General features: G+C 63.0%; 55 protein-coding genes and 2 tRNA genes (2 of these 57 running past the window's edge). 28 read left to right on the forward strand and 29 right to left on the reverse strand.

All coding sequences use genetic code 11. The features are described 5' to 3' along the window. Window positions 1-218: the 5' end (the start) of a dTDP-glucose 4,6-dehydratase gene (locus tag FXB40_RS15905; protein ID WP_148773127.1), read on the reverse strand. Its footprint begins 817 nt before the window's first position; 218 of the gene's 1,035 nt are visible here — the first part of the coding sequence; it begins with the start codon at window positions 216-218; the stop codon falls past the left edge of the window. A 231-nt stretch (window positions 219-449) separates the two neighbouring features. Between FXB40_RS15905 and FXB40_RS15910 the strand changes: the two genes are divergently transcribed. After that, on the forward strand, window positions 450-1,247 hold the full coding sequence (locus FXB40_RS15910) for a glycosyltransferase family 25 protein (protein ID WP_187436911.1): 798 nt from the start codon (window positions 450-452) through the stop codon (window positions 1,245-1,247). 212 nt (window positions 1,248-1,459) lie between these two features. Next, the gene (locus tag FXB40_RS15915) at window positions 1,460-2,200 is read left to right on the forward strand and encodes a WbqC family protein (RefSeq protein WP_148773129.1); all 741 of its coding nucleotides are present in this window, start codon (window positions 1,460-1,462) and stop codon (window positions 2,198-2,200) included. Window positions 2,201-2,400: 200 nt separating this feature from the next. On the opposite strand, the gene FXB40_RS15920 is transcribed toward FXB40_RS15915, so the two are convergent. The 7 genes from FXB40_RS15920 to FXB40_RS15950 are packed head-to-tail and all read right to left on the reverse strand — an operon-like array spanning window position 2,401 to window position 8,326. Further along, window positions 2,401-3,162, reverse strand: coding sequence for a class I SAM-dependent methyltransferase (locus FXB40_RS15920; RefSeq protein ID WP_148773130.1), 762 nt, complete (start codon window positions 3,160-3,162; stop codon window positions 2,401-2,403). Window positions 3,163-3,186: 24 nt separating this feature from the next. Next, entirely contained in the window at window positions 3,187-4,137 is a 951-nt protein-coding gene (locus FXB40_RS15925) for a glycoside hydrolase family protein (protein ID WP_148773131.1), read from the reverse strand. Then, window positions 4,134-5,108, reverse strand: a complete 975-nt coding sequence (locus FXB40_RS15930) for a glycoside hydrolase family protein (protein WP_148773132.1) — start codon at window positions 5,106-5,108, stop codon at window positions 4,134-4,136. The genes FXB40_RS15925 and FXB40_RS15930 overlap by 4 nt, the downstream gene beginning before the upstream one ends. 9 nt (window positions 5,109-5,117) lie before the next feature. Then, window positions 5,118-5,798 carry a metallophosphoesterase family protein gene (locus tag FXB40_RS15935; protein ID WP_148773133.1) on the reverse strand — a complete coding sequence of 227 codons (681 nt, stop codon included), beginning with the start codon at window positions 5,796-5,798 and terminating at the stop codon, window positions 5,118-5,120. Then, window positions 5,776-6,753, reverse strand: a complete 978-nt coding sequence (locus tag FXB40_RS15940; protein WP_148773134.1) for an ATP-grasp domain-containing protein — start codon at window positions 6,751-6,753, stop codon at window positions 5,776-5,778. Before FXB40_RS15940 ends, FXB40_RS15935 begins: the two co-directional genes overlap by 23 nt. Further along, window positions 6,750-7,586: an NAD-dependent epimerase/dehydratase family protein gene (locus FXB40_RS15945; RefSeq protein WP_187436912.1), complete on the reverse strand. Its 837-nt coding sequence runs from the start codon at window positions 7,584-7,586 to the stop codon at window positions 6,750-6,752. The genes FXB40_RS15940 and FXB40_RS15945 overlap by 4 nt, the downstream gene beginning before the upstream one ends. A 14-nt stretch (window positions 7,587-7,600) precedes the next feature. After that, window positions 7,601-8,326: a class I SAM-dependent methyltransferase gene (locus FXB40_RS15950; protein WP_148773136.1), complete on the reverse strand. Its 726-nt coding sequence runs from the start codon at window positions 8,324-8,326 to the stop codon at window positions 7,601-7,603. A 204-nt stretch (window positions 8,327-8,530) separates the two neighbouring features. On the opposite strand from FXB40_RS15950, the gene FXB40_RS15955 reads away from it, so the two are divergent. Continuing rightward, a complete protein-coding gene (locus FXB40_RS15955; RefSeq protein ID WP_148773137.1) occupies window positions 8,531-10,525 on the forward strand; it encodes a glycosyltransferase in 1,995 nt (664 codons plus the stop codon). Between the two features lie 23 nt (window positions 10,526-10,548). Here the strand turns inward: FXB40_RS15955 and FXB40_RS15960 are convergent, their stop codons facing one another. After that, window positions 10,549-12,435: a CHASE2 domain-containing protein gene (locus tag FXB40_RS15960; protein WP_148773138.1), complete on the reverse strand. Its 1,887-nt coding sequence runs from the start codon at window positions 12,433-12,435 to the stop codon at window positions 10,549-10,551. 93 nt (window positions 12,436-12,528) lie between these two features. After that, entirely contained in the window at window positions 12,529-13,056 is a 528-nt protein-coding gene (locus FXB40_RS15965) for a FecR domain-containing protein (RefSeq protein WP_187436913.1), read from the reverse strand. 645 nt (window positions 13,057-13,701) lie between these two features. Here FXB40_RS15965 and FXB40_RS15970 point away from each other — a divergent pair. Then, the gene (locus FXB40_RS15970) at window positions 13,702-14,778 is read left to right on the forward strand and encodes a DUF2778 domain-containing protein (protein WP_187436914.1); all 1,077 of its coding nucleotides are present in this window, start codon (window positions 13,702-13,704) and stop codon (window positions 14,776-14,778) included. Between the two features lie 27 nt (window positions 14,779-14,805). On the opposite strand, the gene FXB40_RS15975 is transcribed toward FXB40_RS15970, so the two are convergent. The 3 genes from FXB40_RS15975 to FXB40_RS15985 all read right to left on the reverse strand — a co-directional run bounded on the left by FXB40_RS15975 (window position 14,806) and on the right by FXB40_RS15985 (window position 17,507). Beyond that, the gene (locus FXB40_RS15975; RefSeq protein ID WP_148773141.1) at window positions 14,806-16,149 is read right to left on the reverse strand and encodes a caspase family protein; all 1,344 of its coding nucleotides are present in this window, start codon (window positions 16,147-16,149) and stop codon (window positions 14,806-14,808) included. Between the two features lie 113 nt (window positions 16,150-16,262). Beyond that, window positions 16,263-16,901 carry a glutathione binding-like protein gene (locus tag FXB40_RS15980; protein WP_148773142.1) on the reverse strand — a complete coding sequence of 213 codons (639 nt, stop codon included), beginning with the start codon at window positions 16,899-16,901 and terminating at the stop codon, window positions 16,263-16,265. A gap of 12 nt (window positions 16,902-16,913) precedes the next feature. Continuing rightward, entirely contained in the window at window positions 16,914-17,507 is a 594-nt protein-coding gene (locus tag FXB40_RS15985; RefSeq protein ID WP_148773143.1) for a cysteine hydrolase family protein, read from the reverse strand. A gap of 127 nt (window positions 17,508-17,634) precedes the next feature. On the opposite strand from FXB40_RS15985, the gene FXB40_RS15990 reads away from it, so the two are divergent. The 5 genes from FXB40_RS15990 to lepB all read left to right on the forward strand — a co-directional run bounded on the left by FXB40_RS15990 (window position 17,635) and on the right by lepB (window position 21,215). Further along, window positions 17,635-18,468 (forward strand): LysR family transcriptional regulator, encoded by an 834-nt coding sequence (locus tag FXB40_RS15990; protein WP_148773144.1) that lies wholly within the window; start codon window positions 17,635-17,637, stop codon window positions 18,466-18,468. Window positions 18,469-18,660: 192 nt separating this feature from the next. Further along, window positions 18,661-18,732 (forward strand) — tRNA-Ser (locus FXB40_RS15995). 5 nt (window positions 18,733-18,737) lie between these two features. Further along, window positions 18,738-18,804, forward strand: a tRNA-Asn gene (locus FXB40_RS16000). 332 nt (window positions 18,805-19,136) lie between these two features. After that, window positions 19,137-20,300, forward strand: a complete 1,164-nt coding sequence (locus tag FXB40_RS16005; RefSeq protein ID WP_148773145.1) for a slipin family protein — start codon at window positions 19,137-19,139, stop codon at window positions 20,298-20,300. A gap of 165 nt (window positions 20,301-20,465) precedes the next feature. Then, window positions 20,466-21,215, forward strand: a complete 750-nt coding sequence (lepB, locus tag FXB40_RS16010; protein WP_148773146.1) for a signal peptidase I — start codon at window positions 20,466-20,468, stop codon at window positions 21,213-21,215. 183 nt (window positions 21,216-21,398) lie between these two features. On the opposite strand, the gene groL is transcribed toward lepB, so the two are convergent. Together groL and FXB40_RS16020 are read right to left on the reverse strand one after the other, a co-directional pair. Further along, window positions 21,399-23,039 (reverse strand): chaperonin GroEL, encoded by a 1,641-nt coding sequence (groL, locus tag FXB40_RS16015; protein ID WP_148773147.1) that lies wholly within the window; start codon window positions 23,037-23,039, stop codon window positions 21,399-21,401. A 44-nt stretch (window positions 23,040-23,083) separates the two neighbouring features. Then, on the reverse strand, window positions 23,084-23,398 hold the full coding sequence (locus tag FXB40_RS16020; protein ID WP_027518760.1) for a co-chaperone GroES: 315 nt from the start codon (window positions 23,396-23,398) through the stop codon (window positions 23,084-23,086). A 379-nt stretch (window positions 23,399-23,777) separates the two neighbouring features. On the opposite strand from FXB40_RS16020, the gene FXB40_RS16025 reads away from it, so the two are divergent. The 3 genes from FXB40_RS16025 to FXB40_RS16035 all read left to right on the forward strand — a co-directional run bounded on the left by FXB40_RS16025 (window position 23,778) and on the right by FXB40_RS16035 (window position 26,231). After that, a complete protein-coding gene (locus FXB40_RS16025) occupies window positions 23,778-24,065 on the forward strand; it encodes an usg protein (protein ID WP_148773148.1) in 288 nt (95 codons plus the stop codon). Window positions 24,066-24,231: 166 nt separating this feature from the next. Then, on the forward strand, window positions 24,232-24,783 hold the full coding sequence (locus tag FXB40_RS16030) for a cupin domain-containing protein (protein ID WP_148773149.1): 552 nt from the start codon (window positions 24,232-24,234) through the stop codon (window positions 24,781-24,783). A 221-nt stretch (window positions 24,784-25,004) separates the two neighbouring features. After that, window positions 25,005-26,231: a rhomboid family intramembrane serine protease gene (locus tag FXB40_RS16035; RefSeq protein ID WP_148773150.1), complete on the forward strand. Its 1,227-nt coding sequence runs from the start codon at window positions 25,005-25,007 to the stop codon at window positions 26,229-26,231. Between the two features lie 67 nt (window positions 26,232-26,298). On the opposite strand, the gene FXB40_RS16040 is transcribed toward FXB40_RS16035, so the two are convergent. Then, a complete protein-coding gene (locus FXB40_RS16040; protein WP_148773151.1) occupies window positions 26,299-27,219 on the reverse strand; it encodes a LysR substrate-binding domain-containing protein in 921 nt (306 codons plus the stop codon). Window positions 27,220-27,373: 154 nt separating this feature from the next. Here FXB40_RS16040 and FXB40_RS16045 point away from each other — a divergent pair, with 154 nt between their 5' ends. Further along, window positions 27,374-28,294: an amino acid ABC transporter substrate-binding protein gene (locus FXB40_RS16045; RefSeq protein WP_210352163.1), complete on the forward strand. Its 921-nt coding sequence runs from the start codon at window positions 27,374-27,376 to the stop codon at window positions 28,292-28,294. A gap of 28 nt (window positions 28,295-28,322) precedes the next feature. Beyond that, complete coding sequence (locus FXB40_RS16050) at window positions 28,323-29,393, forward strand: threonine aldolase family protein (protein WP_148773152.1); 1,071 nt, start codon at window positions 28,323-28,325, stop codon at window positions 29,391-29,393. 121 nt (window positions 29,394-29,514) lie between these two features. Here FXB40_RS16050 and FXB40_RS16055 read toward each other — a convergent pair whose 3' ends face one another. Then, on the reverse strand, window positions 29,515-30,765 hold the full coding sequence (locus FXB40_RS16055) for a NupC/NupG family nucleoside CNT transporter (RefSeq protein ID WP_148773153.1): 1,251 nt from the start codon (window positions 30,763-30,765) through the stop codon (window positions 29,515-29,517). 159 nt (window positions 30,766-30,924) lie between these two features. Here FXB40_RS16055 and FXB40_RS16060 point away from each other — a divergent pair, with 159 nt between their 5' ends. From FXB40_RS16060 to FXB40_RS16090, 7 genes are all read left to right on the forward strand, one after another. Next, the gene (locus FXB40_RS16060; protein WP_148773154.1) at window positions 30,925-32,160 is read left to right on the forward strand and encodes an MFS transporter; all 1,236 of its coding nucleotides are present in this window, start codon (window positions 30,925-30,927) and stop codon (window positions 32,158-32,160) included. Window positions 32,161-32,386: 226 nt separating this feature from the next. Further along, window positions 32,387-33,271, forward strand: a complete 885-nt coding sequence (locus FXB40_RS16065; protein ID WP_148773155.1) for an AraC family transcriptional regulator — start codon at window positions 32,387-32,389, stop codon at window positions 33,269-33,271. Between the two features lie 217 nt (window positions 33,272-33,488). Next, entirely contained in the window at window positions 33,489-34,562 is a 1,074-nt protein-coding gene (locus FXB40_RS16070; RefSeq protein WP_148773156.1) for an ABC transporter substrate-binding protein, read from the forward strand. 62 nt (window positions 34,563-34,624) lie between these two features. Next, window positions 34,625-35,449, forward strand: coding sequence for an ATP-binding cassette domain-containing protein (locus FXB40_RS16075; RefSeq protein ID WP_148773157.1), 825 nt, complete (start codon window positions 34,625-34,627; stop codon window positions 35,447-35,449). Beyond that, window positions 35,446-36,702, forward strand: a complete 1,257-nt coding sequence (locus FXB40_RS16080; protein ID WP_148773158.1) for a sugar ABC transporter permease — start codon at window positions 35,446-35,448, stop codon at window positions 36,700-36,702. Before FXB40_RS16075 ends, FXB40_RS16080 begins: the two co-directional genes overlap by 4 nt. 24 nt (window positions 36,703-36,726) lie before the next feature. Continuing rightward, window positions 36,727-37,455, forward strand: coding sequence for an SDR family oxidoreductase (locus FXB40_RS16085; protein ID WP_148773159.1), 729 nt, complete (start codon window positions 36,727-36,729; stop codon window positions 37,453-37,455). A gap of 50 nt (window positions 37,456-37,505) precedes the next feature. Next, entirely contained in the window at window positions 37,506-39,119 is a 1,614-nt protein-coding gene (locus FXB40_RS16090) for an FGGY-family carbohydrate kinase (protein ID WP_187436918.1), read from the forward strand. Window positions 39,120-39,266: 147 nt separating this feature from the next. On the opposite strand, the gene FXB40_RS16095 is transcribed toward FXB40_RS16090, so the two are convergent. From FXB40_RS16095 to FXB40_RS16125, 7 genes are all read right to left on the reverse strand, one after another. Then, entirely contained in the window at window positions 39,267-40,025 is a 759-nt protein-coding gene (locus FXB40_RS16095) for an SDR family oxidoreductase (RefSeq protein ID WP_148773161.1), read from the reverse strand. Between the two features lie 24 nt (window positions 40,026-40,049). Continuing rightward, window positions 40,050-40,808 (reverse strand): proteasome-type protease, encoded by a 759-nt coding sequence (locus FXB40_RS16100; protein ID WP_148773162.1) that lies wholly within the window; start codon window positions 40,806-40,808, stop codon window positions 40,050-40,052. 117 nt (window positions 40,809-40,925) lie between these two features. Continuing rightward, window positions 40,926-41,333, reverse strand: coding sequence for a carboxymuconolactone decarboxylase family protein (locus FXB40_RS16105; RefSeq protein WP_148773163.1), 408 nt, complete (start codon window positions 41,331-41,333; stop codon window positions 40,926-40,928). A gap of 53 nt (window positions 41,334-41,386) precedes the next feature. After that, entirely contained in the window at window positions 41,387-42,532 is a 1,146-nt protein-coding gene (locus FXB40_RS16110) for an acyl-CoA dehydrogenase family protein (RefSeq protein WP_246207638.1), read from the reverse strand. A 158-nt stretch (window positions 42,533-42,690) separates the two neighbouring features. Beyond that, a complete protein-coding gene (locus tag FXB40_RS16115; protein WP_148773165.1) occupies window positions 42,691-43,539 on the reverse strand; it encodes a transglutaminase family protein in 849 nt (282 codons plus the stop codon). A gap of 60 nt (window positions 43,540-43,599) precedes the next feature. Next, entirely contained in the window at window positions 43,600-44,544 is a 945-nt protein-coding gene (locus FXB40_RS16120) for an alpha-E domain-containing protein (RefSeq protein WP_148773166.1), read from the reverse strand. A 4-nt stretch (window positions 44,545-44,548) separates the two neighbouring features. Next, a complete protein-coding gene (locus FXB40_RS16125) occupies window positions 44,549-45,967 on the reverse strand; it encodes a circularly permuted type 2 ATP-grasp protein (RefSeq protein WP_148773167.1) in 1,419 nt (472 codons plus the stop codon). A 231-nt stretch (window positions 45,968-46,198) separates the two neighbouring features. On the opposite strand from FXB40_RS16125, the gene FXB40_RS16130 reads away from it, so the two are divergent. The 4 genes from FXB40_RS16130 to FXB40_RS16145 are packed head-to-tail and all read left to right on the forward strand — an operon-like array spanning window position 46,199 to window position 48,929. Next, window positions 46,199-46,936: a competence/damage-inducible protein A gene (locus FXB40_RS16130; RefSeq protein ID WP_148773168.1), complete on the forward strand. Its 738-nt coding sequence runs from the start codon at window positions 46,199-46,201 to the stop codon at window positions 46,934-46,936. A 38-nt stretch (window positions 46,937-46,974) separates the two neighbouring features. Continuing rightward, a complete protein-coding gene (gene gpt / locus FXB40_RS16135) occupies window positions 46,975-47,502 on the forward strand; it encodes a xanthine phosphoribosyltransferase (RefSeq protein ID WP_187436915.1) in 528 nt (175 codons plus the stop codon). An 18-nt stretch (window positions 47,503-47,520) separates the two neighbouring features. Continuing rightward, window positions 47,521-48,312 (forward strand): class II aldolase/adducin family protein, encoded by a 792-nt coding sequence (locus FXB40_RS16140; RefSeq protein WP_246207640.1) that lies wholly within the window; start codon window positions 47,521-47,523, stop codon window positions 48,310-48,312. Beyond that, window positions 48,312-48,929 (forward strand): hypothetical protein, encoded by a 618-nt coding sequence (locus FXB40_RS16145; protein ID WP_148773186.1) that lies wholly within the window; start codon window positions 48,312-48,314, stop codon window positions 48,927-48,929. Before FXB40_RS16140 ends, FXB40_RS16145 begins: the two co-directional genes overlap by 1 nt. Here the strand turns inward: FXB40_RS16145 and FXB40_RS16150 are convergent. Together FXB40_RS16150 and FXB40_RS16155 are read right to left on the reverse strand one after the other, a co-directional pair. Next, window positions 48,926-49,159 (reverse strand): hypothetical protein, encoded by a 234-nt coding sequence (locus FXB40_RS16150; protein ID WP_148773170.1) that lies wholly within the window; start codon window positions 49,157-49,159, stop codon window positions 48,926-48,928. The genes FXB40_RS16145 and FXB40_RS16150 overlap by 4 nt on opposite strands. Continuing rightward, window positions 49,159-50,181 (reverse strand): methionine synthase, encoded by a 1,023-nt coding sequence (locus FXB40_RS16155; RefSeq protein WP_148773171.1) that lies wholly within the window; start codon window positions 50,179-50,181, stop codon window positions 49,159-49,161. Before FXB40_RS16155 ends, FXB40_RS16150 begins: the two co-directional genes overlap by 1 nt. Before the next feature lie 121 nt (window positions 50,182-50,302). On the opposite strand from FXB40_RS16155, the gene FXB40_RS16160 reads away from it, so the two are divergent. The 3 genes from FXB40_RS16160 to FXB40_RS16170 all read left to right on the forward strand — a co-directional run bounded on the left by FXB40_RS16160 (window position 50,303) and on the right by FXB40_RS16170 (window position 52,731). Further along, window positions 50,303-51,004, forward strand: a complete 702-nt coding sequence (locus FXB40_RS16160) for a glutathione S-transferase N-terminal domain-containing protein (RefSeq protein ID WP_148773172.1) — start codon at window positions 50,303-50,305, stop codon at window positions 51,002-51,004. A 141-nt stretch (window positions 51,005-51,145) separates the two neighbouring features. Beyond that, a complete protein-coding gene (locus tag FXB40_RS16165; protein WP_148773173.1) occupies window positions 51,146-51,754 on the forward strand; it encodes a 2-hydroxychromene-2-carboxylate isomerase in 609 nt (202 codons plus the stop codon). Then, entirely contained in the window at window positions 51,754-52,731 is a 978-nt protein-coding gene (locus FXB40_RS16170) for an NADPH:quinone oxidoreductase family protein (RefSeq protein ID WP_148773174.1), read from the forward strand. The genes FXB40_RS16165 and FXB40_RS16170 overlap by 1 nt, the downstream gene beginning before the upstream one ends. Before the next feature lie 7 nt (window positions 52,732-52,738). Here the strand turns inward: FXB40_RS16170 and FXB40_RS16175 are convergent, their stop codons facing one another. The 3 genes from FXB40_RS16175 to FXB40_RS16185 all read right to left on the reverse strand — a co-directional run. Further along, window positions 52,739-53,629, reverse strand: a complete 891-nt coding sequence (locus tag FXB40_RS16175; protein WP_148773175.1) for a crotonase/enoyl-CoA hydratase family protein — start codon at window positions 53,627-53,629, stop codon at window positions 52,739-52,741. A 138-nt stretch (window positions 53,630-53,767) separates the two neighbouring features. After that, window positions 53,768-55,189 (reverse strand): amidase, encoded by a 1,422-nt coding sequence (locus tag FXB40_RS16180; protein WP_148773176.1) that lies wholly within the window; start codon window positions 55,187-55,189, stop codon window positions 53,768-53,770. A gap of 2 nt (window positions 55,190-55,191) precedes the next feature. Beyond that, on the reverse strand, window positions 55,192-55,787 hold the 3' portion of the coding sequence (locus FXB40_RS16185; protein ID WP_148773177.1) for a M20 aminoacylase family protein. 568 nt of this gene lie beyond the right edge of the window; only the last 596 of its 1,164 coding nucleotides appear in the window; the start codon falls outside the window, past its right edge; the stop codon is at window positions 55,192-55,194.

The raw sequence follows: 55,787 nt of genomic DNA on the forward strand, positions 1-55,787 counted from the left end.
AGCGTGTCGACCAGCGCGGCGTTGCAAACATCGCCGTACCAGAGCGACCCGCGAGAATCGTGCGAGCGAACCATATCGGGCGGAAGATTTTCGACGGCGCCCGCGTAGGTCAGCGCGTCGAGGACCACGACCCGATCGAGAGGATACTTCTCCATAAGGTAGTGCACCAGATTTGCACCGATAAACCCTGCACCCCCGGTAACCAGAATAGTTCGCATTCGGAATCCCATTTGCAAAGCGTTGCAACGCCATGAAGACCCGAATTTCAGGCTGACATCCGCGGCGCCCAATTTCATGCGTGGTGGCGGCGTCAGTCATCTCGAGTCCACGATGTTGGTTACCGATATCGTCTCTAGCTTGCGCGGAGCATGCCGTGTCGCGGGGAGTGCCCGCAAATCCGCACATTTCGGATTGGCGGGATATGGCGAATCAGGATCGATTGCTGGCTAATGGATCGTATCGGCATCCGCCCTAACGCCACGGTTGGAAAAATGAAGAACTTCGTCGTCAACCTCGATCGCCAGCCGGAGAAATACGAAAGATTCCTGAAACGGAATGAAGGCTGCGGAATCGCTTTCGAACGTTTCGCTGCGGTTGACGGATTGAAATTGACCAATGAGGAAGTCATGGCAATGGGGATCGTCGCTCCTGGTTCGCGGTTCGCCCCGGGTGCGGTCGGTGGCACTGCCTCAATGTCGCTGATATGGAAGTTGGTCGCCGAGCAGGACGAACCCGCCCTCGTGTTTGAGGACGATTGCACTATCCGTCACGACATCAACGCACACTTGGCGAGGCTTCTGCCGTCCCTTGGCGACTGGGATATGCTGGTACTTGGCTGCAATACGGATTCGGTTCTCGATCTTGAGCTGGCGCCAGGCATGAAGTCGATCATGGTCTTTAGGCCTCCGCGCCCGGATGATGTGAGCGATGCCGCTTTCCAGAGATCGACATCCCAGGTTGCGGCCTTCCGGCTGAACTGCTGTTTTGGTCCAGGCGGGTACGTGCTATCCCCTGCAGGAGCACGGAGAATGTATCCGTATTGGCTCCCGATGGACAACCGACTGGTTACCATCGAGGCTCTTGGCAACCGCGCGCTGCCGACGATGGGGGCTGATATGATGGCGAACAGCATCTATCCTTTTGTTAAGGCGTATGCTTGTTTCGCGCCGCTTGTGGTGCCCCGCAACGATAGCGCTACTTCAACGACTCAAAGTCATATCGCGAGTGCGGCGCGGACTTGGGGGTAGGACTTGGGGTCTAGGACTTGGGGTTAGATGCACGCCACCTTTCCGAGGAGCAGAGCTGATGAACGCGGATCGAGAACCGGTCGTTATCGCCTGAGTGCGTTTTTCGCGGCCGGGCGGGTGGCCCGCCTTCCGATTTAGCCCGATATGGATCCGGCCATGGTAGGGCGAAGTTTGCGAATGAGCTTCTTCACGGAAGCGGAGCGTTGCACAAAATGAAACTCGCGATCATGCAGCCGTATTTTCTGCCCTACATCGGCTACTATCAGCTCATTGGAGCGGTCGATGTTTTTCTCGTCTACGACAACATCAAATATACAAAGAAGGGATGGATCAACCGCAACCGGATGCTGGTCAACGGAAAGGACGCCCTGTTTTCAATTCCGTTGAAGAAGGATTCAGATGCCCTGGATATTCGTGACAGGGAACTGGCGGCCGATTTCGACCGTGCAAAGCTGCTCAATCAATGGCAGGGGGCCTATCGCACCGCGCCTTTCTTCAAGGAAACCTTTCCACTTCTGGAAGAGATTGTCGGCTTTCAGGACCCCAATCTCTTTCGCTATATCTTGAATTCGCTGCGCATGACCTGCGAGCATCTAGGTTTAACAACCGCCTTCAAGATCTCGTCTGAGATTCCCATCGACCATTCGCTCAGGTTTCAGGACAAGGTGCTCGCATTGTGCGAAGCGGTCGGGGCGCGAAAGTATATCAACGCGATTGGCGGCCTGGAGCTCTACGATCCAGACGCTTTTAGCGCCCGCGGAATCGAATTTAGGGCTCTTCGAACAAGACCGTTTCCCTACGAACAATTCGGTCAGGCTCAGATACCGTATCTTTCGATTGTGGACCTGCTGATGTTCAATTCAGTCGCCAAGCTCCAAGAAGTTATAGCCGACAACTATGACTTGGTCGGAGGGGCTTGCTCGGAAGCGCCGGGTTCGCTCGTCCAGGTCTAGAAGGTCGTTTGGCTGAGCCCCGTGCTTGCAGCACAGATCGGCGGTCTTCGCACGGAGTTCGCGCACGCATAAAAAATCCCGCCATTGGGCCAATGGCGGGAATCGGCCCTCGCGCCAAAACAGCGTTGGGCCCTAAAATTTGCGCATCGGAAATGCAGGCAAGACCAAATGGGCGAGGCCTCGAGGAGAAATTGCCGGGTTCAGGCTTTCTGCCGCCCAGGTTCGCAAACCAGGAAAATGCTCGAACAAAGATCCGGGTACTGCTGGCCTAATTTGTAAGCTCCCTCGAGATAAGCTTCCGAAATGATGTCCGTCTGCAGCAGGCGGTCCCACTGGAAGTTGGCCAGAGCTTTGAAAAAGACCCCGGAGCGATGGATGACATTGAGCCCCGATGCAACGGCGTCACGCTCCAGCGTATCCAGCGAATAGGTGATACGATGGCCGTGCTCTGCTTCCGCAGGTGTAATGGCGGAGTTGTGAGAGATCAGTCCCATCTTAACCGCAATCTGCCTCGACGGGGCATGTGCATTCGGGACTGCCAAAAACAATCGCCCGTTCTCCGAAAGCCACTTCTCGTTGATCAAGCGCAAGACGAGCTGGGGGTCGTCGAGATGTTCGAGAACGTGGGTCATCACGATATTGTCGTATCGCTTCGGCAATTGCAGGGTTTCAAATGTAGAGTTTATGAACTGAATTCCAGAACCGAAACGCCTCTTGGCTTCGGCAATCGCGACATCCGATGCTTCGACGCAGGTTATGTCTTTGAAGAAGGGCAGAAACCTCTTGGTGAATTCGCCCTTATGGCTTCCCAACTCGAGAAGAGTTTCACCTCTGAAGAAGGGCGCAAAGGACCTGATCATGAATGGCTGCATCACATCGTAGTCGAACTGGTAAGCGTATTTCTGGTTCTCCACGTTACCAGTGTCGTTCAGTTCGCGATTGTAGTCTCTCATTTGCGACATAAGGGCCTCTCGAGGAATCTGTGGTTATGCCAACTCGGCCAATCCAAAGCCGAATTTGCCAAACTCGTTGCCGTTGTAGAGCATGTAGACCCTGTCATCGCAGGTGAAGACATGCGGATAGCACTGCATCTGTGAATCCCAACCGTCCTGCGAAAGGTCTATTCCGCCTTTCGAATCGTCTCGCGTCCAGCTGATCAGGTCCTGCGAATAGGCGTATCCGAGACGATAACTATTCCTGCCTTTCTCCCGGAAGCCGTGGCAAGGACGGAAGCAGAAGTACATATGGTAGATGTCGTTCCGGCTGAAGACCGTGGGCAACGCCTGGCATTCGTCTTCGCCAATGCAATCGGTGATGATTTGCTTTGCATCCCTTTGCCAATTGATTGCGTCCGTGGATTTGGCGCAGGCGATCTTGTAGATTCTATCGGGTGGCTCGGTTTCGGAAAACGATTTCCATCTCGTTCCGAAAATGTACCACATGTAGTAAATTCCGCCGACCGACATCACGAATGAATCGGCGATCAAAAACGGTTCGTTCAGAGAGGCGGTCATGATTGGACCCGTTCCGTGCTTTTGAAACGTCCGTCCGCCGTCCTTGCTGATGGCAAGGCCAATCGATGAATCCGCACTTACCGAGGCCTTTCGATTCCACCCTGTGGTGAATCCAAGCACTCTGCTGCCGTCATCGAAAACATGCATGGGGAAAATTCCATGCTCGTCGAAGGCACCAAGCTCCCCCAGTTCTATGACCGTGTGCTTGGAAATATCGAGAATCTCGCGCATGTCCCTGGCGAAATCCACGTAGGCGACGTGGCTTAGATATTTCCCGACCTCGTCTCGCCTGCGGGTTGAGAAATACACTCGCACGCGATCCTTCAGAACCAGCGTCTGCGGCGACTGGGCAAACTCCAGACAATCGTTTGGCAGTTCATGTTCAGTGGGGGTAAAAATCTTCCCGAGCTTTCTCCACTTCATGGCTTGAACCAATCGGGGGAGTTTTGCAGGCGAGCCAAACCGATGCCTGCGCGGCCCATTTCATTTCCCTGATAGATCATGTACGTCTCGCCATCCAAGCTGAACACGTGACCATAGTTCACCATTTCAGAATCCCAGCCCTCGGCGGAAACTTCCATTCCCGCGAGCTCGTCATTCCTTTTCCAATTCACGAGATCGTCGGAAACAGCGTAGCCAATGCGATATCCGCCTTCCTTGCCCTTGTAGTTCTGGCTTCGCCGGTAAGAATAGAACATGTGAAAACGGCCCGCCCGCTCTATGACGTCGGCGCCGGCCTGGCATTCGTCTTCACCCAATTTGTCTTCAATCAAGTCGACGCCGGCCTTTCGCCAGATCAATCCGTCGGAGGATGTGGCCATGCGAATTTTGTAAACCGGCTCGGGCCTGCTCGAAGTCTTCAGCCACCGCTTGCCCGCGACGTACCAAAGGCACCATTTGTCGTTGAACCTTCGAATCCGCGGGCTTCCCAGGAGAAACGGTTCATCCGGGGTGTATGAAAGGACCGGTCCTTCGCCAATTCTCTCAAAGGACTCGCCGTTGTTGTTGCTGATGGCAACGCCGATCGCGGCGTTAAAAGGGACCGACTCGCATCGAGTCCATCCCGCATAGTACGCACGGATCCGATTTTCGTCCCGGATCACCGAGACCGGATTCGTCCCGAATTCGTCGAAGGTCCCGCACCCGCCGAGCCCCATCACCGGTTGGTCGCAGATCCGAACCACCCGCGTGGGCGTCCTTCGGTCCAGGTCGATGAACGCAATGTAGCTCTTGTATTGGCCGCTCTCGTCCGGCGCAGGCCTTGAGCAGAAATAGACTCTGATAACTTCATCGAAGATCAGGACGCTCGGAGATTGCGCGAATTCACGCATCCAAGGATGGTTCTTGTGTTCGCGGGGGTCAAAGAGCTTTCCAAGCTTTTCCCATTGCAGCATGGTCTAATCTCAATCCTCAAGCCGTCGAAGCCGGCTCGCGCCGGTCTTCAGTCCGCCATAGTAGTAGTCGTGGAATCCCGCTGTTTCCATCAGCTCAAAGACCTTTTGCATGTTGTACTCGACCCGATGCAGCTCGAAGGTCTCGCCGTCGAAAGTCGCAAACGCAGCCCGTGGATCGCCGTCGCGCGGCTGCCCGACGGATCCCGGATTGCAATAGGTCTTGTCGCCGAAGCGGTGGATGCTTTGCACGTGGGTATGGCCGCTGACGAAGTTGTCGCCGGAGAGGCGCGCGAAATAGTCCTCGTTGGGGTCGGTGAGGTACTCATCGATCGGATCGCCCCATCCGGCGTGAACGACCTGGACATTCCCGATATGCATTTGCAGGCGAAACGCCCTCAGCCAGTTCACGTTCTCGGACGTGATCACCTTCCGCTGATAGACCAGACACTCGTTCACGCTCTTGGATCTGGTGCAGAAACCGCCGAAGCCCAGGTACCAGTCATGGTTGCCGAGAACGCTGTGGATGCCACGCCTCTTCAGCTCGTCGCAGCATTCGTTGACCTGGGAATAATAGCCGACCACGTCGCCCACACAGAAGATCTCGGCGACGCGCATGCGATCGAGCTCGGCGAGGACCGCCTTCAGCGCCTCGAAATTTCCGTGGATGTCAGAGATGAACGCTATCGTCATAGAAGATGAAATCCTCGGTATAGCGGACGGCTCTGCCGCGCTTGATGTCCGGTTGGACCGGCATCCGTTTCTCGATGGCCATGTCGACCGCCATCAAGGCTTCGTTGTAGCCAAAGGCGGCGCGGATCGACGTGGATGACGAAATCCTCGGATTGATCTCGAGCAGCTTCAGGCCGCGGTCCGTCTTGCGAAACTGAAAATTGGTCGGCCCGATCGGAGAAAACGCCCTGCACAGATCCTGGACGGCCTCGGAAAAATCGACCTGATTGACAACCTCGGCCTTCTCTGTGAACCCGTCCTTGGAGAGCTTTCGCCGAAGCGCCATGAAGGCCGAATGGCCCCCATGGCCATCGCAAAACGCGGATACCGTGAACTCCTCATCGTCTCGCCCGACGATGGGTTGCGCCATCAAGGTCGTTTTTGTCGCGGGAGCAATTTTGGCAAACTGCTCGGCAGTCTCGACCACCACGATACCCTTGGATCCAAAGCCCCGGCGTGGCTTCAGCAGGAACGGCAGGCCGCATTTCTCGCTGAGGAAATCGAAGTCCATCTCCAGATAGCTCGGGATCGCATAAGGCAACTTCAGTGTCAGCTGCCGTTCATAGAACGGCCATTTGTCCGAGCATCTGGAAATCAGTTCGAGCGAATTGAGAACGACCTTGGTTCCGGTCGCTTCAATTTCGGCGACGTGATCCGCCCATTTGTACATGTCTGCATCGATGCCGGGGAACGCCACGTCGACGTGATGCTCGCGCAGCAGCGCGAGAAGGCGATCGAGGTAGTCCGGCGCGTCCGTCCGGGGCACGACTTCAAAAACGTCGCAAAATCCGTGCGCGACCGAGTCGGTATAGATCGAGGTGCCGATGAGCGTCATCGGTCGCTTCGACATCCTCAGGGAGCGCAAGATTCCGTAACCGACGATGCCGCAGGCGCCGGAGACTAATATCGTCGTCACGACGCCAACCTTCGGTGAGCCGCTTCCATCTGCATGCCTTGCGCCATGGATATGCGGGGAGAATAATCGATCAGCCGGAACAGCGTCTCGTCGCAAGCAAAGCCGTTGCTCGCGATGTCGGGCTTGCCTCGCAGGAAGCGGACCTTGCTTTTGCTGTCGAAAGCGGAAATGGCCGCCGCCGCGATTTGAGAATAGGTGACGTTGTCGGGGTTGACGCAGCGATAGACGCCTTCGAGCTTCGTCGTCATCACGGCCGAGATGATGTTTGCCATGTCCTGGGCATGGATGAAGTTTCTCACAGCGTCATTCGAACCGAAGAGGTCGATGTCTTCATTCCTCTGGGCCTTGTCCATGATGGCGTACAGGAATGGCTGATGTTTGCGAAACTGCTCGCCCACACCATAGATCCGTGAAGGCTTCAGCACCGCGATCGGCAGCCGAAGCTCTCGGCCGCAGAATTGTGCGACGTCCTCGGAATGCCTCTTTGAAAGCGAGTAGGCGCCGAAGAAAGGAGAGTCGTTGTCGAGATCCGCAAAGATGCTGGAGATGTGCACGAAATGTTTTGCGTTGGCCCTTGAACTTGCATGACAGAGCTTCATCAGGCCAGTCACGTTGACTTCCATTGCTTGCAGGGTGTCGCGAAATTCCTTGCCCCCGAATGCTGCGGCCATGTTCACGACGCAGTCGATCTCGCCGGGAATCCGGATGTCGAGCGAACAGAGGTCCAATTCGACATCGCAGCCCCTGCGCCCGGCCGTCAACACGTCGCAATGGTCACGAAGGAGTGGGATCAGCGCCTGTGCCAGCGATGAGGTTCCCCCGACGATCAACACTCTCATGAGCCCGCCTACTCGTCCGGCGTGAGCTGAGCGAGAAGCCCGCAGGAGAGTTCCGGGTAGTCAACTCCCATCTCGCACAAGGCTTGGATGATTTTGGTGTCGAGATTTAACGACAGGATCTGACTCGTCGCGAAGGGCTTGAGGTAGATGCCCTCCATTCTCTCGATTTTGTAGCCGGCGTCGCTGACGAGCTTAGTGAGTGAGGCGACTGTAAAGTACCGCTTGTGCCCCAGGAGCAGATCGTTCTCCGAAAGAGCCTGCATGTCGGGCAGCATTCCCGCAAGATTCCCGAGCCTTCGGTTCATGACCTCGGCATTGGGGACCGCCACAAACAGTTTGCCGGCGGGCGCGAGAAATGTCCTGAAGCGGTTCAAGATCAAGAGCGGGTCGTCGACATGCTCGAGGATGAACCCCATGACGATAAGGTCGAATCTTTCGTCTGTGTCGAACTCCTCGAAGTAGGTTTCGACGAGTTCGCTTTTGTTGTCCGGAAATCTGAGCTTGAAGTTTTCGATGACCGCGGGCGATCCCTCAAGAACCACATGGCGGCCGGGTCCGCCTGAAAAGATTTCGGTGGCAAATCCGTGCCCCAGCCCGAGATCCAGGACGGCGCGCGGACCCTTGACGACACCCGCGATGCGCTTCGGGTACCAGGTCAGCGCAATCTCGTTGTCGAAATCGTAGATGTTCTTGCCTTCATAGGCGGCGACGTGGACATCCAATCGACCGTTCATGGGTTCTCTCTCCCCAAATTCGATGCGCCATCGGACGCCTGGTCCGCAGGCATATCAATCGCTCCCTTGATTCGCCACGCGCCGGCGCGGTGAGGCGAAGGCGGTGTCAAGCTTCACGCAAGCTGCAAACGGGATAGTGAGAAGCGGCAACCTCCCTGCAGTCTCGGGTTGCTGCCCGCTCTCCCATGATCCGGAAGGTCCCCGATGAATTATCACGACGGCACTCTCGCAAGAGCAGACGAGATTTCGACAGGGCCGTCTTCGTTGACGCGGGATGAATATTACCAGATCTGCCTTCGACACCTGAGGACAGGCGAGCTCGAACAGGCCGAAGCCCGTTGCCGGGAAGGGCTGGCCTCGGACGCGAACCATGCCGGCCTGCTTCATCTGATGGCCGGTGTGTCTCTGCTCAACGGGAATTACGATGCCGCCCTCGAGTGGGCCGGCCGTGCCCTCACCAATGAGATGAAGGCGACTTATCTCGCAACGTTCGGGACGGCTCTGCAAGGCAAGGGGCTCCAGGCGGAGGCGCTGGAGGCGTTTCAGCGCGCGGTGGCGCTCGACCCCGTTGACCCCTCAATCTGGGAGAATTTTGGTAACGCCTTGAACAGGGCGGGGCATGGCAACCAGGCGAGCCTTTGCTTTTTGATCGCGCGCGCGTATCAGAAATTGCCGTTCCTTGCGGAGTGCTGTGCTGTCCCTCGCAGCGGCTGGAATGCCCTGACAGCGCAGTTCAATCCGCATCTTCAGAGCCGCCCGGGATTGCAAGAAGCCCGCGATCCCATTCACTGCTTCTGGTCGAACGCGCCGCTGAGCGAGATGTCGCGGCTCTCGCTTCAGTCGATAGTCCGCCATGGCCATCCGGTCAAGCTGTACACTTACGACAATATCGACGCCATGCAGACACGTGTGCCGCCCGGCGTCTTGGTGGTCGACGCGGCAAACCTCGTGCCGGGTGCGATCTACCAGCATGCCGTTCTGAACAGCGAGATCCGCTACTTCAGCGACATCTTCCGCTATGCCGTCCTTCATGAATTCGGCGGCTGGTGGCTCGATACGGACATCGTGCTGGTGAAGCCCCTGGATTTTGGCAGGGAGCACGTGTTTTCGACGCAATGGTCGGGAGTCGAGGACGGGCATGTGTGCACCGGCGACGCGATGCGCGCACCCAAGGGCTCGCCCCACATGGCCAATCTGTATGCGCTGTCCCTGCAGCGGCTCTTCAGCGAAAAGCGCGTCGAATACGGCGCGGTAGGGCCGCTGTTGCTCAGCGAATATCTGCTGGCAGGTGACGAGGAACTCCAATCCTCGATTCTGCCGCCGACCACCTTCAACGCGATCGACTGGCGTGAAGTGGATTTGTTTGCCGTCGAGGGCCGGGCTGGCTTCGATCTCTTGAGCGATCCCCGTGTGACGGGTGTCCATCTCTGGGGAAAAATGTGGGCCGAGCGGGGGCTGCGCTTCGATGCGGTCCCCGAGCAGAGCGTGGCGGGTTATCTCAAGAAGCTGGTGCTCGAGCCGAACTGGTTGACGCAGCTTGCGGCGAAATACGACTCCGACAAGGGCGCAGTCTACAAGGGCGACCTTGCCCATCACTATACGCGAATCTATCACGAGCTGTTCCGATCGAAGGCGCTCGAGCCCATTCGCATCCTGGAAATCGGTCTGTGCCGGGGGCGGGTCGAAGGCTGGACCCAGGATCAGGTGCCGTCGCTGCAGATGTGGCTGGACTACTTCCCGAATGCCGAGGTCATCGGCGCCGGCATCGAGGATTTCAGCTGGTTCTCCCGTCCACGGGTCAGGATCCATCGCATCGATCAGGGCGATCGCGGCATGCTGGAGCAGCTTGCAGCCAAGGAAAAGCCGCTCGACATCGTCATCGATGACGGCTCTCACGCCTCGGTGCACCAGCATCTGACGCTCGGCGTGCTGTTTCCCTCGCTGAAGCCGGGCGGCTTGTTCGTGATCGAGGATCTCGATTGGCAGCCGCCGGAGATTCCGTCCAACGGCGCGCCCCTGGTCAAGGATGTGCTCAACGCCATGAAGGTGAGCGGCTCGTTCACGTCCAACATCATGACCGAGGCCGAAGCGAAGTTGATCTCGGAGGAGGTCGACGAGATCCTCCTCAACGACAGTTTCCGCGAGTTGATGTCGCGCGGCAAGCTGGGCGGCCTGGGCGTACTGAAGCGCAAGGCGTAATAGCCGGAAGCGAGCTCGCGGCCTCAGTCGATCATCTCGACCTTGGCTGCGGCCTGGCTCGGCCTGTCCTGGTCGCGCCAGAACCACACGGTGACGACGCCGGAGCGGCCTCGGATCTGCGTCAGCAGGGGGCCCGACAGGACACCGTCGGGCGCTCCGTGAAAGTCGGCCGCATCGAGCAGTGCGTCGGTCAGTGCGAGCCGCGCATCGTTTTGCGCGGCGACCTCCATCAGCCGGCTCGCGAGATTGACGGTGTCGCCGTTTGCCGTGATGTGCTGGTGGCTCTCGCCGAGACGGGAGGCGACGATCGGGCCGAAATGCGCCCCGATCTTGAACCCGAGCCGGTCGCCGATCACAGGCGGCAGTGACGCCATCCAGCGCTCGACACCGCGATGCAGGTCGATCGCGCATTTCAGCGCGCGCGCCGCGTCATCAGGCATCGCGCTCGGCAGGCCGAACAGGATCATGGCGCCGTCACCGAGAAAGCTGGTGATCATGCCGCCGCAATCGACCGCGGCCCGGTCGATCAGCGCGTGGAATGCCTGCAGGATGTCCTGGAGTTCATCCGGATCGATCTGCTGGCTCAGCGCGGTGAAATCGGAGAGATCGATGAACACGATGGCCGCATCCTGCCGGACGGGCTTCGCCAGGAAATTGGGATCGCGTGCCAGCCACTCCTGCACGGCCGGCGCCTGGAATTGCGCCAGCGATCGGCTCTTGGCGGCGAGATATTGCGTGCGGCGGCCTCCCGCCCACAATTGCACGCCGACCAACACCGCGACCGGTGGCACCACGGCCGCGAGCGTGGTCGCGGCATCGAGCCAGATTCCGTGCGTGAACGCGAACAGATTGAGCCCGGCCCAGGCGACCATCACCGCGGCTGCCACGACGAAGCCGAGTGCACTCCGTCGCCAGGCCAGCAGGCCGACCAGCAGCATCGGCAGCAGGATCGCGATGAGCGCATCGGCGATGTGAACCTTGCGGTCGCGCACGATGCTGTCGCCGGCGACGAGATGCGTGATCGCGGTCGAGATCACCTCGACACCGGGCATCAGGGAATCGAACGGCGTCGGAAAGAAGTCGCCGCCGCCGGCGACGGCGGCGCCGATCACGACGATCCGGTTCTCGATCGCGTTGCGGTCGAGCGTGCCGTCGAAAATGCTCTGTGCGCTCACCGTGCGGATGGTACGGCGCGGGCCGTAATAGGTGATCGGCAGCGCGAAGTCGGAGTCCGTCGGCACGGTGAGATCGCCGAGCATGAGATGATCGGGCGCGATCGTCAGCGGCTTGTCGAGTGCACGGCTTGCGACCCGCAGCGGAAACGACAGTTCGACCTTGTCGTCTGTCCGGAACAGCATCGGTACCGAGAGCGGCGAGCCGGATTGCCCGGTCGCGACGTTGACGATACCGACGTCGGCGTGATCCGCGAACATCGGCAGTGGCAGCAGGAAGCGCTCGGCCTGGGGCAGGGCGGCGAGCGGCCCGGCGCTGGCCGGCGCCACGGTCTCGCTCGCGCTCGGGAAGATCGCCGCGGCTGCGAGCACCATGGGACCGGTGGCGAGCGTGTGGGCCAGCGTGACGTCGCCGATCGCGGCGCTGCGGTCGATCAGCAGGAGGTCGATCGCGACGACCTTCGGCTTGAACTGCACGATGGTGTCGACCACGCGGGCGAGATCGGCGCGCGGCAGCGGATAGGTGCCGCCGCGTTTCACCACGGTGTCGTCGATGGCGACGATGGTGACGAGATCGGGCGGAGCCTGCACGCCGCGGACCTGCGTTCGCCAATCCGTCAGCGTCGCCTCGAGCCGATCGAGAAAGCGCAGATGACCGTTGGCGTGGCCCGCATAGATGCCCGCGCCCCACAGCGCGGTGAGGACAAGTGCCAGCAGAATTTGAACGCGTCTCTTCATACCGTCGTACTGCATTCTTCTTTTTGTTGTCGGGGCCTGCCCGAGCAGGTCGTGACGACCGAGTTTGATTGGCCGAGTCTTATTGACCGAGCCTTATTGGCCCAGCCTTGCCATCAGCGCATCGACGCGCGGCTGGCCCCATGTCTTGACGGTCAGCGGACCGGTTGCTTCCACGTCGACGCCTTCGCCGGTGCCCAGCACGACGCCGCGTGCACGCGCCGCGCGGCGGGTCACGCCAACGCGGCCGTTGGCGACGAACACGGAGGTCTTGGCCTCGGCGACATCGACCGCCCATTTGGTGCCGCGCACGGCGGCGATCGCTTGCGGTGTCAGCACCTTGAAGGGATTGCCGCCGGGCTTCTTGGGCACCTCGACCAGCAGCGCCTTGCTGCTCAACTCCACGGAGTCAATATGTCCGTCGCGGTTAGCGTCGTTTAGTTCAAATCGGGCGCCGTTTTCGGCAACGATCGTGATGCCGTTGTCGCAGCGCCAGGTCTGCGTCCCTGCGGCCGATGGTGATGGCGTGCAGCCCGCATTGGCGGCAGGCTGTGCAGTTGCGGATCCGATCAACATAAATGACCACGCCAGGGCGCAAAACCCGGCGCGCGAAAACCCTCTCATGCCAGCCTCCGTTTGCGTGCTCGGCACAGTTCAAGGCGATGTTGATACGGTACCGTATCACGCGCAGAGGCTGCTGAAAAGTGCCGGGCTGATTAGCTATTTTTGCGCTGCGGCAATTTCCAGACCGGCGCGATCAACTTTCAGTCATGGCGCCGTGCCGCGTGAGCACTCTGTGCGCGATGTGTGATGTGTGTGCTGCCGCCTTCCTGCTGACATCTGCTGATGGCCACACCAGCCTCGCGCAACGCTTCCCCGCTATCTTCCGGATATTGATGACCACGAAAACGACTTGGTCGGTGCGTCTAGAGATGCGGTCGGAGAGGTCCGCTGACCGTGCCGAACCGGCCGAGAATTATGGTTAAAAGTTTCGTCTAAGTCCGTAGTTCTACGGGCTTTTTTCTCGAAATGGCACAGCGTTAACGACCTGCCCTACATCCGCCAGAACTTAATCCGCATTTAACTAAAAGTCGCCTTAATGACGCTCCGACCCTCTGCGAGATGCTGTTCCCGGATCGTGACCAGCGGCACTTCGAAGGGGGATTGAGTGACACCGTCCTGGACGCAAGGCGAATGAGTACGAGTATCGCTGCGCAAAGTAACGCGGCACGGAAGCCCAAAAATTTTCATCGGAAGTCTTCCCGGAAAATGACCACCCAAAACGTGCTTGGCGCGGCCGTGATCGGCTGCGTCGTGCTTGCCGGCTGGACCGTCTACAACAACATCTTCGCTGCCAGCGTCTATCCGACCGTTGGCAGCTCCGGCTACGATGAGCCCGTGGTCAAGCGTGCGCCCAGGGTTGCGCTGCGCGAGGCGGGCGAGGCCATCCGGGAGACCTTTGCGCTGCTGCCCGACCGGCTGCAGGTGGCTGCACCGATTTCGCGCGAGATGTTCAACGAGCGCTTTGCCGCGGCAGCGACGCAGGGCGTCGAATCCAACGCGGCGAGCGCTGCGCCCGCGACGAACGTCGCCGACGCCAGGGACGTGGCGAAGCCGACCGTCGTCGCCAAGGTCGCGGAAGTCTTGAAGAGCCCGGCCAAGGTCGTCGAGAAGATCGCCGATGCCGCGAGGACCAAGCGTGCTGAGGCACCGGTGCAACTCGCCTCAGCTGATCCGGCCGAGATCGTGCCGGCGCCCGAAGCCAAGCCAAAGTCCTTTGCCGATCGCGCCAAGGCCGCGGTGATGTCGATCACCGGTCCGCGCCAGTCGATGGTTGACAAGCTCTGGGGCAAGCGTGAGCCGTCAGGCGGCTTGCTCGCCTATGCATCGGCCGATGCCAGCGTGACCTCGGCGATCGCGCCGAAGGAGCAGAACCCGATGCTTGGCGGTTCGGCGCCCTATGAGCGCGATACCGCGGTCTACGATATCACCGCCAAGACGGTTTACCTGCCCGACGGCACCAGGCTCGAGGCGCATTCCGGCCTCGGCTCCAATCTCGACGATCCCCGTTCGTCGCGGGTCCGCATGCGCGGCGTGACGCCACCGCACATCTACAATCTGAAGCCGCGCGAGGCGCTGTTCCACGGCGTTCCGGCGCTGCGGCTGACCCCGGTCGGCGGCGAGAACGCGATCTACGGCCGTGACGGTCTGCTCGCGCACACTTTCATGCTCGGGCCGAACGGCGACTCCAACGGCTGCGTGTCGTTCAAGGACTATTACGCGTTCCTCGACGCCTATCGTAACAAGGGCATCCGCAAGCTCGCGGTGCTGGCGCGGGTCGAGTGACGCTCTCCCGCGCGTCCTTTAGGGATTTTATCGCTTCACGAAATTGAAGGTGCAGGGCCTAAGTTCGTTGCGTTTGCCGCTGCCGCGGGTGCGTTCGAACTGCGCGTCGATCGTGTACGCATAGGGCGAGCCAGGAACAGCGCTGTTGACCGTATAGGCGCTCGGTCCCGTCGTGCCCCGAGCGCTCAGCGTCGTCTTTCCGTCAGCCGGTATCTGTCCGTCGATCGCAAGCGTGTTGTTTGTTCGCAGCTCCGAATCCTCGGCGTGGAACGCGCCGTTCGCGACAGTGGCCGACAGGGTTCGAGTGTAGCCGAGCGCCTTGCCGGAGTTCGTGCAACTTATGGTGACGTCCCACTTGCCGTCGAAGCTCTTGCTCTCGCCGGTTGCCGGCGCAAGTGCCGTTTTCTGCTTCAGGCCGTTAATCCGCGCCCTGGCGAGACTGGCGAAGCTGCAACCCGAAAATCTCGTCAGATGATCTTCGTAGGCGTCGAGGGTGCCGATGCCGTCGGCGGCTTTCCAGTGCGCCTCTGCGGCCGCGCAAGGATCGGGCCGCGGCGCAGGCGAGGGAGCTGCCGGTGCAATCGTGACCGATACCGGCGCGTTCAAGTAGAACTTGCCGATGATGGACAAGGAAAGCTCCGGGAGCTGGGTCTTGCCGCTGGTGTCATAGACGTCGCTGCTGATGTCGCGGAAGACATCGCCGATCTCGTGCGGCTCTTCGATGTGCTTGAGGAACGCACTCGTATACGGGCTGTTGCGGCCGCTTCCATCCGCAGCGGTCTGCCCGGACTGGGTCGAGAAGGACACGATCGTGCCGAGCGGTGCTTCGACCTTCGAAAGCCCGCGTCCGATCGAGGCTCCACGCGTCACGCCGGCTGAACGCTTCAGGCTGTCGGCCAGCGGATTGTCGCGGCAGGAATCGAGCACCAGGATGCGCAGGTTCTTGGCCTGCTGCAAATCGTTTACGATGTCGTCGACGCGCACGAGGCGCTTCAGATCCGCTTCGTCGGTAAGCACGGCGTCAATCGGCATCAAATAGTTCACGCCGTTGAACTGCATCGCATGCCCGCTGTAATAGAACATGGCGACGTCCGCCTTGCTCGCGGCGCGCGCGAAGCGGATGGTCAGGTCCTGCATGTTGGCCTGGCGCAAGTCGATGCCCTGGATGACCTCGAAGCCGCTGCGCTTGAGCGAGAGGGCGACGTCTTCGGCATCGTGCGAGGGGTTGGCGAGCTGCGGGGCGTTGGCATAGGCGCCATTGCCGATGACCAGCGCGACCCGTGTTTCCGCCGATGCAGGACGAAGTCCCAGCCAGCAGCCGACGAGGGCAACGAAAAATCCGGCAAGGCGAAATCTGGAAAGAGCACGCATGAATGCCCTCCGAGGAAATATCAGAAAATATCGTCCAGATTAGCGCATGCTGCGCCGACATCAACGCCCTCGCTGTGAAGTTGCTCACATTCGCCGACGGTAATATCTTATCGTCACGCCGGGCTCGGCGTGATTGCCTTTCGTAGCGCCATTTCGGTCGCAATTGCTTCCCTAACGGCAGGCCGCGCCTGCATGCGTTCGAGATACGCCGCCAGCGACGGCCATTGCGCCACGTCGACACCTGCGGCACGGAGCAGCAGCAAAGCCCAGGTGAGATGAGCATCCGCAACGGTGAAGCGTTGACCCACGAGGAATTCACGGTCCGTCAGATGCGCTGCTGGCACCGACAAAGTCTGAGCGATCCTCGCGCGCGGCTTGGCGAGCGAGGCGTCGTCCTTGTACCAGAAGGTCGGAAACAGGAAGGCCTTGTGGATCTCGGTACCGACAAAGCTCAGCCATTCCTGCAGGCGGTAGCGATCGGGATCGCCGGGCGGCGGCGCAAGGCCGCGCTCAGGGGTCAGGTCGGCGATGTATTGCAGCACCGCCGCGCTCTCGGTCAGGCGCTCGCCGTTCGCCAGCACGAGGACCGGCACCGCGCCCTTCGACGAGATGCCGCGAAAATCGCTGTTGTCGTCCGCGACCGTCTTGGTCCCGAGATGCACCAGATGATAGCGCGCATCGAGGCCTGCTTCCATCAGCGCGATGCGGCTCGCAAGCGAGCAGGCCATCGGCGAGAAATAGAGCTGCAGCATCGCGTTGCTCCGCTATGTCAGCGCATCGCCGCGCGCGATGATCGCGAAGCGGTCGGATAGCTCGGCGAGTGCGACCTCGTGGATGGTCCGGGCGTTCAGCGTGCCGCCGCGGCCGTCGGGCAGGTCGCGCGTGGCGCAGGCGTCGGCGTCGATCGTCGTGCGAAAGCCGAGGTCGAGCGCGGCGCGCGCCGTGGAGCTGACGCACATATGCGTCATGAAGCCGGCCAGTACGATGTTCTTCCTGTCGGTCGCGGCAAGGCGCGCCTGCAAATCCGTGCCGGCAAACGCGTTCGGCAGCTCCTTCTCGATCACCAGCTCGCCGGCACGGGGGCTGAGCTCGGCGACGATGGCGCCACGGTCGGCGCCGCGATCGAACAGGCTGCCGGCCTTGCCGCGATGGGCGATATGGATGATCGCGGCCCCGGCCTCGCGTGCCCGCGCCAGGAGTGCGGCTGCCTGCGTGATCGCAGGTCTCGCGTCGGGCAGGGCGAGCGGACCGGCGAGATATTCGTTCTGGATGTCGATCAGCACCAGCGCGGCGTCGCCAAGACGCGGCGGGTTGAGGTCGGCACCGGCGAGCTGCAGCAGGGTCTTTGCGGTTGTCATGGTCTGGACATCTCCGGGGCTAAAAGCTCGACAAACATAGCCCCGGGGGTGCCTGCCGATATGCAGGGATATTGCAGCGGGTGGCTGCGATATTGCAGGCTGAGCCGGGCCGGTATAACCTCGCACGATGAACTGGGACGATCTGCGCATCATCGCTGCCGTCAGGGACGAGGGCACCTACGCGGGCGCCAGCGCGCGGCTGCGCATCGACGAGACCACGGTCGGGCGCAGGCTGTCGCGCATCGAGCGCGCGCTCGGTTTGCGTCTGTTCGAGGCCGCCGACGGCGTCCGCAGGCCGACGCGGAGTTGCGAGGCGGTGCTGGCGCATGTCGAGGCGATGGCCGCACACGCCGCCGAGATCGGTCGCGTCGGTGCGAGCCTGGCGGGTCCGGTGGGACGCCTGCGCATCGCCTCCACCAACACGGTCGCCGAAGAGGTGCTGTCGCCGCGCGCGAACGACTTCCTGCGCGCCAATCCCGGCCTTACGCTGCAATTCCTCACCTCGAGCGACAACGTCAGGTTCTCGCGCTGGGAGGCCGATCTCGCCATCCGGCTGCGCAAGCCCGACAAGGGCGACTTCGCAATCTCAAAACTCGGCGATATCCGCATCTATTATTTCGAGCCGGTTACGACCGAGGGCGAGCCGATGCTGTGCGCCTATCCGGACGAACTCGGTGCCATTCCCGAGATGCAATTCCTGCGCACGAAGCAAGCCCGCGCGCGCTGCGTCACCGACAACGTCCGCGTCATCCGTAACCTGATCCGCGCGCATCAGGCCGCCGGCGTGCTGCCGGAGTATGTTTGCGCGGATCTGCTCGTCGATCGCCGCCTGCGCGCTACGCTGCTGCCGAAACGGCGCGACGTCTGGCTGCTCGTGCAGAACCACCTCAAGCGCGACGCCGCAACGCGCGTGACGATCGACTGGGTGAGGGCGTGTTTCCAGGACATGTCGCGCAGTTGAGGCGATGTCGCGGTGTGACGATCGCGTCACAGCGAAAGACGCGTGACGAAAAATCTTGGCTATCCCCCTTGCAACCCGAACGTGCTTCGTCTATTAGCCCGCTCCTTCGCTAGGCCATGTGTCCGGGCTCTCCGAGATCCCGGCTGGCGCGGGCCGGTCTCCGGTTTCGTGTTCCGCCGAATGAAGGCAAACGCAGGACGTAGCTCATGGAGAGCGTCGGGGTGAAACCCGAAGGCATCGGTTCGATTCCGGTCTCTTGCACCACGAAGGATAGCTCAGTTGGTAGAGCAGATGACTGTTAATCATCGTGACGCGGGTTCGAATCCCGCTCCAGCGCTACGGGTCAGCCTGAAAAACTGACACCTCTGACGAGGACCGGACGCGCGCTTCAGTCGCGGTCCGGCCGTTTTGCCGCAAGGCTTTCCGTCCGAACCTAGACACTGAGAGACCGGCTTCGCGCCGCGGTGGATACCGCTTGCGCTGATGCCGGGTGGCTCCGCATGACCGCTCGACACGCGTCGAGCGATCGCGCGCGTGCGCCCGTCATCGCGCAAGCTCAAGCCACGGCCCGCCGATTTCTTGGGAAGCGTCGTCCGCGTCCTCACGTCCTTTGCAAACGAAACCTGCCGCATGGCCCACGGGCCGGCGGCAAATGATGGAGACGTGTCGTGACTTCCGAGAAGACCTGGCATTGGCTGACGACGACTGTCACCGTGAAGGACGGTGAGCGCGCGCTACTGACGCGAAACGGCCAGCTCGAGCGTGTGCTCGCGCCTGGGCGGCTTCGCCTGTTCGATCTGCGCAACGAGCTGACGGCCACCGTGTACAACGTCGTGGGGACCGAATTCCCCACGGATCGCTACGCGGTGCTGAAGGCCGCGCGGCCCGATCTCGCCGCCGAGCTGTTCGAGGCGGTCGAGACCGAGGCGGACGAGGTCGCCATCGTCAGCCTCGACGGCCGGCCCGTGCATCTGATGACGCCCTGGCAGGTGCGCGTCTACTGGAAGGTCGCGACCCGCATCGATGTCGAGCGCATCGATGTGTCCGCTGATCCCCGGGTCGGCGTGCGACATCTGACCATGATCGAGCGCAACCGTTCGACCGTGACGTCGGAGACGGTGGTCGAGAACCACGAGGCCGGTCTGCTCTACGTCGAGGGCCGGCTCGTCGAGCGGCTCGCGCCCGGCCGGCACGCGTTCTGGACCGTCGGCCGCAAGATCGAGGTGAAGCGCCTCGACCTGCGGCCCCAGGCGGTCGAGATCACCGCGCAGGAGATGCTGACCAAGGATCGCATCGCGCTGCGGGTGACGCTGACGGCGTTCCGCCGGGTGGTCGATCCCGAGCGCACGGTTGCGACCGTGCCCGACGTGGATGCGTGGCTGTACCGCCTGGTGCAGTTCGGGATCCGCGAGGCGGTCGCGGGCCGGACGCTGGACGAGGTGCTGTCGGCGAAGGCGGCGCTGGATGCGGAGCTGCGTGACTATGTGCGCGCACGCGTCGCAGAGTCCGGCGTGGAGGTGACCGAGCTCGGCGTCAAGGATGTGATCCTGCCCGGCGAGATCCGGGAGCTGGTGAACAAGGTGGTGGAGGCGGAGCGGGTCGCGAAGGCGAACCTGATCCGCCGGCAGGAGGAGACCGCGGCAACGCGTTCTCTTCTGAACACCGCCCGCCTGATGGAGGAGAACCCCCTGCTGCTGCGGCTCAAGGAGCTGGAGTCGCTGGAGCGGCTGGTCGAGAAGGTCGGCCGCATCGATCTCCACGCCGGCCACGGCGAGGGCCTCGATGCTCTCCTGACCCGGCTCGTGCGCCTGAAGGCGCCCGAGAGCGCGTGAAAACGGAAGGGTCGCCTACGGGCGGCCCTTCATCCATCTGTCGCAATGCGCTTGCGTTGAACATGTGACGGTGCCGCCGCGACCAACTTCGTCGAGCGCATTGGCATTGCGCGTGCCATCGCTTGCGCTAGTCTCCGTACACAACCTCATCGGGCAAGACAGGCGATGACCACTCTTGAAAACACCATGCGGCCGCAGGCCAAATCCGGGGAATGGAAGGCGATCGTCGTCCTGATCCTGCTCGTGCCCGTGCTGTGGTCGCCACCCTTCCTGTTTCGCCTCTTCCTGTATCAGCCGTTCAACATTCCGTCCGGCTCGATGATGCCGACGCTGGTGGTCGGCGACTACATCTTTGCCGCAAAATACGCCTATGGGTACGACCGCTACTCGTTCCCCTTCGCGCCGTCGTGGATCTCGGGCCGCTTCTTCGCCGCGGACCCCCACTACGGCGACATCGTGGTGTTTCGCAACCCGAAGGACACTTCGGTCGACTACGTCAAGCGCGTGGTCGGTTTGCCCGGCGACCGCATCCAGATGCGACAGGGGCAACTCGTCCTCAACGACAAGCCGGTGATACGCGTCGCGCTCAAGGATCTGGCCGGCGGCGGGGCGGCTTGCGGGTTGGAGGCCGGTGCGAAAATCAAGCGCTGGCGCGAGGTGCTGCCGAACGACGCGAACTACGTCACCTACGACTGCATCGACAACGGCTATTACGACAACACCAATGTCTACACGGTGCCGCCGGGCCATGTCTTCGTGCTCGGCGATAACCGCGACAACTCGACCGACAGCCGTGCGATGAGTGCGATGGGATTCGTGCCGATGGACAATCTGGTCGGCAAGGTGACGCGGATCTTCTGGTCGCTCGATTCCAGAGGCGAGTTGCGCCCGGATCGGATGGGGAAGGTGGGGTGAGGCGTTCGTTCGTAGCCCGGATGGAGCGCAGCGAAATCCGGGAAGACTGCCAGCGCCGGACATGATGCCCCGGATTGCGCTGCGCTCCATCCGGGCTACATGCTCGCATCTCTATCCCACAAACAAAAACCCCGGCATCGCTGCCGGGGTTTCGCATTCTGTGATGTGCCTGAATGGCTGGACTTAGAAGTCCATGCCGCCCATGCCGCCGCCCGGAGGCATCGCGGGGCCGGCGCCGCCCTTCTTGGGCAGCTCGGCGACCATGGCTTCCGTGGTGATCAGCAGGGCCGCAACCGAAGCTGCGTTCTGGATCGCGGTACGGACCACCTTGGTCGGGTCGATGATGCCCTTCTTGACGAGGTCGCCGTATTCACCGGTCTGGGAGTCGAAGCCGAAAGCGTACGACTTGTTCTCCAGGACCTTGCCGACGATCACCGAGCCGTCTTCACCGGCGTTGATCGCGATCTGGCGAGCGGGAGCGGAGAGCGCCTTGCGCACGATCTCGACGCCGGTCTTCTGGTCGTCGTTCTTGGTGCGCAGGCCCTTGAGCTGCTCGGAAGCACGGAGCAGGGCGACGCCGCCGCCCGGGACGATGCCTTCCTCGACAGCCGCGCGGGTCGCATGCATCGCGTCATCAACGCGATCCTTGCGCTCCTTCACCTCGACCTCGGTCGCGCCGCCGACGCGGATCACCGCGACGCCGCCAGCGAGCTTGGCGAGACGCTCCTGGAGCTTCTCACGGTCGTAGTCCGAGGTGGTTTCCTCGATCTGCGCCTTGATCTGGGCCACGCGCGCCTCGATGTCGGCCTTCTTGCCGGCGCCGTTGACGATCGTGGTGTTCTCCTTGTCGATCATCACCTTCTTGGCGCGACCGAGCATGTTGAGCGTGACGTTCTCGAGCTTGATGCCGAGATCTTCCGAGATCGCCTGGCCGCCGGTCAGGATCGCGATGTCCTGCAGCATGGCCTTGCGGCGATCGCCGAAGCCCGGAGCCTTGACGGCCGCGACCTTCAGACCACCGCGCAGACGGTTCACGACAAGCGTGGCCAAAGCCTCGCCTTCGACATCCTCGGCGACGATGACCAGCGGCTTGCCGGTCTGCACCACGGCCTCGAGCAGCGGGAGCAACTCGTTCAGCGAGGAGAGCTTCTTCTCGTTGATGAGGATGTAGGCGTCGTCCATCTCAACGCGCATCTTGTCGGCGTTGGTGACGAAGTAGGGCGAGATGTAGCCGCGGTCGAACTGCATGCCCTCGACGACGTCGAGCTCGGTCTCGAGCGACTTGGCTTCCTCGACGGTGATGACACCCTCGTTGCCGACCTTCTTCATCGCGTCGGAGAGGAACTTGCCGATCTCCGCGTCGCCGTTGGCGGAGATGGTGCCGACCTGGGCGATTTCCTCGTTCGAGGTGACCTTCTTGGAGTTCTTGACGAGGTCAGCGACCACGGCTTCCACGGCCAGATCGATACCACGCTTCAGGTCCATCGGGTTCATGCCGGCGGCAACCGACTTGGCGCCTTCACGAACGATCGCAGCCGCGAGAACGGTTGCGGTGGTGGTGCCGTCTCCGGCCGCGTCAGCGGACTTGGAGGCGACTTCGCGCACCATCTGCGCGCCCATGTTCTCGAACTTGTCGTCGAGCTCGATCTCCTTGGCGACGGTGACGCCGTCCTTGGTGATGCGGGGAGCGCCGAACGACTTGTCGAGGACGACGTTGCGACCCTTGGGGCCGAGCGTGACCTTCACCGCATTGGCGAGAATGTCGACGCCGCGCAGCATCTTGTCGCGCGCATCTACGCCGAATTTGACTTCTTTAGCTGACATCTGGATTTTTCCTTAGGTGTTTAGCTGGGGGAGAGAGGGGGCTCTCAGGCCGCCTTCTTCTTGGAAGCGGGGACGTCGAGGACGCCCATGATGTCGCTTTCCTTCATGATCAGCAGATCGACGTTGTCGATCTTGACCTCGGTGCCGGACCACTTGCCGAACAGCACGCGGTCGCCGACCTTCAGGTCGATCGGGATCAGCTTGCCGGCTTCGTCGCGGCCACCCGGGCCGACGGCGACGATTTCGCCCTGGGAGGGCTTTTCCTTGGCCGTGTCGGGAATGATGATGCCGCCGGCGGTCTTCTCTTCTGCGTCGATGCGCTTGACCACGACGCGGTCGTGAAGCGGACGGAATTTCATGCAGTCCTCCTAAGCATTTGCTCAGATTGATGTTTTCAGGGTGTTAGCAATCGATGCCCGCGAGTGCCAATGCGGGTGAAGCTCAAATAAGCCAGGATATTTGCGGGGGCAAGGGCTTCTAGCAGAAAAATAAGCACTCGAAAGCGCTGTCTGCCAGTTTCCTTTACCATCGTTAACCGGGGTTGGGGACAGTATTAGCACGGAGCCGCATCTGCTGCTAACGCATTGAATTTCAACAGCTTGTTAAACTTTTGGGCTTGAGATGGATTGTCAGTTTGCGTCACATTTCTCTCATGTGAGCGCATCTTCCACCGGGTGGCTCGTAACGGGTACCGGATCAAGCCACCCCGCTGAATGCGCTCCTGCAAAGGAGGTTGGCATGGGATTGCGGGTTGGTGCCGTTTCCGAGGATTTTCGGAAACAGCTGCTGGGCTACGGGCTGACGACGGCCCAAATTCTCTACCGGATGCCGGATCACCCGTCGCTGCTTCAGACCTATGTCTGGCAGAACTACGACATGTTTCCGAAATTCCCGGCGCTGAAGGATTTCCTGGCATTCTGGACGGAGAAGCTCGACGGCCCGCTGCATTCGGTAACGGTGGCGCATTCCAAGCTGATCAAGCCGGCCGAGCTGCGCGCGGTGGATGGCGTGTTCCGGCTGAATTGAAGCCGACAACATCGGTCTCGTAAGCTGGGCAAAGGCGCGCACGTCACGCGCCGTGCCCACCATCTGTCCGCGCTTCATTTGCAATGGTGGGCACGCTTCGCTTTGCCCACCCTACGGGATCTGTTTCCGTGTTAGCCTCCTCTCATAACAACAGGGAGGCCGGCTCATGGCCAAGAAGACCAACAAGAAAACAAAATCGCGCAGCGCAGCCCAGACCGCGGTGAAGAAGCGGAGCGGCGCCAAGTCCGCCGCGCGCTCCTCCGCACGCAAGGCGGTGAAGGCGAAGGCGCGCGCGACAACGGCCAAGACCGCGGCAAAGAAACCCGCACGCCCGAAGCAGCGCATCGCCATCAGCCATCACCGCGAGGAAGATTTCAAAGCCGACGGCCTGCGCGCCTACGCCAAGTATCGCGACCTCGGCATCGCCGCCGCCAGTCACGGCCTCGCGCAGGCCCACGTGATCCGCTTGCAAGGCCCGTGCGATCCGGCCGAAGTCTCGAAGCTGCACTTCCACGCCGTCGACTTCCAGATGGTCTACGTGCTCAAGGGCTGGGTGAAGACCTACATGGACGGGCAGGGCGAGACCTTGATGAAAGAAGGCAGCGCCTGGACCCAGCCGCCGAAGATCAAGCACATGATTCTGGATTACTCGGACGACGTGGAGTTGCTGGAAGTGATCCTGCCGGCGGAGTTCAAGACGGTGGAGTTGAAGGCGTAAGGCTACTCTCTCACGAGTCCTCGTAGCCCGGATTGCGCTGCGCTCCATCCGGGCTACGCGCATCACTGCGGGTGCGTCAGGCGATCGCTAAAAATCGCTCGATCCGCGAAACCGGGCCGTTACCACTCGTATGGTTTCAGCCGCCGGCAAGCGCGGGCGCTAACCAGTCGAAAATATTCCTCGCGTCAACTCGAGGCTGTGAAAATGCGGGAAATGTTTTCATGGCGACCAACACTTTCGGCCGACGCGGCGTCGTGGCGCCACCTCCAAACAGATCGTTTCAACCTGCATCGCTTCAACCCGTCGCCGCGCCGATCGCTCCTCGGCCCTTGTCCAGTGAGGAGACGCTGTTTGGCGACAACAAGCTTCTGGCTGATCTCCCGTTCCTCACCATTGGCCTGATTTTCGGCCTGATCGTGATCTTCGCGCTGCAACGCAGTCTGGCCATCGACATTGGGCGGGACGGCTCACTCGATGTTCGCTCGCTGATTGCTCAGGGCGCGTCCGGTTACGACCTGGTTGTCGGAAGAAACGAATGGTGGCGGATTGGTCTTGCGCCGCTTTTGCACGGCAGCCAGGGGCACCTCATAGGCAACTGTGTTGCGCTGTTCATCGTCGGCGTCAGGCTGGAGAGTCTGATCGGTCGCGGCTGGTTTTCGCTGATCTTTGTTGCCAGCGCGCTGGCCGGCGAGGCCGGCTCGCTCCTCGGCAATGGTCCCGGCACAGTCGGCGTCGGCGCATCCGGCGCCATTACCGGGCTCATCGCCGCGCTGTTCGTTGCGAGCTTCGAACCCGAGGCGGACGCCGATCAAACGATCTCGAGACTGAAGACGTCGCTATTCTTCGGTGTTCCAGCACTGTTGCCGCTGGCCTTTGGAGCCTCCGGCAATGTCAATTATTATGCGCATGGAGGCGGTGCGGTGGCTGGCGCTGCGCTTGCCATTACGCCATGGCTCGCCTTCTGGTCCTATGACAGTCTGCCCCGAAGCGCTGGCATGGTGTTGCTCGGAGGATTCGCCGGATCCCTGATCTGCGCCGGCTTCGCCGCTGCTCATTATCGGTCCTACATGGCGGATGCCGGGCTGTATATCCGCGCATCGGAAATGCCGGCGAATACGCGCGAGATGGCCAGCCGCTCCTCCGATTTCGTCAACCGCTACCCGAAAGACCCGCGGGCTCATCTGTTTCGCGCGATCTTCTTCATTGAACAGAACAGCCTCAATTCTGCCGAGACGGAAGTGCAAACGGCCATGTCGCTCGCCGCTTCGGACGTGACGGGTGGGCCGGTGCGATCGGTGGCGCAGGCCCTGCTGGCGCAGTTGCTGCTCGCGCGAGGACGGTACAGCGAGGCGAAGGCCATGGCAGCCGAGGTGTGCCGTGCCAAGCTGGGTGACGTGCGTCGCCTGTTGGAGAAATCGAAATTGTGCGGCGAGAAAGCTGGTTCTTAGCCCGGATGGAGCGAGGAGAAATCCGGGACAGTCATCCGCGCGGGACATCCGGTCCCGCATCGGCCGACTACCGCTCAAGATAGCCCAATTCTTCACTCATGATCGTGCGCGCGTATTCGCCAAAGGCATCGATCAACCGGCCGCGCGCGGCATAGGGCGGATAGAGCAGCGCGATCGTCACGGGGACAGCAGGGTTGAAGGGGCGGGTGATCAGAGCCGCGCCAGAGCTTTCATCATGCGCGGCAATCGGGTTGATGATGCTGATGCCGAGGCGAGCTGCGACCAGGGCACAGACCGATGCGCCCAGATCGGTCTCGGCAACAATGCGGCGCGTGACGCCGGCCTGCGTGAAGATCGTATCGATGCGATCGTGGAGCGGACTCCCCGTGGCGAAGGAGATGAAGGCCTCGTCGGCGAAATCGGCAGGGCGCAGCGTCTTCTTCTGCGCAAGACGATGTGCCTTCGGCATGATTGCGACGCAACGGGTCTTGAGCACCGGTTCGACATGCAACCCCGCAACCTCGCCGTAGAGCATGGCGAGCCCGGTATCGCAAAGCCCGGAGCTGACCCAGTCGTGCACGGCGCTCGCCGTGCCGGAGCGGATCGAGATCATCACATGCGGATAGTCCATTTTGAAACGCGCCGCGATGCGCGTCAGCAGGCCGCCGGCCAGGCGCGGCATCGCCGCAACGCTTAGCCGACCCATACCGAACGAGCGGATGCTGGCTGCGCTGGCCTCCAGTCCTGCCAGGCCGATGAAAGTCTTCTCGACCTCCTGAAAAAAGCGCGATCCGTCCACGGTCGGGCGGAGGCGGCCGCCACTGCGGTCGAACAGCGGGAATTGCGTGATCGTTTCCAACTGTCCGATCAGGCGGCTGATCTGGGGTTGCGAGGTATGCATGCGCAAAGCCGCCTGCGTCATCGATCCCGTTACGAAGACCGCCCGAAAAGCCTCCACATGCTTCAAGCCCATCCGTCTGGTCGCCATATCAAATCCGTATAGGGGAGTGTGAAACTGGAATTTCATCAGATCGGGCTTTTGGACGATAGTCCAGAGCATGAAGCCGTTCGCATGGAGCCGTCCTTTCGTTGCTCCACCGACAGCGGACGGCGTCACGGACATTCGCCAAGAAAGGGACGACATGAAAGCGACGACGATCAAGGCACTCGCCACGGCGGCCGTCGCTATGGTTCTTCTTTGCAGCGAGGCCATGGCCCAGGGTGCGAGCAGGCTGGACAAGATCCGCGAGAACGGCGCGATCACATTGGGATATCCCGAGACCTCGGTGCCCTTCGCCTATCTCGACGGTAACCAGAAGCCGATCGGCTATACCGTGGAGATCTGCGAACACGTGGTGCAGGCGATCAAGACGGCCCTCAAGCTCCCCAAGCTCGAGATTCGCTATAACCCCATCACCTCGGCGACACGCATTCAGCTGCTCGCCAACGGGACGATCGATCTCGAATGCGGCAACACGACCAATAATCTCGAGCGGCATAAGCTCGCCGCCTTTTCTCCCACCATCTTCGTTGCGCAGGTCGTCCTCGTCGCGCGCAGGGATGGCGGCGTCGATGTCAACGACCCGGCTTCGTTTCGCGGCAAGGCCATCTCTGCCCAGGCCGGAGGCCAGACTTTCAAGGTGATGACGCTGATCAACGCCAAGAACAATCTTGGCATCACGGTCGTGCCGGCCAAGGACACCGCCGAGACCTTCTTGTTGGTGTCGACGGGCCGGGTGGCCGGCTCAGCCAACGATGACGGTCTCGCCTATGCCACCGTCGCCTCGTCCAGGACGCCGGATGACTTCCTGATCGGTAGCAAGGGTCTCGAGATGGCGCCTTACGGCATCGTCGAACCCAAGGACGATCCTGCTTTCAAGAAGGTGGTCGACGAGGCCGTGATCGACCTGATCAAGAGCGGACAGATTGCGGCGTTGTACGACAAATATTTCAACTCACCGATCCCGCCGCATGGCCTCAACCTGAAATTTCCGATGAGCGCGGCCCTCAAGCGCGCGCTGGCCAACCCGACCGATTCCGGCGACCCGGCAGTCTACGAATGACGCGGCAAGCGCTCTAAAGGTTCTCGCAATGGCACAACAACACGACACGAACTCGGCGGGCGCTGGGTTGCCGCCCATCGACCTGCGCAGCGATACGGTCACCAAGCCGACCGAGGCGATGTATGCCCGCATGGCATCGGCGCCGCTCGGCGACGACGGGCTGGACGGTGACCCCACGGCGCAGGAGCTGGAGGCCGTCGCAGCTGCGGCGTTGGGCAAGGAAGCCGGCCTGTTCGTGCCGAGCTGCACCATGGCCAATCTGTTGGCGACGCTGGCGCAGTCGCAGCGCAGCGAACAGATCGTGCTGGAAGCGAATGCCCATATGTACACCTCCGAACGAGGGGCGGCGACGTTTACAGGGCAGTTCTACCTCGCCATTGCCGGTCGCGAAGGGGCGATGGACCTGAATTTGCTGGAAGACGCCTTGCAGGGCGAAGGGCTCAAGCTCAGGACCGCGCTTGTCGCGATGGAAACCTCGCACAACAACGCAAGCGGCGCCGTGCTGCCGCTGGAGCACATGCAGGCCGTGCACGCCATGGCCTCGGCTCGGGGCGTCCCGGTGCATCTCGACGGCGCGCGGCTCTTCAACGCCGCGGTCGCGCTTGAAGCGGCACCGGCCGAGGTTGCGAGGCATTGCGACACGGTCTCCCTGTGTCTGTCGAAGGGCCTGAGCGCACCTGCCGGTGCGGTGCTCGCCGGGCCGCGCGCCATGATCGACCGGAGCCGCAGGTTTCGCCGCATGCTGGGAGGCACGCAGCGCCAGATCGGCATCGTGGCTGCCGCCGGCCTGGAGGCGGTTCAGGTCATGGGTGCGCGTCTGGGCGAGGATCACCGGCGTGCGCGAGCCCTGAGCGATGCGTTGAACGGGATGCATCCGAAGATCAGCGCGACAATCCCGCAGACGAATATCGTGCAGGTCGATGTCTCTCTCTCCGGGCGCGACAGCGCCGCGTGGTCGCGGGCTCTGGAGCGGGCGGGCCTGAAGGCGAGGCCTTGGGGCAGGCATCGCTTGCGCTGTGTGACCCATCGCCATATCGACGATGCGGATATCGAGCGCGCGGTCATGGCATTTCGCGCTGTGGCCGGAGCTTTGGGTTAGGGTATCCGTCGATGACGTGAGGAGTTTGTAGCCCGGATGGAGCAAAGCGAAATCCGGGGCCGCTGTTTGCGACGGAGATACTTTCCCGGATTGCGCTGCGCTCCATCCGGGCTATGGCCGCTTAGCTCAACACCCCCACGATCGCGCCCATCAAGCACGTCGTCAGCGTGCCCGACACGATCGACTTCAGCCCGAGCGCGTTGATCTCGTCGCGCCGCTCCGGCGCCATCACGCCGAGCCCGCCGATCATGATGCCGAGGCTGGCGAAATTGGCGAAGCCGCACATCGCGTAGAGCATGATCAGCCGCGAGCGCGGATCGAGCGTACCCGGCGGCAGCTTTGAGAAGTCGACATAGGCGATCAGCTCGTTGAGCACGGTCTTCGTACCCATCAGGCTGCCGGCGGTGATGGCCTGGTCCCAGGGCAAACCCATCAGCCAGCACACCGGCGCCATCACGAGGCCGAGCAGGCGCTGCAACGAGATCGCGGCGCCGCCGATGTTCGGCAGCAGGCCGAGGACGGCGTTGACGAGGTAGACCAGCGCCACCAGCACCAGCAGCATCGCGACGATGTTGATCAGCAGCTCGATCCCCGCGCTCGTGCCCTTCACGATCGCATCCATCGTGCTGGACACTTCCATCTCCGGATCCTCCAGCGCGCCGCCGGTGCGCTTGTCGGAGGTTTCCGGCACCATGATCAGGCTGACCAGGATCGCGGCCGGCGCGCCGAGCACCGAGGCGATGACGAAATGCGCGGCCGCGTCGGGGATGAGCGGCGCCAGCAGCGTCGCATAGAGCACCAGCACGGTGCCGGCGATGCCGGCCATGCCGCCGGTCATGACCAAAAACAATTCGCTGCGGCTCATCTGCGCCAGATACGGCCGCACGAACAGCGGTGCCTCGACCATACCGAGGAAGATGTTGGCGGCGGTCGACAGCCCGACCGCGCCGCCGACGCCGAGCGTGTGTTCGAGCAGCCAGGCCATGCCGCGCACGATCGGCGGCAGCACGCGCCAATAGAACAGCAGCGTCGTCAGCACGCTCATGACCAGCACGATCGGCAGCGCCTGGAACGCCAGGATGAAATCGGCGCCCGGCACCTTCAGGTCGAAGGGCAGGGGACCGCCGCCGACATAGCCGAACACGAAAGAGGAGCCGGCGCGCGAGGCCGCGGAGATCGCGCCGACCGCGTCGTTGATGGCACCGAAGGCATGCGCCACGACGGGCACCTTCAGCAGCACGATCGCGGTGGCGAAAGTCACGACAAGGCCGATCAGCGCCTGCCGAAGCGAGACCGCGCGGCGATTCTCCGCCAGCGCGAACGCGATCAGCAGCAATGCGAAAACGCCGAGTGTCGATTGCAGCCGTAGCATGATGTCCCCAAAGCCCAATGATTATGGCCGCGCGTGCGTTGCAAACGCAATGCCGGATGGCCGCAGGAGCCGCCCGCTGTTGACAAGCAGGCCCGCGTCAGCCACGCGGGGCGCGCGTCGATATCAGGGGCGGACCAGCCGAGCGTGACCGAAGAGGCGATGCCAGAGCAGCCAGTTTCAGCCAGTCCAGCGGTCAGCGCCGGAGAGCTCCTCCGCTACCGCGCCTTCCTGTTCTTCCTGCTCTCGCGCAGCCTGTCACGCTTTTCCAGCCAGATCGCGGCGGTCGCGATCGGCTGGCAGATCTACGACCTCACCGGTTCGGCCTTCGACCTCGGCATGGTCGGGCTCGTGCAATTTGTGCCCACCGCTCTGCTCGTCTTCGTCGCCGGCCACGCCGCCGACCGTTTTGAGCGCAAGCGCGTGGTCCAGCTCTGCCAGCTCGTGGAAGCAGCGACCGCGCTCTATCTCGCCGGGATCACGTATCTCGGTGCGGTCAGCGAGGTGCAGATTTTCGTCGCGACCTTCGTGCTTGGCATTGCCGGTGCCTTCGAGAGCCCGACCACGGCGGCGCTGCTGCCGCTGATCGCGCCGCAGGGATCGCTCCAGCGCGCCACCGCCGTGGCGAGTGGCGCCGGGCAGGTCGCGACCATCACGGGGCCTGCGCTCGGCGGTTTTGCCTATGCGATCGCGCCGCATCTCGCCTACGCCGTGATGCTGCTGTTCTGGATTCTTGGGATGATCCTCACCGGCTTCATCCAGCCGCGCCCGCAGGCGGTTGCCAAGGACGACAGCACGGACAATATCTTTGCCGGCGTCCGCTTCATCCGCAGCAATCCGGCGATCCTCGGCACAATCTCGCTCGATCTGTTCGCGGTGCTGTTCGGCGGCGTCACCGCGCTGCTGCCGATCTACGCCCGCGACATTCTCCAGACCGGCCCGATGGGACTCGGCGTGTTGCGTGCAGCACCAGCCGTCGGCGCGCTGCTGATGACCATGGTGCTGGCGCGGCACGCCATCACGCGGCATGTGGGCCTGCGCATGTTCCAGGCCGTGATCGTGTTCGGGGTGGCCACGATCGTGTTCGCGCTGTCGTCCTGGATGTGGCTGTCGGTGCTCTCGCTCGCGATTCTCGGCGCGGCCGACACGATCAGCGTCGTGATCCGCTTCTCGCTGGTGCAGCTCGCCACCCCAGACGAGATGCGCGGCCGCGTCGGCGCGGTCAATTTCCTCTTCATCAACGCCTCGAACCAGCTCGGCCAGTTCGAGAGCGGGCTCACCGCCGCCCTGTTCGGCGCCATGCCCGCCGCCGTGCTCGGCGGCGTCTGCACGGTTGCGGTGGCGCTGCTCTGGATGAAGCTGTTCCCCAGCCTGCGCCAGGTGGAGAGTTTGGAGTAGGGGGAAGCCGGACGAGGCTTGAAGACGGCCGATATTGCAAGACGGCCGATATTGCGGCGCCCAGCCCAAGAATGTCAAAAGAGTATCGGTTCGGCATCTGAATCGTGGTGGCGGCAGCGGCTGCCACCCGATACGGTTTCGAGCAATAGCTAGAGCTGAGTAAAACTCAGCCATCGGGTACGAGCCCAGACGTTTACAAAACGGGTCGGCCCAGGAGGGAACGGATATGGAACCAGACCTGGAAGTCGTCCAGATACGGCGCGGCGAGTCATTCAAGGCTTGGTCGCACGGGTATCCCTTCCACACCGTCAGGTGGCATTTTCATCCGGAATACGAGATCCACCAGGTCGTGGCGACGAGCGGTCGCTATTTTGTCGGCGACTTCATCGGCGAGTTCGAGCCGGGCAATCTCGTGCTCACCGGACCTAACCTGCCGCACAATTGGGTCAGCGATCTGCCGGCAGAAACGACCATCCCGCTGCGCGGACGCATCATCCAGTTCAGCGAAGAGTTCATCGGCGACACGATGAGGCTGATGCCCGAGCTGTCGGGTCTCGCCGCGCTGCTGGAATCCTCTCGACGCGGCGTCCTCTTTGCCGGCAGCACAAGCAAGGAGCTCGCCCCGCTGATGGAGGAGATCGTGGCGGCGAAGGGCGTGCGTCGGATCGAGCTATTCATGATGATCCTGGGGACGCTCTGCCGCGCACGAGGTGCACTGCCGCTGTCCAGTCCAAACTATTTGCCCGATCCGTCCGGCTATATGTCGGCTGGAATGAACAAGGCGCTCGCCTTCATCCGCGAGAACCTGACGCAGCCGTTCGGCGAAGCAGATCTCGCGGCGATCGCCGGCCAGTCGCAAAGCGCGTTTTCGCGCTCGTTCCGCCGGCACACGGGGATGTCGCTGGTGCAATACGTCAAGCGGCTCCGCATCAATCTCGCCTGCCAGATACTGATGAGCGACGAGCAGGCCTCCATCACCGACATCTGCTTCGAAGTCGGGTTCAACAATCTCTCCAATTTCAACCGCCAGTTTTTGGCCGAGAAGGGTATGCCGCCCTCGCGCTTCAGACGATTGCTGGCGGACAACATCAACGCGGCACGCGCCGCCTAACCGGGAGGAGCAAGGGAGGAGGACGATTACGGGAAGAATGACGCGGGCGCGCCGATGGCAGCCTGCGAACGAGATTGTCTGTCCGGAAATTCCGCGTGGCCTCGGAGGATATCGGCGCTGACTGCCGTTGTCATCCAGCTGCGGAAGCAGGGACGGCGTGTCTCCAAGACATCAACGAGCAGCACTTTAACACCCAGTTTCCGAAAGGGAAGTCCGAATGACAAAGCCCTCGCTCAAGACTACGTGCTCTGCCGCTCTCGCCCTGTCGCTACTCGGCGCAACGGCCATGTCCTCGCGTGCCGCGGAGGTGAAGGACGCCACCGTCGCCTTCCTCATGCCCGACCAGGCCTCCACCCGCTATGAACAGCACGACTATCCAGGCTTTGCTGCCGAGATGAAGAAGCTCTGCCAGGGCTGCAAGGTCGTCTATCAGAATGCCAGTGCGGACGCCGCGCGCCAGCAGCAGCAATTCAACTCGGTGATCTCGCAAGGCGCCAAGGTGATCGTGCTCGATCCGGTCGACTCGGCCGCCGCCGCTTCGCTGGTAAAGATGGCACAGTCCCAGGGCATCAAGGTGATCGCCTATGACCGCCCGATCCCGGACGCCAAGGCCGACTTCTATGTCTCCTTCGACAATGAAGGCATCGGCAAGGCCATCTCGGAATCGTTGGTCAAGCATCTGAAGGACGCCAAGGTCACACCGAAGGAAGGCGAAGGGGTGCTCCAGATCAATGGATCGCCGACCGATGCCGCCGCAGGACTCATCAAGAAGGGTATCCACGCGGGCCTCGACAACAGCGGCTATCCGATCCTCGCCGAATATGACACGCCGGACTGGGCGCCGCCCAAGGCGCAGCAATGGGCGAGCGGCCAGGTGACCCGCTTCGGCAAGAAGATCCTCGGCGTCGTCGCCGCCAATGACGGCACGGGCGGTGGCGCAATTGCCGCGCTCAAGGCCGCAGGTGTCGACCCGGTCCCGCCGGTGACGGGCAACGACGCGACGATTGCCGCGCTTCAGCTCATCATCGCCGGTGATCAGTACAATACGATCTCCAAACCCAGCGAGATCGTTGCAGCCGCCGCAGCCCAGGTGGCGGTGGAATTCCTCTCGGGCGGCACGCCCAAGGCGGAAACCACGCTCTTTAATACGCCCTCGAAGCTGTTCATTCCGGCGGTCGTGACCGAGCAGAACCTGAAGGCGGAGATCATCGACAAGAAGATCCAGACAGCCGATCAGCTCTGCACGGGCAGATATGCCGCCGGATGCAAGAAACTCGGCATCACGCAGTAAGCGAAGCAGCATCCCGGCCGCTCACTGCGGCCGGGATGAACGAAGGGAAGGCGGACGCGGACATGTCCACGATCTCGGATGTCGATCACCCGCAGGAGGGGCCAGGCGAACTGGTCCTGAGGCTTCGCGGCATTTCCAAGAATTTCGGCGCCGTGTCCGCCCTTGCCGACGTCGACCTCGACGTGCATGCCGGCGAGGTCGTGGCGCTTGTCGGTGACAACGGCGCCGGAAAGTCCACGCTGGTGAAGATTCTGGCCGGCGTGCACCAGCCCACCTCCGGAACGATCGCCTTCGATGGCGAACATGTTGTCCTGTCCGATCCGGCCACGGCACTTGGCCTCGGCATAGCCACCGTTTTCCAGGATTTGGCGCTCTGCGAGAACCTCGACGTGGTCGCCAACATCTTCCTCGGCCGAGAGCTCAATCCTATCAGGCTCGACGAGGTGTCCATGGAAATCCGGGCCTGGACATTGCTCAACGAATTGTCGGCCCGCATTCCGAGCGTGCGCGAACCCGTTGCATCGCTGTCAGGCGGACAACGCCAGACCGTGGCGATCGCGCGTTCGCTGCTGACCGAGCCGAAGCTTATCTTGCTCGACGAGCCCACTGCAGCGCTCGGCGTCGCGCAGACCGCAGAGGTGCTCGACCTGATCGAGCGCGTGCGCGCCCGCGGCCTCGGCGTCATCGTGATCAGTCACAACATGGAGGATGTGCGCGCTGTCGCCGACCGGATCGTGGTGCTGCGCCTCGGCCGCAACAACGGCGAATTCGGGCCCGACGTTTCCAACCAGGATCTCGTCACGGCCATCACGGGTGCCGACGAGAATTCGGTCTCCCGGCGCGCCAGCCGACGCGGCGCGCAGCAGTCGCAGGAGGTGCGGCCATGACTGACGACACGCAACGGGTTCCGGCCGCGCGGTTGCTGGACCGTCGCGACGAGCGCGTCGCACATGCGGACACGATCGGCGGCACGATCGGCGCCTTTGTCGACCGCGTGCGGTCGGGCGACCTCGGCTCCCTGCCGGTGGTGGTCGGCCTGCTGATCATCTGCACCGCATTCCAGAGTCTCAACCCGGTCTTCCTGGCGCCTGACAATCTGGTCAATCTGCTGTTCGATTGTTCGACCGTGGGCGTCATCTCGCTCGGCATCGTTTGTATCCTGATGGTCGGCGAGATCGACCTCTCGGTTGGTTCGGTGAGCGGGTTCTCCTCTGCGCTGATCGGCGTGTTGTGGGTCAACCAGGATTGGCCCGTGGCGCTGGCGATCGTCACGGCGCTGGGACTCGGTGCCGCCATCGGCGCGCTCTATGCTTTCTTGTTCAATCGGCTAGGCATGCCGAGCTTCGTCTCGACGCTGTCCGGTCTGCTGGCATGGCTTGGCCTGCAACTCTACCTGCTCGGCTCGTCCGGCTCGATCAATCTCCCTTACGGATCGCCGCTGGTCAATTTCGGACAGATGCTGGTCATGCCGCCGATCGTATCCTACACGTTGGCGGCACTTGCCGGCGTGGTCGTATTCGCGACCGGCTACCGCATGGCCGCGCGCAGGCGAGCGGCGGGACTGTCTGCAAGTTCGCTCGGCCGCCTTCTGCTGAAGGGGGCGCTGGTCGTCATCGTGCTCGAATTCATTGTCTACTATCTCAATCTCGCTCGCGGCGTTCCGTGGATGTTCGGCCTGTTCGTCGGCTTGTGCGTGGTCATGAACTACGCGTTGAAGCGGACCAAATGGGGCCGCTCAATGAGCGCGGTCGGAGGCAATCGCGAGGCCGCACGTCGTGCCGGCATCAACGTTCGCCGGATCCATGCGAGCGCCTTCATGCTGTGCTCCACGCTGGCAGCCGCCGGCGGTATCCTAGCCGCTGCGCGGCTCGCATCTTCCAGCCAGCAGGCCGGCACGGGAGATGTGAACCTCAACGCCATCGCAGCCGCGGTCATCGGCGGTACCAGCCTTTTTGGTGGCCGCGGTAGCGCCTATTCCGCACTGCTCGGCATCATCGTCATCCAGTCGATCGCCAGCGGCCTCACGCTGCTCGATCTCTCATCGTCGCTTCGGTACATGATCACGGGCGCCGTGCTTGCCGTTGCGGTCATCGTCGACTCGCTGGCACGACGCTCGCGCGTCTCCCATGGCCGAGCCTAGACAACTCCAACAAGAGGACCGACCGTGGGCCAGGAACTTGCAGGAAAAGTTGCCGCGATCACCGGCGCCGCCTCGGGCATCGGTCTCGAATGCGCCAGGACGATGATCGGAGCAGGCGCGCGCGTCGTGCTGGTCGACCGGGCGGAGGATGCGCTGAATAGCGTCTGCTCCGAGCTTGGCGACAACGCGATCCCGCTGCGTATCGACCTCACTGATCATGCGAGCATGGCGGGCATGATGCCGCAGGTGCTGGAAAAGGCCGGCCGGCTCGACATCTTTCATGCCAATGCCGGAACCTATGTTGGTGGTGAGGTGCTTGGCGGCGATCCCGACGCCTGGGACCGCATGCTCGACCTCAACGTCAATGCGCTGTTCCGCTCGATCCACGCGGTGCTGCCGCATATGGTCGAGCGCAAGAGCGGTGACATCATCGTCACCAGTTCGATCGCCGGTCTCGTTCCCGTCGTCTGGGAGCCGATCTACACCGCCTCGAAACATGCCGTGCAGGCTTTTGTCCATACCGTGCGCCGGCAGGTCGCCAAATATGGCCTGCGCGTCGGCGCCGTGGCGCCTGGCCCGGTCGTGACCGCGCTCATCAGCGACTGGCCGAAGGAGAAGCTCGAGGAGGAAATGGCGGCAGGGGGCCTGATCCAGCCGACCGAAGTCGCGCAGGCGGTGCTCTTCATGTTGACCCGTCCGAGAAATGTCACGATCCGCGACCTCGTTATCCTGCCGCAGAGCAACGATCTGTAACGCTTCCGCATCTGCGATCTTGATGTTGGTTCATGGTGAGGGAATCCGCGGTGGTTCGTCATTTTCTTGGTATCGATGTCGGTACGGGCAGTGCAAGAGCCGGGGTCTTCGATCGCTCTGGCAGACTCATCGCCACCGACAGGGCCGACATTACGCTTTGGCGCGAGGCCGGCGACATTGTCGAGCAGTCGAGCGAGGATATCTGGCGAGCCGTATGCCGCAGCGTGCGCGGCGCGGTCGGAAAGGCTGGCATCGGGCCCGACAGCATTGCCGGCATCGGCTTTGACGCCACCTGCTCGTTGGTGGTGCTGGGCAGTGGCGGCGCGCCGCTTACCGTGAGCCCGTCCGGCGATCCTGCCCGCAACATCATTGTATGGATGGACCACCGCGCCGTCGATCAGGCGCGTCTGATCAACCGCACGGCTGCGAAGGTTCTCGACTATGTCGGGGGAGCGATCTCACCCGAGATGGAGACGCCGAAACTGCTGTGGCTTGCCGAGAACATGCCCCGCAGCTTTGCGGACGCCTGGCAGTTCATGGACCTGACCGATTTCCTCACCTGGCGCGCAACGGGGAGCCTTGCCCGCTCCACCTGCACCGTGACGTGCAAGTGGACCTATCTGGGCCGTGAAGATCGCTGGGATGCCGGCTTCTTTCGCTCGATCGGGCTCGGCACGCTGGCGGACGAGCAGTTTTGCCGGATCGGCACCGAGATCGTGCCCGGCGGCACACGGCTGGCTGCCGGTCTGACAGCGGACGCGGCGACCGACCTTGGCCTGAAGGCGGGCACGCCGGTCGCGGCAGGCCTCATCGACGCGCATGCGGGCGGTGTCGGCACGGTGGGCGCGCGCGGAACTGCGGGTACGGCGCTCACGCGCATGGCCTATGTGTTCGGAACGTCTGCCTGCACCATGACGACAACGACGGAGCCGACGTTCGTTCCCGGCGTTTGGGGGCCTTATTTCTCGGCCATGGTGCCGGGGCTGTGGCTCAACGAGGGCGGGCAGTCAGTCGCTGGTGCCGCCATTGACCATCTCATACAGATGCATCCGTATTCCGCACAGGCGACGCAGGCGGCAATTCAGGATCAGCGGACGCTCGCCGACTGGCTCGCTTCCCAGCTGGACGCGCGGGGCGGTGCAGAGATGATTCGAGAATCGGTCGGCGAGATTCATGTCGTGCCCGAATTCCTCGGCAACCGTGCGCCCTTCGCTGATCCCGATGCGCGCGCCCTGATCGCCGGACTGGACATGCGCTCGGACCTGGAGAGCCTGTTGGCCCTCTATCTTGCCGGCCTGTGCGGCCTTGGCTACGGGGCGCGGCAGATCGTGCGCGCCCAGCAGGACAAAGGCATCGCCATCGATACGATCGTCGTCAGCGGTGGTGCGGCACAGAGCCGCCTCGTGCGGCAGGTGCTCGCCGATACGACCGGCTTGACGGTTGCTGCTTCGGCATCTTCGGAGCCCGTGTTGCTCGGCTCTGCGATGCTCGGATCGGTTGCTTCCGGCGATCACGCCAATGTCGGCCAGGCGATGGAAGCGATGTCGGCTTTGGGAGAAATCCATCCACCTCACGCGGCCCTGGCAAGCTGGAACGACAAGCGCTTCGCTGCCTTCGAGGCCCTGCAGCAGGTCGGCCGATCAATCCGAAGCCACTCTTCGTAGCTTGGTTTTGCGGCGTGCGGGCCTTGCGGCTGTTTGAGCGCCCGCAACGACGATTGTGGAAGCAGCACAGGGATTTATCCGGTCTCACCCCGTTTGCAGGGCGAGACCGGATTCTACTGTGCATGGGGTTGTTTTCGCGTTTTTCGTTCAGCCCCGACCCACGAACGGCATCTTGCTGGCCATGACCGTCATGGTCAGCACGTTGGCATCGAGCGGCAGGCCGGCCATGTAGGCCACCGCATCGCCGACCGCCTTCGCATCCATGCGCGGCTCGTGCTTGGTGGTGCCGTCCGGCTGCAGCACGCCGGGGCCGTTGACCATGCGGTCGGTCATAGGCGTTGCGGCATTGCCGATGTCGACCTGGCCGACCGCGATGTCGTACATGCGGCCGTCGAGGTTGGAGGCTTTGGTCAGGCCGGTGATGGCGTGCTTGGTCGAGGTGTAGGCCGCCGAGAACGGCCGCGGCGCATGCGCCGAGATCGAGCCGTTGTTGATGATGCGGCCACCGCGCGGGCTCTGGTCCTTCATGATGCGGAAGGCGTGCTGGGTGCACAGGAATGGGCCCGTGAGGTTGGTGTTCACCACCGCCTGCCACTGCTCGAGGCCGAGGTCCTCGAAGTTCACCGCCGGCGCGCCCATGCCGGCGTTGTTGAACAGCACGTCGAGCCGGCCGTAGGTCGCCTTCACCTTGTCGAACAGCGCGGCGATCTGCTCCGGTTTGGTCATGTCGGCGGTGACGCACAGGCTCTTGCCCGCGGGGCCGAGCTTCGCGGTTTCCTCGAGCATGTCGAGCCGGCGCCCGACCAGCACCACGGTGAAGCCGGTGTTCATCAGCGCCAGCGACGCGGCGCGCCCGACACCGGTGCCCGCACCCGTCACCACTGCGATCTTTTTTGCTTCACTCATCGTTTCCTGCCTTTTCTTCAGTTGTCAGGTTTTGGGTTCTTTTTCGTTCTTGTAGGGCGGACGCGGAATGTTCTGATGCGCCGCGCGCAACGCCGCCGACCAGCGCGAGCGCAAATCGTGGAAATAGGGCTCGCCCGCCTCGATGCGATGGTTGAGATCGGCGTCGCAGGCATCAGCGCGCACCACCAGCACGTCGATCGGAAGGCCGACGCCGAGGTTCGAGCGCATGGTCGAATCCATCGAGATCAGGCCGGTCTTCAGCGCCTCGTAGAGCTCGACGTCGTAGTGCATGGCGCGGTCGAGCACCGGCTTGCCGTATTTGTGCTCGCCGATCTGCAGGTAAGGCGTGTCGGTGGTGCACTCGATGAAATTGCCTGCCGTGTAGACCATGAACAGGCGCATGCGCGCGCCCTTGATCTGGCCGCCGAACAGGAAGGAGACGTCGAAGGACACGTCCTCGGATCTCAGCGCCGGGCCTTCGGTGGCGTGCACGGCCCGGATCGCCCGGCCGATGCGCTGGGCGGCCTGGAACATGGTCGGCGCGTTCATCAGCGTCTCGATGTCGCCCGTGTTGGGGTCCTCCAGGCCCTCGGTCAGGGTCGACAGCACCGACTGGCTGATGGCGAGATTGCCGGCGCTGGCGATCGCCATGATGCGGTCGCCCGGCTTGGAGAAGATGTGCAGCTTGCGGAAGGTCGAGACATTGTCGAGGCCGGCATTGGTGCGGGTGTCGGCGATCATGACCAGCCCGTCCCGAACCAGGATTCCACAACAATAGGTCATTTCCAGTCCCCGAACGCGAGCGCTTTTGCCGGCGCCAATCTAGTAGCCAATTTCGGGGACGCATGAAACCCCCCGTTCCCTGCGGGCGGCATGCATCAACGGGGCAAAAAGCCTAGCTCAGTCAGCGGCATCGGCGAGAAACGCCTGGTCGACGGGGACGCCGAGCGCGGTGACCAGCCGGTTCGTCTCCGCGGCCATGCCGACGATGGCGAGCAGCTCGCCATATTCGGCCTCGGTCATGCCCTTGGCCCGGGCGGCCGCGGTGTGCGAATGGATGCAGTAGCTGCAGCCATGCGCGATCGACACCGCGACATAAAGCATCTCCTTGACCTTGGGATCGAGCGCGCCCGGCGCCATCACCTCCTTGATGCTCTCCCAGGTCCGCCGCAGCGTCTTCGGATCATGCGCCAGCGCGCGCCAGAAATTGTTGACGAAGTCCGATTGCCGCACCTTGCGGATATCGTCGAAAACGGCGCGCGCCTCGCTGGAGAGTTCATCGTCCGAAAGCAGCTTCACGGTCGCCATGGGGGCCTCGCAGGGTCAGGTATGATCCTGCGAGTGTAGCACGGCTGGTGCGGTCAGCAGGCCTGCTCGGCCGCGCGACGCAGGGCCAGCCTGCCGACCTCGACATATTGCCGCTGCTGCGCGTGAGCATGCTGCGCGCCGACGTGAAGGTCGCGCAGGCGCCGCTGCAGCGGCGAGCTGTCATAGACCGCACTGCTTCCCGCCAGCGCAAAGCAGGCGTCCGCAATGCCGACGCAGGTCGTGGCGAGCCAGGCCGCGGATCGTGCTCCCTCGACCAGGAGATCTGGATCGTTCAGCGTACCCGACAGCGCACGCCGCCAATGGCTGGCGACCTGGACCTCGTGAAACGCCTGCGCCGCCCCGAGGTCAGCCGATATTCGTCCGAGTTCGTACTGGAAGATCTCGGATTCCCGCATCGGCGCGGCCGCGTATAATTGCTGGCGCCCGGTATGGGCCAGCGCGAGCAGATCATCGACGGTGCCCTCGGCCAGGCCCACCGAGAATGTTCCGTGCAGCAACGGCAGCCATTGCCGCAACGCCTGATAGAGCGGACCCGACAGGCGCGGGGCGGCATCGACATCGAAGACATGGATATCGGGAACTGACGTCTCCCGCAGCGTGATGTGATGGCTGCCGGTGCCCTTGAGCCCGGCCGCATGCCAGGTGTCCTCGATCTCCCAGTCGTGCGCCGGCAGCAGAACGGCACGAACCAACGGCTTGCCCTGCGGGCCCGGGACCCGCTTGCCACCGTCGGTGACAATGCAGAACCCGCCGATCCAGTCGGCATGCGTGCAACTGCTGGCGAACGGCCAGCGCCCCCTGATGCGATAGCCATCGGCCACGCGCTCTGCCGTGCCGGCCGGCTGCGACGAGCCGCAGATCGCCACGTCCGGCCCGTCCTGATAGATTTGCTGGTACAGTTCAGGACGCGCCGCGGCGGCGAAAAGGCCACCGACGCCGGCGACGATCGCGAGCCAGCCGATCGAGCCGTCGAGACGGGTCAGCGTCTTCATCACCTCGAGTCCGGCCGGCAGATCGAGCTCCAGCCCGCTATGGCTCCGCGGCACGAACATCCGAAACAGTCCGATCGATTTCAGCCGATCCACCAGATCGGGCGGCAGACGGCGCGCAGCTTCGATCTCGGCGGCGCGTGCCGTGATCTCAGGCGCCAGCTCGCCGACGCGCAGAAGCATGCCCATGTGGGAATCGCGCGGTGTCAGGGAATTGCTGATTTTTTCTTGAAGTCGCATCTGTCTCAACCTCTGTTGCGGGACGGATCGCAACGGAGGTTGAACAGACGGTGCTACGGTGCGGTTTCAGCGCGGTCGCCGTCGATGACAGCTGTAACGCTGCGGCTCTAGCTCTGCCGCTGGGACTGCGATTGCGATTGCCCGCCGCGGCCGGCCTGCTCGACCTTGACCGCGACCGTCAGCGTCTCCGCGCCGCCGCCATAGCGGGTGCCGCGCACCGGTGCTGCGCCGAGATAATCGAGCCCGATCGCGACGCGGACATGGGCGTCGGTAGTGCAGATGCTGTTGGCGGGATCGAAGCCGACCCAGCCGAGACCGTCGACGTAAGCCTCCGCCCAGGCATGGCCGGCGTCCTGATGCACGGTGCCGTCGGAGCGCAGGAAGTGTCCGGAGACGAAGCGCGCCGGCACGCCGCCTGTGCGGGCGCAGGCGATGAAGATATGCGCATAGTCCTGGCAGACGCCGCGCTTGAGCGTGAACGCCTCGGCCGCCGACGTGCCGCTGTTGGTCGGATCTTCGTCGAAGGTCATGTGGTCGCTGATCTGCGACATCAGTGTGTGCAGGAAGCCGAGCGTGTCGGTCTCGGCCTCGCTGCGCAACTGGCGCGCGACCGCTGCCATCGCCGGATTGACGGTCGTGAGGTCGGTGGTGCGCAGAAACATGTCGGCGGGAAAGCGCTCGTCGGCGCCGCGCAGCACACCGCCGGTATCGTGGGTCTCGATCAGCCCCTCGGCGGTGATCTTGATGTCGCCGACGGGCCCGCAGGACAAGACATGGGTGACGTTGCCGAAGGCGTCCTCATGGATGTCGAGCTTGGTGTCGGTCGAGACGTCGATCTGCCATTCCGCCACATATTGCCCGTCATGGCTGCACGGCGTCATGCGCAGGATCTGGATCACGCTCGTGGCCTGCGGCTCGTAGCGATAGGTCGTGGTGTGCTGGATTCGCAGGCGCATGGTGTTTTGATTCCGTCATTCCGGGCACGCCCTTTTGGCGTCCCGGAGTGACTGCGTGTATCAGATCAAATACTGCTTCGTGATGATTTCGCCCAGCCTGGAATTGTCCGCGATGAATTCCTGAATGAATTCATGCACGCCATGCTGGAAAATGTCGTTCATGTTGCTGTGTTCCAGCCGGTTGCGGATGCCGCGGGCGTGGCGCTGCGCCGGGCCCTGGCGGCCATAGGCGACGCCGATCTGGTCGAGGTTGCGCGTGAGATTGTCGTAGCAGCTGGCAAGCGAGCGCGGCAGCGTGCCGTTGAGGATCAGCAGATCCGCGACCAGCCACGGTTTCAGCGTCTCGCGATAGACCCAGTGATAGGCCGTGAGCGCCGACACCGAGCGCAGGATCGAGCTCCATTGATAGAAGTCGAGCGGTCCGCCGACGTGCTCCTCCTCGGGCAGCAGCACGTGATACTTGACGTCGAGAATGCGTGCGGTGTTGTCGGCGCGCTCCAGATGCAGGCCGAGGCGCGAGAACCAGTAGGCGTCGTTGCGCAGCATGGTCCGGTAGGCCGAGCCGTCGAAGCGCAGCGATGTCTCCTGCACGAAGCGCAGGAATTTTGCCAGGTCCTCGCGCGTGGAGGTGCCCTTGCTCCAGACCGCCTGAAGTTCGATCCAGGCCGAGTTGATGGTGTCCCACATCTCGCTGGTCAGCGCGGTACGCACCGAGCGCGAGTTCAGCCGCGCCGCCTCGATGCAGTTCCTGATCGAGGACGGGTTGTCGGCCGAGAACGAGAGGTAGTCGACGACGTTGTGCTCGTTGGCTTCCTCGTGGATCTGATAGAAGCTTTCCGCGACGCCGGCGGTGAGCAACGCGGAGTCCCACTCGTTGGTCTTGCCGATATAGGCGGCGGGAAGCGCGGTGACGCGCAGGGTCGCGTCAATGGTGCGCGCGAGATATTCGGCCCGTTCGACGTAGCGGGCGAGCCAGCAGAGGTTTTCGGCGGTACGCGACAGCATCTCTCTACTCGTCCAAAATCCAGGTGTCTTTGGTGCCGCCGCCCTGGCTCGAATTCACCACGAGCGAGCCTTCCTTCAACGCAACACGCGTCAGCCCGCCCGGCACGATCGTCGTGCTCTTGCTGCCGGTGAGCACGAAGGGCCGCAGGTCGACGTGGCGCGGGGCGAGGCCGGAGGCCGTGCAGGTCGGGCAGGTCGAGAGCGCCAGCGTCGGCTGGGCGATGAAGCCTTCCGGCTCGCGCTTGAGCTTTTCGCGGAAGGCTTCGATCGTCGCTTTCGTCGCGGCAGGGCCGATCAGCATGCCGTAGCCGCCGGAGCCGTGCACTTCCTTCACGACGAGGTCGCTCAAATTATCCAGCACGTAGGCGAGATCCTTCGGCTCGCGGCAGCGCCAGGTCTGCACGTTCTTCAGGATCGGCTCTTCGCCGAGGTAGAATTTCACGATCTCCGGCATGTAGGAATAGATCGCCTTGTCGTCGGCGATGCCGGTGCCGACGGCGTTGGCGAGCGTGATGTTGCCGGCCGCGTAGGCCGACATCAGCCCGGGCACGCCGAGTGCCGAGTCGGGACGGAAGGTGAGGGGATCGAGGAAATCATCGTCGACGCGGCGATAGATCACGTCGACCCGCTTCACGCCCTCGGTCGTCCGCATGAACACTTCGTTGTTCTTGACGATGAGGTCGCGGCCCTCGACGAGCTCAATGCCGAGCTTGTCGGCAAGGAAGGAGTGCTCGTAATAGGCGGAGTTGTAGACGCCGGGCGTGAGCAGGGCGACCGTCGGTTCGCCTGAGGCACTGTTCGGCGCGACCGAGCGGAGCGCTGACAGCAGCTCATCCGGATAGCGCTCGACCGGCGCCACCCTGTGGCGGGCGAACAGGTCCGGAAACAACCGCATCATGATCTCGCGGTTTTCCAACATGTAGGACACGCCAGACGGCGTGCGCGCATTGTCCTCCAGCACGATGAAGTCCTCGGCGTCGACCCTGATGATGTCGATGCCGGCGATGTGCACGTAGACGTCGTGCGGCACCTGCTGGCCGTTCATCTCGGGGCGGAAGACCGGGTTCTGGAAGATCAGATCGTCGGGCACGATCCCGGCGCGGAGGATGTCGCGGCCGTGATAGATGTCGCGCAGGAACATGTTGAGCGCGCGCACGCGCTGCTTCAGGCCCTTCTCCAGCAGCGTCCATTCCTTGCCGGACATGATCCGCGGGATCACGTCGAACGGGATCAGGCGCTCGGTGGATTCGGAGTCCCCATAGACGGCGAAGGTGATGCCGATACGGCGGAACAGGAGCTCGGCCTCCTGGCGGCGATATTCGAGCGCCTCGGGAGGCGTCTCCTTGAGCCAGCGCGCCAGCTCCTGATAGGCGGGGCGAAGGTCCCCACCCGGGATGTTCATTTCATCGAACGCGACTGCCATAGATCCCGACTTGTCTCCGCAAGGCCTTGCGCCATGCGGCAAGAGTGCATGACTTTGAGGAGGTAGCAAGGGGCGGGCCAGCGCGATAAGCATGGAGCGAGGGCATTTGCCTGCTATGGCCGGGAAGGTGCCTGAAAAAATGGCTGAGGACTGCTTATTTCGGCAGCAAAACCGCGTGACTTCAACGCGTTACCTCGGCAAAGTCGGGACCAGAGGTGAGGGACTTAAGGCATGAGCGAGATCGTCACGGCGGGCATTCTGGTCATCGGGGATGAAATCCTGTCCGGCCGAACCAAGGACAAGAATATTGGCTTCATCGCCGAATACCTGACCAATATCGGCATCGACCTGAAGGAAGTCCGGGTCGTTTCCGACGACGAGGACGACATTATCGCCGCGTTGAATGCACTGCGGCATCGCTGCAATTATGTCTTCACCACCGGTGGCATCGGGCCGACCCATGACGACATCACCGCCGACAGCGTCGCCAAGGCCTTTGGCGTCGGCATCGATCATCACCCTGAGGTGGTTGCGCGCTTCAAGGAGCGCTGGAGCGAGCAGGACCTCAACGAGGCCCGCCTGCGCATGGCCCGCATCCCCGACGGTGCCGAGCTGATTCAGAGCGCAACCATCCTCGCCCCCGGCTTCAAGATCGGCAATGTCATCGTGATGGCCGGCGTGCCCTCGATCATGCAGGCGATGATGGACATCGTCTCGCCCAAGTTGAAATCCGGCGTCCGCATGCTGTCCGAATCGGTCCGCGCCAATGCGCGGGAAGGCGACATCGGCAGCCCGCTGCGGGCTATAGCCGCCGCTCATCCCGACACCATCATCGGCAGCTATCCCTTCATGGACGAGGAGCAAAAGCCGAACACCAATCTGGTGGTGCGTTCGCGCGATGCGGATAAGCTCGCATCCGCGATGGCCGCGGTGAAGGAAATGCTGGCGGGATTGAACATCACCCGGTAGCAAATGGAGCTGCCGGCAGACGAATGCAGGAGACGATGATGGCTGGTGACGCACCGGAACTGAGCGCGCAGGAGCGGGCGGGCCGGCCCTTTCCGGTGTCGTGGGACCAGTTCCACCGGGATTGCCGGGCGCTGACCTGGCGGCTCAACGAGGTCGGTCCGTTCCACGCGGTGATCGCGATCACCCGCGGCGGCCTGGTGCCGGCCGCGATCGTGGCGCGCGAGCTCGGCGTGCGCGTGATCGACACGGTCTGCATCGCCAGCTACGACCACGACAAGCAGGGCGAGCTGCAGGTCCTGAAGGGCATTTCAGAACAGGCGATGAAGCTCGGCGGTGGCACCGGCAAGGGGCTGTTGATTGTCGACGACCTCGTCGACACCGGCAAGACCGGCAAGCTGGTGCGCGAGATGCTTCCCGACGCGCATTTCGCCACCGTCTACGCCAAGCCGAAGGGGCGCCCGCTGGTCGACACCTTCATCACGGAAGTCTCGCAGGACACCTGGATCTTCTTTCCCTGGGACACCGCGCTCTCCTACCATCCGCCGTTGCGCGACGGCGCGGCGTAAGTACAGGGGCACATCGCGATGGCCGGACGCGCGCGGTTGGCGGTTCTTGGCTTCATGGTCGCGCTTGCGGCGATGGTCCTGACGGCCGAGGCGCGCAGTCAGGATCGTGCGGCGGTGATCGACGACATCGTGGTCGGCAGCCGCGTTCTCGCGGAGTTCGGCGTGCTCGACGCATTCGGCCATGTCAGCGCGCGTGACCCCAAAAATCCCGACCATTTCCTGATGTCGCGTTCGCTGGCGCCGGCGCTGGTCACCGCCGACGACGTCATGGAGTTCGATCTCGACGGCAACGCCGTCGATGCCAAGGGCCGCACTGTCTTCCTCGAGCGCTTCATCCACAGCGAGATCTACAAGGCGCGGCCGGACGTGACGGCGGTGGTGCACACGCATTCGCCCGGCGTGATCCCGTTCACGGTCAGCCAGGTGAGCTTGCGTCCCGTCTTCCACAATGCTGCGTTCCTCGGCGCCGGGGCGCCGGTCTGGGACATCCGCAAGGAGTTCGGCGAGACGGACATGCTGGTGCGCAACGCCGCGATCGGCAAGGGCCTGGCGCTCGCGCTTGGCGACAAATCGGTGGTGCTGATGCGCGGCCATGGCGATGCGACGGTCGGCCCCTCCGTGAAGCTCGCGGTGTTCCGCGCTTACTACACCGACGTCGATGCGCGGCTGCAGTCACAAGCCCTCGCGCTCGGCGGCGAGGTGAACTATCTGACCCCGGTCGAGGCGACGAAGGCCGATGCGGTCAATCTTCAGGTGCTCGATCGCGTCTGGAACCTCTGGAAGACGCGTGTCACCGCGGCGACAAAATGATGCCCCTGCAAAACCGCGTCACGCCGACCGGCGACATCATCGCCACCCCGCATCGCGGCCTGTTCACCGGCAATCGCGGCATCATCCATGATCCCGCGACGAAGACGCTGCTGAAGAAGCGCTGGTCGTCGCCGGCCTGGCTCACCTGTACCTGCGAGTTCCGCGGCCGCCGCCGCGAGGTGATGGCGCAGCAGAGCTGGACCGAGCTGTTCTTTCTCGATGAAGCCACCGCGCTCGCCGCCGGGCATCGCCCCTGCTTCTACTGCCGCCGCGACGATGCCAATCGCTTCCGTGCCGCGTGGGAGAAAGGAAATCGCGTGCAAGACGTCCGCATGCACGACATCGACACGGCGCTGCATCACGAGCGGCTCGATCACGGCAAGAAGCGGCTGCACGCGCTGCTGGTGCCGCTCGATCAGCTCCCCGACGGTGCGATGCTGCAACAAGGCGACGAGAGTTATTTGGTCGCGCGGGGCAAGGCACTGCTGTGGTCGCCGGCGGGCTATGGGGCGATGGAGCATCATCCTGCCGAAGCAACGCTGCTGACGCCGCCATCGACACTACGCGCAATGAACGCAGGTTATCAGCCTGTGCTGCACCCGACCGCGCTATCCTAGCGCAGCGGCTTACCTTCTTCATCCACCGTCGTTCGCGCATCGCGCAGCGCCCATTCGCGGATCACTTGTCGGCAGCGGACGAGTTCGGCTTCGCTCACAGCGTTCGCATCCTTCGACGCGCGCTCCACCATCGCCTTGCAGTTCAGCAGCACCGAGCGGTCCTCCGCGCGCGCGTGCAGCATGAGCGCTGCCAGCGCGACGACCGCGAGTGCCGTCCGAACAACCGCCATTACCCCAGCTTCTCGCGCGCGAGCGCCGCACCGGCGCCGAGTGCCATCAGCTTGGCTTCGGCGATCTCGCGCCGCATCGGCGCCATGCCGCAATTGGTGGTGGCGATGATGTTGCTCTTGGGCACGAATTTCGACACGGCGTCGATGACCTTGACGACGTCCTCCGCGGTCTCCACCGTGTCGCTGGCGACGTCGATCACGCCGGCCTGTACGACCTTGTTTTTGAGCAGTGCGAGCAGATCGAGCGGCACCTTGGAATTGCGGCACTCGATCGCGACCTGCTGGATCGGGCTGGCGTCGATCGCCGGGAAAATCTGCTCATACTGCCGCCATTGCGCGCCGAGCGTTTCCTTCCAGTCGGTATTGGCCTTGATGCCGTAGCCGTAGCAGATATGCACGGCGGTGGTGCAAGTGAGGCCCTGCGCGGCGCGCTCCAGCGCCTTGATGCCCCAGTCGTTGACCTCGTCCATGTAGACGTTGAAGGCAGGTTCGTCGAACTGCACGAGATCGACGCCGTCGGCCTGTAGCGCCTTGGCTTCCTCGTTCAACAGCTCGGCGAAGGCGAAGGCCATCTTGACGCGGTCGCCATAGTAGCGGTCTGCGATGGTGTCGATGATGGTCATCGGGCCGGGCAGGGTGAATTTCAGTTTCTTCTTCGTGTGCGTGCGGGCGACGCGGGCCTCATCGGCATGGACGCGACCCTTGAGCCGCAGCGGCGCGACCACCTGCGGCACCATCGCCTTATAGCGATCTTTCCGGATGCCCATCTCGACCTTGTGGGCGAAATCAATGCCCTCGATCTTCTCGAGAAAACCGTGCACGAAATGCTGCCGGGCCTGCTCGCCCTCGGTGACGATGTCGATCCCCGCGTCCTCCTGGACCTTTACCGCCAGCATCGTCGCGTCGCGCTTGGCGCGCACAAGCTCGTCGCCCTGCGACTTCCAGGGCGCCCACAGCATGTTGGGCTCGGCGAGCCATTCCGGCTTGGGCAAGGAGCCGGCGATCGTCGTTGGAAACAGCATGGGTCCCTCCCGGCGGGTTGTGATTGCGCCTCTGTCTGCCATGTCTTAACGTCGAGGTACAGAACAACAAAAGTCGCCTTCTATTCCAGTGGCGACGACAGGGAAGGCCAGAGGAAAAGTCGTGATCGACCTCCATTACGCGCCGACGCCGAACGGCTGGAAAATCTCGATCATGCTGGAGGAACTCGGGCTTCCCTATACCGTGAAGCCCGTCAACATCCGCGCCGGCGAGCAGTTCAGCGCTGAATTTCTGGCGATCTCGCCCAACAACCGCATTCCCGCGATCGTCGATCACGACCCTGCCGATGGCAGCGGACCGTTCTCGGTGTTCGAGACCGGCGCGATCCTGATCTATCTGGCGGAGAAGACCGGCCGCTTCCTGCCCAGCGACCTGCGCGGCCGCTCCACCACGATCCAGTGGGTGATGTGGCAGATGGCGGGGCTCGGGCCGATGCTCGGCCAGCACGGCCATTTTGCGCTCTACGCGGCCGAAAAAATTCCCTACGCGATCGAGCGCTACCGCGACGAGGCGGCACGGCTCTATGGCGTGCTCGATCGCCAGCTCGCAAAGACCGGCGCCAATGTCGCCGGCGACTATTCGATCGCCGACATCGCCTGCTTCCCCTGGACCATGACCCACAAGGCGCAGGGCTTTACGCTCGACGACTATCCGAACGTGAAGCGCTGGTACGCCGAGGTGCGTGCGCGGCCGCAAGTACAGGCGGGGCTCGCGATCGGGAAATTCGTGAAAGAGCCGTTCGACGAGGAATCACGCAAGATCATGTTCGGCCAGAGGGCTAAGGAAGTGTTGGGGAAGAAGTGAGCCTCCGCTCCCTTCGCGTCATTGCGAGCGAAGCGAAGCAATCCAGAATCTTTGGGCGGAGGGACTCTGGATTGCTTCGTAGCTTCGCTGCGCTCGCAATGACGGGGTGAGAGCACGGCAATCAAGACACAAGGAAACGCCATGATCGAATTCTTCTTCGACTGTTCCAGCCCCTGGACCTATCTCGCCTTCCACAACATCCAGCCTCTGGCGAAGGAGCTCGGCGCCGAGATCGTCTGGCGGCCGATCCTGGTTGGCGGCATTTTTAATACGGTCAACCCAAGCGTCTACGCGCAGCGCGAGACGCCGGTGCCGCTGAAGGCGCGCTACATGAAGAAGGACCTCGCCGACTGGGCGCGCTCCGCGGGCCTTGCGATCAAGATGCCGCCGACGGTGTTTCCGGTGAACAGCGTCAAGGCGATGCGCGGCTGCATCTGGTTAGGCAAGGACATGGTGCCGTTCGCGACGGCATTGTTCGAGACCTATTGGGGCGGCGACAAGGACATCTCGCAGGATGCGGTGCTGGCCGAGATCTGCAAGAAAGTCGGCATCGACGAGCAAAGATTCTTCGCCGGCATCTCGGAGCAGGCGATCAAGGATCAGCTCAAAGCCAACACGGAAGAGGTCGTCGCCCGCGGCGGCTTCGGCTCGCCAACGATTTTCGTCAACAAGGCCGACATGTACTTCGGTAATGACCGCCTGCCCCTGATCCGCGAGGCCTTGATGCGCAGCAAGGCGAGCGCGGCCTGATGGTGCGGGCTGTCGTCTGCCGCGCGCTCGGCGCGCCCGAAACGCTGCGGCTGGAAGAGTTTCCGTCGCGCGCCCTCAAGCCGGGCGAGGTGCGCGTCGCGATCCGCGCCGCCGGGCTGAACTTTCCCGACGTCCTGATGGCAGCCGGCGAATACCAGCTCAAGCCCGAGCTTCCGTTCACGCCCGGCATGGAAGCCGCCGGCGACGTGACCGAAGTCGGCGCCGAGGCGAAGGGCGTTGCCGTCGGCGACAAGGTCATCGTCAAGATGCGCCACGGTGCCTTCACCGACGAAGCCGTGGTGACGCCGTCGCAGCTTACACCGATGCCATCGAACTTTGATTATGCCGAGGGCGCGACCTATCTCGCGGGCCATGGCACCGCCTATCACGCGCTGATCGATCGCGGCCGGGTCGAGCCGGGCGAGGTGCTGCTGGTGCATGGCGCCGGCGGTGGCGTCGGCCTTGCGGCGGTCGAGATCGGCAAGATGCTGGGTGCGACTGTGATCGCGACAGCGTCCAGCGACGAGAAGCTGGCGATTGCGAAATCACGCGGCGCCGATCATCTCGTGCGCTACGACCGCGAGCCGTTTCGTGACGCCGTCAAGCGCATCACCGATGGCCGTGGCGCTGACGTGGTGTTCGACCCCGTCGGCGGCGAAGTGTTTGAGAACTCGATGCGCTGCATCGCCTGGGGTGCGCGGCTGCTGGTGATCGGCTTCACGGGCGGGATCGGCTCGGCCAAGACCAACCTCCTGCTGATCAAGGGCGCCAGTGTGCTCGGCGTGCGCGCAGGCGAAGCGGTGCGGAAAAATCCCGTGCTTGGCGAGGTACGCCTGAAGGCGCTGCTCGCATGGGCGGAAGAAGGGAAGCTCCGCCCGAACATCTCGCACCGGCTGCCGTTGGAGGATTACGCGAAGGCGATGCGGTTGCTGCTCGACCGCAAGGCGATCGGGCGGGTGGCGCTGGTGATGGAGTGACGGTGCCTCACTTGTACTCCCGCTCGCTCCACCACGGAAAATAATCCGGCATATCGCTCGACACCTTGTTCTTGAACTGCGCCGGCCGCTTCTCCAGGAACGACACCACGCCTTCCCTGACATCCTCCGAGCGGCCGCGGGCGTAGATGCCGCGGCTGTCGACCTTGTGGGCTTCCATGGGGTCGTCGGCGCCCATCATGCGCCACATCATCTGGCGGATCAGCGCCACCGACACAGGCGCGGTCTTGGCGGCGAATTCCTTCGCGAGCGCGCGAGCGGTCGGCAGCAGATCATCGGGAGCGACGACCTTGCTGACGAGACGTCCGGCGAGGGCTTCCTGTGCCGGGAAGACGCGACCCGAATAACACCATTCCAGCGCCTGCGAGATGCCGACGATGCGCGGCAGGAACCAGCTCGAGGCGGCTTCCGGCACGATGCCGCGCTGGGAGAACACGAAGCCGAAGCGCGCAGCGTCCGAGGCGATGCGGATGTCCATTGCGAGCTGCATCGTGACGCCGATGCCGACGGCAGGACCGTTCACCGCGGCGATCACGGGCTTCAGGCACTTGAAGATGCGCAAGGTCACCTGGCCGCCGCCGTCGCGCACCTGCGGATCGCTGTAATCGACCTTGCCGTCGGCAAAACGCTTCACCGGCCCGCGCCGCGCGTCGCGGTCGAAGGTGTCTGCTCCAGAGGAGAGGTCCGCGCCCGCGCAAAAACCGCGGCCGGCGCCGGTGACGATGATGGCGCGGACGTCGTCGTCCTTGTCGGCGGCGTCGAATGCGTCGATCAGCTCGGCCTGCATCTGCGCGTTGAAGGCGTTGAGCTTGTCGGGCCGGTTCAGCGTGATGGTGAGGATCTGCTCGGCGACCTCGTATTTGATCGTCTCATACGCCATGGGTGGTTTCCTTCGCTGTCATAAATGCGATCTCGATGAGACGAGACGCATGGTCGCCGCTGTCCGTCTTGCGCGGACTGGGCATGTGAGCAGTACAAGAACGTGGATGGTCGGGACAAGCCCGGCCATGACGGAATGCTACTTCGCCGGCGGCTTTGGCCAGGGCTTCTGCGCGCCGCGCAGGCCCTCGAACGCCTTGGCCATGCCGAGCACGCCGATATCGTCGAAGCGGCGGCCGACGATCTGCACGCCGATCGGGAAACCCTTGGCGTCGAAGCCGCCGTTGATGGAGACCGCCGGGTTCTCCGACATATTCCACGGCACGGTATAGCAGATGTGCTCGAACGGTCTCATCGGATCGTTGGTCGGCGAGGCCCATTCCGCCGCATAGTTCACGTTCGGCGCCGTCGGTGAGATCAGATAGTCGAGCTCGCAGAACAGCTTTGACGCCGCAGCCCGGATCGCCATGGTCTGGTTGAAGCCGCGGATCACGTCGACGCCCGACAGCTTTGCGCCGGACGCGCCCCATTGGAAGATATAGGGCAATACCTTTGCCTGTTCGGCCGGCGTCAGCTTCGACAGATCGTCCCACATCCGCGCGCGCCAAAAGTTGTCGAGACCATCGAGCATCTCACGCGTGAGGATGCCGTCGACCTCGGTGACGACGCTACCTGCAGATTCGAATGCCTTTGCGGCCTTCACCGCAACCTCGCGGACCGGCTTTTCCGCCGGCAGGCCGACGCCGGCATCGAGCATCAGGCCGATGCGCAGTTTGCGCGGGGACTTCTCCGGTCCCTTCCAGTTCAGAGGCTCCGCCGGCAGGCTCATGCCGTCGCGCCGGTCCGGCTTGGCGATCACGCTCATCATCAGCGCGCAATCATCGACCGTGCGGGTCATGGGGCCGGCGACACGGCCGACATAGGTGGGATCGATCGGCACGCGGCCAAAGCTCGGCTTCAGGCCGACGAGGCCGCACCAGCCTGCGGGCAGGCGCACCGAGCCCCCGATATCGGTGCCGAGATGCAAGGGACCATATCCGGCCGCCGCAGCCGCACCTGCACCCGCGCTGGAGCCACCGGGATTCTTGCTGATATCCCACGGATTGCGCGCGAGCGCGTGGAACGAGGAGAGCCCCGAGGACAGCATGCCGTAATCAGGCATCGTCGTCTTGGCGAAGATGATCGCGCCGGCCTCGCGCAGCCGCGCGGCGGGCGGGGCGTCCTTCTCGGCCGGGACGAGCTTGACGCTCGCAGCCCCCAGCGGCACCGGCACACCCTTGGTCGCGATGTTGTCCTTGACCGTGACAGGCACGCCGTCGAGCGCGCCTGACGGTTCACCTCCGGACCAGCGCGCGGTCGAGGCTTTCGCCGCCTCGCGCGCGCTGTCGGGATCGAAGGCATAGAGCGCCTTCAGATGCGGTTCCCACGCACCGACATGCGCGAGGACGTCCTCCAGCACCTCGCTCGGCGAGAACTGTTTTGCGCGATAGCCCGCGATCAGATCGATCGCGGACAGATCGTGCAGCGAGGTGACCGCCTCTTCGACGCTCTTCTTCTGCATTGCTAACCCACCGGCATGCGCGTTTCGATGATCCGGGCGAACATGCTGGCGCCGATCGGCAGGATCTTGTCGTCGAGCACGAAGCCGGGATTGTGCACGGGCACCGAGCCGTCGTGGCCGACCCAGAAATAGGCGCCGGGAATGGTTTGCAGCATGTCGGCGAAGTCCTCGCTGCCCATCTTCGGCTGGCTGCGGGTGATCACCTTGGCCGGATCGACGATGGTGCGGGCGACGTCCTCGACCACCTTGGACTGCTCGACCTGGTTGACCAGCACGCCAAAGGTGTCGCGGATGTCGACGTCGATCTCGCACTGATAGGCGCTCGCGATGCCGGCGCAGATCGTGCGGATGCGTTGGCTGATCAGGGCGCGGACTTCATCCGAGAAGGTGCGAATGGTGCCGCAAAGATGCGCTTCGCCCGGAATGACGTTGTAGGCGGAGCCCGCATGGATCTGGGTGATCGATATCACCGCAGCCTGAAGCGGGTCGACGTTGCGGCTGACGACCGTCTGGATCGCCTGCGCCAGCGTGGTCGCGATGATCACCGCGTCCTTGGAGCGCTCGGGCATCGCGCCATGCGCGCCATAGCCGGTGATGC

The sequence above is a fragment of the Bradyrhizobium rifense genome, assembly GCF_008123425.1.
Classification (GTDB): Bacteria; Pseudomonadota; Alphaproteobacteria; order Rhizobiales; family Xanthobacteraceae; genus Bradyrhizobium; species Bradyrhizobium rifense.

What these genes read in the sequence shown, in the direction of transcription:
- FXB40_RS15955 (WP_148773137.1), top strand. Translation starts at nt 8,531, where the DNA reads ATGAATTATCACGACGGCACTCTCGCAAGAGCAGACGAGATTTCGACA.
- FXB40_RS16055 (WP_148773153.1), bottom strand. Translation starts at nt 30,765, where the DNA reads ATGCTACGGCTGCAATCGACACTCGGCGTTTTCGCATTGCTGCTGATC.
- FXB40_RS16175 (WP_148773175.1), bottom strand. Translation starts at nt 53,629, where the DNA reads ATGGCGTATGAGACGATCAAATACGAGGTCGCCGAGCAGATCCTCACC.
- FXB40_RS16180 (WP_148773176.1), bottom strand. Translation starts at nt 55,189, where the DNA reads ATGCAGAAGAAGAGCGTCGAAGAGGCGGTCACCTCGCTGCACGATCTG.
- FXB40_RS16045 (WP_210352163.1), top strand. Translation starts at nt 27,374, where the DNA reads ATGAAAGCGACGACGATCAAGGCACTCGCCACGGCGGCCGTCGCTATG.
- FXB40_RS16140 (WP_246207640.1), top strand. Translation starts at nt 47,521, where the DNA reads ATGGCCGGACGCGCGCGGTTGGCGGTTCTTGGCTTCATGGTCGCGCTT.
- FXB40_RS15970 (WP_187436914.1), top strand. Translation starts at nt 13,702, where the DNA reads ATGACCACCCAAAACGTGCTTGGCGCGGCCGTGATCGGCTGCGTCGTG.
- FXB40_RS16065 (WP_148773155.1), top strand. Translation starts at nt 32,387, where the DNA reads ATGGAACCAGACCTGGAAGTCGTCCAGATACGGCGCGGCGAGTCATTC.
- FXB40_RS15990 (WP_148773144.1), top strand. Translation starts at nt 17,635, where the DNA reads ATGAACTGGGACGATCTGCGCATCATCGCTGCCGTCAGGGACGAGGGC.
- FXB40_RS15960 (WP_148773138.1), bottom strand. Translation starts at nt 12,435, where the DNA reads ATGAAGAGACGCGTTCAAATTCTGCTGGCACTTGTCCTCACCGCGCTG.
- FXB40_RS15930 (WP_148773132.1), bottom strand. Translation starts at nt 5,108, where the DNA reads ATGCTGCAATGGGAAAAGCTTGGAAAGCTCTTTGACCCCCGCGAACAC.
- FXB40_RS15975 (WP_148773141.1), bottom strand. Translation starts at nt 16,149, where the DNA reads ATGCGTGCTCTTTCCAGATTTCGCCTTGCCGGATTTTTCGTTGCCCTC.
- FXB40_RS16070 (WP_148773156.1), top strand. Translation starts at nt 33,489, where the DNA reads ATGACAAAGCCCTCGCTCAAGACTACGTGCTCTGCCGCTCTCGCCCTG.
- FXB40_RS16145 (WP_148773186.1), top strand. Translation starts at nt 48,312, where the DNA reads ATGCCCCTGCAAAACCGCGTCACGCCGACCGGCGACATCATCGCCACC.
- FXB40_RS16110 (WP_246207638.1), bottom strand. Translation starts at nt 42,532, where the DNA reads ATGGGCATGCTTCTGCGCGTCGGCGAGCTGGCGCCTGAGATCACGGCA.
- FXB40_RS16170 (WP_148773174.1), top strand. Translation starts at nt 51,754, where the DNA reads ATGGTGCGGGCTGTCGTCTGCCGCGCGCTCGGCGCGCCCGAAACGCTG.
- FXB40_RS16165 (WP_148773173.1), top strand. Translation starts at nt 51,146, where the DNA reads ATGATCGAATTCTTCTTCGACTGTTCCAGCCCCTGGACCTATCTCGCC.
- FXB40_RS16060 (WP_148773154.1), top strand. Translation starts at nt 30,925, where the DNA reads ATGCCAGAGCAGCCAGTTTCAGCCAGTCCAGCGGTCAGCGCCGGAGAG.
- FXB40_RS16150 (WP_148773170.1), bottom strand. Translation starts at nt 49,159, where the DNA reads ATGGCGGTTGTTCGGACGGCACTCGCGGTCGTCGCGCTGGCAGCGCTC.
- gpt (WP_187436915.1), top strand. Translation starts at nt 46,975, where the DNA reads ATGGCTGGTGACGCACCGGAACTGAGCGCGCAGGAGCGGGCGGGCCGG.
- FXB40_RS15980 (WP_148773142.1), bottom strand. Translation starts at nt 16,901, where the DNA reads ATGCTGCAGCTCTATTTCTCGCCGATGGCCTGCTCGCTTGCGAGCCGC.
- FXB40_RS16080 (WP_148773158.1), top strand. Translation starts at nt 35,446, where the DNA reads ATGACTGACGACACGCAACGGGTTCCGGCCGCGCGGTTGCTGGACCGT.
- FXB40_RS15925 (WP_148773131.1), bottom strand. Translation starts at nt 4,137, where the DNA reads ATGAAGTGGAGAAAGCTCGGGAAGATTTTTACCCCCACTGAACATGAA.
- FXB40_RS15920 (WP_148773130.1), bottom strand. Translation starts at nt 3,162, where the DNA reads ATGTCGCAAATGAGAGACTACAATCGCGAACTGAACGACACTGGTAAC.
- FXB40_RS15915 (WP_148773129.1), top strand. Translation starts at nt 1,460, where the DNA reads ATGAAACTCGCGATCATGCAGCCGTATTTTCTGCCCTACATCGGCTAC.
- FXB40_RS16050 (WP_148773152.1), top strand. Translation starts at nt 28,323, where the DNA reads ATGGCACAACAACACGACACGAACTCGGCGGGCGCTGGGTTGCCGCCC.
- FXB40_RS16025 (WP_148773148.1), top strand. Translation starts at nt 23,778, where the DNA reads ATGGGATTGCGGGTTGGTGCCGTTTCCGAGGATTTTCGGAAACAGCTG.
- FXB40_RS16120 (WP_148773166.1), bottom strand. Translation starts at nt 44,544, where the DNA reads ATGCTGTCGCGTACCGCCGAAAACCTCTGCTGGCTCGCCCGCTACGTC.
- FXB40_RS15985 (WP_148773143.1), bottom strand. Translation starts at nt 17,507, where the DNA reads ATGACAACCGCAAAGACCCTGCTGCAGCTCGCCGGTGCCGACCTCAAC.
- groL (WP_148773147.1), bottom strand. Translation starts at nt 23,039, where the DNA reads ATGTCAGCTAAAGAAGTCAAATTCGGCGTAGATGCGCGCGACAAGATG.
- FXB40_RS16155 (WP_148773171.1), bottom strand. Translation starts at nt 50,181, where the DNA reads ATGCTGTTTCCAACGACGATCGCCGGCTCCTTGCCCAAGCCGGAATGG.
- FXB40_RS15935 (WP_148773133.1), bottom strand. Translation starts at nt 5,798, where the DNA reads ATGACGATAGCGTTCATCTCTGACATCCACGGAAATTTCGAGGCGCTG.
- FXB40_RS16020 (WP_027518760.1), bottom strand. Translation starts at nt 23,398, where the DNA reads ATGAAATTCCGTCCGCTTCACGACCGCGTCGTGGTCAAGCGCATCGAC.
- FXB40_RS16030 (WP_148773149.1), top strand. Translation starts at nt 24,232, where the DNA reads ATGGCCAAGAAGACCAACAAGAAAACAAAATCGCGCAGCGCAGCCCAG.
- FXB40_RS16130 (WP_148773168.1), top strand. Translation starts at nt 46,199, where the DNA reads ATGAGCGAGATCGTCACGGCGGGCATTCTGGTCATCGGGGATGAAATC.
- FXB40_RS15965 (WP_187436913.1), bottom strand. Translation starts at nt 13,056, where the DNA reads ATGAGAGGGTTTTCGCGCGCCGGGTTTTGCGCCCTGGCGTGGTCATTT.
- FXB40_RS16100 (WP_148773162.1), bottom strand. Translation starts at nt 40,808, where the DNA reads ATGACCTATTGTTGTGGAATCCTGGTTCGGGACGGGCTGGTCATGATC.
- FXB40_RS16040 (WP_148773151.1), bottom strand. Translation starts at nt 27,219, where the DNA reads ATGGCGACCAGACGGATGGGCTTGAAGCATGTGGAGGCTTTTCGGGCG.
- lepB (WP_148773146.1), top strand. Translation starts at nt 20,466, where the DNA reads ATGACCACTCTTGAAAACACCATGCGGCCGCAGGCCAAATCCGGGGAA.
- FXB40_RS16075 (WP_148773157.1), top strand. Translation starts at nt 34,625, where the DNA reads ATGTCCACGATCTCGGATGTCGATCACCCGCAGGAGGGGCCAGGCGAA.
- FXB40_RS16035 (WP_148773150.1), top strand. Translation starts at nt 25,005, where the DNA reads ATGGCGACCAACACTTTCGGCCGACGCGGCGTCGTGGCGCCACCTCCA.
- FXB40_RS16125 (WP_148773167.1), bottom strand. Translation starts at nt 45,967, where the DNA reads ATGGCAGTCGCGTTCGATGAAATGAACATCCCGGGTGGGGACCTTCGC.
- FXB40_RS16105 (WP_148773163.1), bottom strand. Translation starts at nt 41,333, where the DNA reads ATGGCGACCGTGAAGCTGCTTTCGGACGATGAACTCTCCAGCGAGGCG.
- FXB40_RS16115 (WP_148773165.1), bottom strand. Translation starts at nt 43,539, where the DNA reads ATGCGCCTGCGAATCCAGCACACCACGACCTATCGCTACGAGCCGCAG.
- FXB40_RS15950 (WP_148773136.1), bottom strand. Translation starts at nt 8,326, where the DNA reads ATGAACGGTCGATTGGATGTCCACGTCGCCGCCTATGAAGGCAAGAAC.
- FXB40_RS16095 (WP_148773161.1), bottom strand. Translation starts at nt 40,025, where the DNA reads ATGAGTGAAGCAAAAAAGATCGCAGTGGTGACGGGTGCGGGCACCGGT.
- FXB40_RS15910 (WP_187436911.1), top strand. Translation starts at nt 450, where the DNA reads ATGGATCGTATCGGCATCCGCCCTAACGCCACGGTTGGAAAAATGAAG.